We start from the raw sequence: 57,671 nt of genomic DNA, 5'->3' as shown, positions 1-57,671 counted from the left end.
GATAAGGTAGTATCTGCGGCAATATTGCCTGACGGATACTGGGTTATTGTTCAGGCTAACAGTTGAGGAACCACGATTAATGAGCGATATGGCAGAGCGCCTTGCGCTGCATGAATTCACGGAAAACGCCTATCTGAACTACTCCATGTACGTCATCATGGACAGGGCGTTGCCGTTTATTGGTGACGGACTGAAGCCGGTTCAGCGTCGCATCGTGTACGCGATGTCTGAACTGGGGCTGAACGCCAGCGCCAAATTTAAAAAATCCGCCCGTACCGTCGGCGACGTGCTGGGTAAATACCATCCGCACGGCGACAGCGCCTGTTATGAAGCGATGGTGCTGATGGCGCAGCCGTTCTCTTACCGTTACCCGCTGGTTGACGGGCAGGGGAACTGGGGCGCGCCGGACGATCCGAAATCCTTCGCGGCGATGCGTTATACCGAATCCCGTCTGTCGAAATACGCGGAAGTCCTGCTGAGTGAACTCGGTCAGGGGACGGCGGACTGGGTGCCGAACTTTGACGGCACCTTGCAAGAGCCGAAGATGCTGCCTGCGCGTCTGCCCAATATTCTGCTCAACGGCACCACCGGCATCGCCGTTGGGATGGCGACAGACATTCCGCCGCATAACCTGCGCGAAGTGGCGAAAGCCGCGATCACCCTGATTGAGCAGCCGAAAACAACGCTTGAGCAGGTGCTGGATATCGTGCAGGGGCCGGACTACCCGACCGAAGCGGAAATCATCACCTCCCGTGCGGAAATCCGTAAGATTTACGAAAATGGTCGCGGCTCCGTGCGTATGCGCGCGGTATGGAAAAAAGAAGATGGCGCGGTGGTGATTACCGCGCTGCCGCACCAGGTGTCCGGCGCTCGCGTACTGGAGCAGATCGCTGCCCAGATGCGGAACAAAAAGCTGCCGATGGTTGACGATCTGCGCGACGAGTCCGATCACGAAAACCCGACTCGTCTGGTGATCGTGCCGCGTTCCAACCGCGTGGATATGGAGCAGGTGATGAACCACCTGTTTGCGACCACGGACCTGGAAAAGAGCTACCGCATCAACCTGAACATGATCGGTCTGGACGGTCGCCCGGCGGTGAAAAACCTGCTGGAGATCCTGACCGAATGGCTGGCGTTCCGTCGCGATACCGTACGCCGCCGCCTGAACTATCGTCTGGAGAAAGTCCTCAAGCGCCTGCATATTCTGGAAGGTTTGCTGGTGGCGTTTCTCAATATCGACGAAGTGATTGAGATAATCCGCCATGAGGATGAACCGAAACCGGCGCTGATGTCGCGTTTTGGCATCACGGAAACTCAGGCCGAAGCCATCCTCGAACTGAAACTGCGCCATCTCGCCAAACTGGAAGAGATGAAGATTCGCGGCGAACAGGATGAGCTGGCGAAAGAACGCGATCAATTGCAGGGCATTCTGGCCTCCGAGCGCAAAATGAACACCCTGCTGAAGAAAGAGTTGCAGGCGGATTCAGACGCGTATGGCGACGATCGCCGCTCCCCACTGCGCGAGCGTGAAGAAGCTAAAGCGATGAGCGAGCATGACATGCTGCCGTCTGAACCGGTGACGATCGTGCTGTCGCAGATGGGCTGGGTGCGTAGCGCCAAAGGCCATGATATTGACGCGCAGGGTCTGAACTATAAATCGGGCGACAGCTGGAAAGCCTCGGCGAAAGGCAAGAGCAACCAGCCGGTGGTGTTTATCGACACGACCGGGCGCAGCTACGCCATCGACCCGATTACGCTGCCGTCGGCGCGTGGTCAGGGCGAGCCGTTGACCGGTAAACTGACGCTGCCGCCGGGCGCGACCGTAGAGCATATGCTGATGGAAGGGGATGAGCAGAAACTGCTGATGGCCTCGGACGCAGGCTATGGTTTCGTCTGTACCTTTAACGATCTGGTCGCCCGCAACCGCGCGGGTAAAGCGCTGATCACGTTGCCGGAAAACGCGCACGTTATGCCGCCGGTGGTGATTGAAGATGAAACCGATATGCTGCTGGCGATCACCGCCGCCGGGCGTATGTTGATGTTCCCGGTCAGCGATCTGCCGCAGTTGTCGAAGGGGAAAGGGAACAAGATCATCAACATTCCGTCTGCGGAAGCGGCCAGAGGCGACGATACGCTGGCCCAGCTCTACGTTCTGCCGCCGCAAAGCACGCTCACGATTCATGTCGGCAAGCGCAAAATCAAACTGCGCCCTGAAGAGCTGCAAAAAGTGACCGGCGAGCGCGGTCGTCGCGGTACGCTGATGCGCGGTTTGCAGCGCATCGATCGTATTGAGATTGACTCGCCACGACGCGCCCGCGACGGCGACAGCGAAGAATAAGGCGATTTTAAGCGCCATCAGGCCATCTCATTGTGCCGGATGGCGGCGTAAACGCCTTGTCCGGCCTGCGGTTTTAACGATGCTGTCAGGCCGGATTAACAATAAAATTTCCCGTAAAACCGTTGTTTATTCGCGCATTGCGATTAACAATACGCTTTTCCAGAGAGCCGCTCTTAACAAAGCCCTAACCTGATATCAGGTGACGTAGAATGCGACGCTCTTAGGCCTTCAGAGGTTGTTATGCTATATATCTTTCGTCTAATCATTACCGTTATTTACTGCATTCTTGTCTGCATTTTCGGTTCGATCTACTGCCTTTTCAGCCCGCGTAACCCGAAGCACGTCGCGACGTTTGGCCATATGTTTGGCCGTCTGGCGCCGCTTTATGGCCTGAAGGTGGAGTGCCGTAAGCCTGCTGATGCCGAAAGCTATGGCAACGCTATCTATATCGCTAACCATCAGAACAACTACGATATGGTGACGGCAGCCAACATTGTGCAACCGCCTACGGTGACGGTCGGCAAAAAGAGCCTGGTCTGGATCCCGTTTTTTGGCCAGCTGTACTGGTTAACCGGTAACTTGTTGATTGACCGAAATAATCGTGCCAAAGCGCACGGCACAATCGCGGAAGTGGTGAGCCATTTTAAAAAGCGCCGTATCTCTATCTGGATGTTCCCGGAAGGAACGCGCAGCCGTGGCCGTGGCCTGCTGCCGTTTAAAACCGGCGCCTTTCATGCCGCTATCGCCGCCGGTGTTCCGGTGATTCCGGTGTGTGTTTCCAATACATCGAATAAAATTAAGCTTAACCGACTGAATAACGGTCTGGTGATTGTAGAGATGCTGCCGCCGGTGGACATCAGCCAGTTTGGTAAGGATCAGGTTCGTGAACTGGCGGCGCATTGCCGCTCGTTGATGGAACAAAAAATTGCAGAACTCGATCAGGAAATTGCAGATCGCGAAGCGACCGGCAAAGTCTGAATCAGTGTGATCGCGTTTTTGTGGGAAACGACTTCCTGCGCACTCTTTGTCTGTTTTAAATGGAGCTTATATGTCACTCAGTCGGCGTCAGTTCATTCAGGCTTCGGGGATCGCACTGTGTGCCGGTGCCGTTCCGCTGAAGGCTAATGCAGCCGGTCAGCAGCAGCCTCTGCCCGTTCCGCCGCTGCTGGAGTCCCGTCGCGGGCAGCCGTTGTTTATGACGTTGCAGCGCGCGCACTGGTCCTTTACGCAGGGTACGCGCGCGCCCGTCTGGGGGATTAACGGGCGTTACCTGGGGCCGACGATTCGCGTCTGGAAAGGGGATGACGTTAAGCTCATCTACAGCAACCGTCTGACTGAAAATGTCTCCATGACCGTCAGCGGATTGCAGGTGCCGGGGCCGCTGATGGGCGGCCCTGCGCGGATGATGTCGCCCAATGCTGACTGGGCGCCGGTATTGCCGATTCGTCAGAACGCCGCCGTGCTGTGGTATCACGCCAATACGCCAAACCGTACCGCGCAGCAGGTCTATAACGGCCTTGCCGGGATGTGGCTGATCGAGGATGAGGTCAGCAAATCGCTGCCGATCCCCAATCATTACGGCGTGGATGATTTCCCGATCATTATCCAGGATAAGCGACTGGATAATTTCGGTACGCCGGAGTACAGCGAACCGGGCAGCGGCGGGTTTGTTGGCGATACGCTGCTGGTCAACGGCGCACAGAGTCCTTACGTGGAGGTTTCCCGCGGCTGGGTACGACTGCGCTTGCTGAATGCGTCGAACTCTCGCCGTTACCAGTTGCAAATGAGCGACGGTCGCGCGCTGCATGTTATTTCTGGCGATCAGGGACTTTTACCCGCGCCGGTGTCCGTTAAACAACTGTCGCTGGCGCCCGGTGAACGCCGGGAAATTCTGGTCGATATGACCAATGGCGATGAGGTGTCGATCACCTGCGGGGAAGCGGCCAGTATTGTCGATCGCATCCGTGGCTTCTTTGAACCTTCCAGCATTCTGGTCTCTACGCTGGTGCTGACCTTACGGCCAACCGGGCTACTGCCGCTGGTGACTGACAGCCTGCCGATGCGTTTATTGCCCACGGAGATTGTCAGCGGCGCGCCGATTCGCAGTCGGGATATCAGCCTCGGGGACGATCCCGGCATCAACGGGCAATTGTGGGATGTCAACCGCATTGATATCACCGCCCAGCAAGGTTCCTGGGAGCGCTGGACCGTTCGCGCCGATATGCCGCAGCCTTTCCATATTGAGGGTGTCTCTTTCCTGATCCGCAACGTCAATGGCGCCATGCCGTTCCCGGAAGATCGGGGCTGGAAAGATACGGTATGGGTGGACGGACAGGTGGAATTACTGGTTTATTACGGACAGCCTTCCTGGGCGCACTTCCCGTTCTACTTCAACAGCCAGACGCTGGAAATGGCCGACCGGGGGTCTATCGGACAAATGCTGGTGAACCCGGCGCCGTAAATCTTCCCTCGCCCGCAAGGGCGAGAAGTGAATACCTTTCTCTTTCGTTCCGGCATATAATCCCCGGCCTTTGATTATTTTTTTACCATTTTTTTGGAAGCATTATGAGCGCAATATCCCTGATCCAGCCAGACAGAGATCTTTTCTCCTGGCCTCAATACTGGGCGGCCTGTTTTGGCCCCGCGCCTTTTTTGCCGATGTCACGCGACGAAATGGATCAACTTGGCTGGGATAGCTGCGACATTATTCTGGTTACCGGTGATGCGTATGTCGATCATCCGAGCTTTGGGATGGCGATTTGCGGTCGTATGCTGGAAGCGCAGGGTTTCCGTGTCGGCATCATTGCCCAGCCGGACTGGAACAGCAAAGATGACTTTATGCGTCTGGGGAAACCGAATCTGTTTTTCGGCGTCACAGCGGGCAACATGGACTCGATGATCAACCGTTATACCGCCGATCGCCGACTGCGCCATGACGACGCCTATACGCCGGATAACGTGGCGGGCAAGCGCCCGGATCGTGCGACGCTGGTCTATACCCAGCGCTGTAAAGAGGCCTGGAAAGACGTGCCGGTGATCCTCGGCGGTATTGAAGCCAGCCTGCGTCGTACCGCGCACTATGATTACTGGTCTGATACCGTACGCCGCTCGGTGCTGGTGGATGCGAAAGCCGATATGCTGATGTTCGGCAACGGCGAGCGCCCGCTGGTTGAAGTTGCGCACCGCCTGGCAATGGGGGAGCCGATCGGCCAGATCCGCGATGTGCGTAACACCGCGATTATTGTTAAAGAAGCCCTGCCGGGCTGGAGTGGGGTTGATTCCACGCGTCTGGATACGCCGGGGAAAATTGATCCGATCCCCCATCCGTATGGCGAAGATCTGCCGTGCGCGGATAACAAACCGGTTGCGCCGAAAAAGCAGGAAGCCAAAGCCGTGACCGTTCAGCCGCCGCGTCCGAAGCCGTGGGAGAAAACCTACGTGCTGCTGCCGTCCTTTGAGAAGGTGAAGGGCGATAAGGTGCTGTATGCGCACGCGTCGCGTATTCTGCATCACGAAACCAACCCTGGCTGCGCGCGTGCGCTGATGCAAAAGCATGGCGATCGCTATATCTGGATCAACCCGCCCGCCATTCCGCTCTCTACCGAAGAGATGGACAGCGTTTTTGCGCTGCCGTATAAGCGCGTGCCGCATCCGGCATACGGTGACAGCCGCATTCCGGCTTATGAAATGATCCGCTTCTCGATTAACATCATGCGCGGGTGTTTCGGCGGCTGCTCGTTCTGCTCGATTACCGAACACGAAGGCCGCATTATTCAGAGCCGTTCAGAAGATTCGATCATCAATGAGATCGAAGCGATCCGCGATACCGTACCGGGCTTTACCGGCGTGATTTCCGATCTCGGCGGGCCGACGGCCAACATGTATATGCTGCGCTGTAAGTCGCCGCGCGCGGAACAAACCTGCCGCCGCCTGTCGTGCGTGTACCCGGATATCTGCTCGCATATGGATACCAACCATGAGCCGACGATCAACCTCTATCGCCGCGCCCGCGATCTGAAAGGCATCAAGAAGATCCTGATCGCCTCCGGCGTGCGTTACGACATTGCCGTTGAAGATCCGCGTTATATCAAAGAACTGGCGAGCCATCATGTGGGCGGCTATCTGAAGATTGCGCCGGAGCATACCGAAGAAGGGCCGCTGTCGAAGATGATGAAGCCGGGCATGGGCAGCTATGATCGCTTCAAAGAACTGTTCGACCTTTACTCAAAACAGGCCGGGAAAGAGCAGTACCTGATCCCGTATTTTATCTCTGCGCACCCCGGTACGCGGGACGAAGATATGGTGAATCTGGCGCTGTGGTTGAAACGCCATCGCTTCCGTCTGGATCAGGTGCAGAACTTCTATCCGTCGCCGCTGGCGAACTCAACGACCATGTATTACACCGGGAAAAACCCGCTGGGTAAAATTGGCTATAAGAGTGAAGACGTGGTGGTGCCGAGAGGCGACAAACAGCGTCGTCTGCATAAAGCGCTGCTGCGTTACCACGATCCGGCGAACTGGCCGCTGATTCGCCAGGCGCTGGAAGAGATGGGGAAAAAGCATCTGATTGGCAGTCGTCGCGAGTGTCTGGTTCCGGCGCCTACGCTGGACGAGATGCGTGAAGCCCGTCGTCAGAACCGCAATACGCGCCCGGCGTTGACTAAGCATACGCCAGTGGCGCATCAGCGTCAGACGCCTGCGAGTAATAAAAAACGCAGCAAGGTAGCCGGACGTTAAACCCGTTAGCTGTTTGCCGGATAAGGTGCTTGCACCGCTATCCGGCAAACGGACGGATTATGCGTTCGCTTCACGAATTCTGGCGGCCAGCGCCGCCAGTTTTTCGTCATCCGCCCGCTCGTGGTCATGCGATGACAAATAGCCTTCGTACTGTTCAAAGAATTTCGCCTGCCGCGATTCAATAGGCTTCCATTCGCTCAGGTTAGCGGTGCCGTGCATCGGGCTGAGCTTGCTGTGCACATGATCCACGCCAAATCCTTCAAAAAACATTCCCGTACGTCCCACGTCCGGGAAGGCGTTATCCAGCTTTTTCGCCACTTTTTGGGTGGCAAGCATCAGATCGGCCAGCGCCTGCGGCGGCAAGTCGAACGCATAGCTGGGATAATGCTTCTTCGGGATCACCACCGTAAAACCGTCGGTGTTCGGGAAGATGGAGAGGAAGGCCAGATGATGCTCGTCTTCCCAGATCTTATGGCAGGGGGCTTTACCCTCAACGATTTGGCAAAAAATACAGCTCATTCCTTTTCTCCGTTGCTGAGTTCACAATTCGCGTCGTACCGACTCAACACTTTCTACCAAACCCGCCAGGTAGTCAAAAAGCCCGACAGAAATGTCGGGCCGGAAAGGAAGGTTAGCCGCCGAACTGATCCGGGTCCGGCCCCAGGCGCTTACCCTGGTCAAGTTTGGCCACTTCGCTTAATTCGTCTTTGTCGAGACGGAAATCCCAGACGTCGAAGTTTTCCGCAATACGTGAAGGGGTGACGGATTTAGGGATCACCACCAGCCCGTTATCCAGATGCCAGCGGATCACAATTTGCGCCGGAGATTTACCGTACTTATCCGCCAGATCGCGAATGATTTTCTGATCGAAAACGCCTGCGCCGCCTTGCGCCAGCGGGCTCCAGGACTCGGTCTGGATCTTGTGCGTCGCATTCCAGGCATGCAGCTGACGCTGTTGCATCAGCGGATGCAATTCGATCTGGTTGATCACCGGTGTAACGCCGGTTTCATCGATCAGACGCTGGAGGTGGTTCACCTGAAAGTTACACACGCCGATGCTTTTCACCAGCCCCTCTCTTTGCAGTTCAATCATCCCTTCCCAGGCGTCAACATAATGGTCGATAGCTGGAACGGGCCAGTGCATCAGATAGAGATCGAGGTGATCCAACTGGAGCTTATCCAGGCTTTCCTGCAAGGCTTCTCGAGGGCGTTTCTGATCGTCATTCCACAGTTTGGTGGTAATAAACAGTTCTTCCCGGTCGATACCGGCATCTTTTAACGCTTTTCCGACGCCTTCTTCATTCTTGTACGCCGCAGCGGTATCAATGGAGCGATATCCCACTTCCAGCGCCTTATGAATGGCGGAAATTGCTTCCTCGTTGCTTGCCTTCCAGACTCCCAGGCCCAGTTGTGGCATTACGTTGCCATCCTGTAGCTTGATAACGGTTGGATTAGCCATGCGTTCCTCCTTTATGCGATCTCACCGGAGCAAACTCCGGTGAGGTTGTGTGACTTAAGTCTGGACGAAATGTCCAAAAACGAAAGCCAGAGGCGAAAAAACCTTAGCGAGCCGCTTCGTAAATCCGACGGCTGACATCCAGCGTAATGTCCTGATGTTCACCCAGATTTGTACCGCCGTGCGCTTCCAGTTTTGCCAGCAATGCCGGAATGGAACTGCCGTCCAGACCGTAATCAGACAGGCGAGTCGGTACGCCCATTTGCTCAAAGAAGCGGCGGGTGGCGGCGATGGCGGCATCAATACGCGCATCGTCGGAACCGTCGGTGATATTCCAGACTCGCTCTGCGTACTGCAACAGTTTGGCGCGTTTGGTATCGCGTTTTTCATTCCACAGCGCAGGCAGGACGATAGCCAGCGTCTGCGCGTGATCAAGGCCGTGCATCGCCGTCAGCTCATGACCCAGCATATGCGTTGCCCAGTCCTGCGGGACGCCCGCGCCGATCAGACCGTTCAGCGCCTGAGTGGCCGCCCACATTACGTTGGCGCGGACATCGTAGTTTTCCGGCTCTTTCAGCGCTTTCGGGCCTTCTTCGACAAGCGTCAGCAGGATACCTTCGGCAAAGCGATCCTGAATTTTTCCGTCAACCGGATAAGTGACATACTGCTCAACGGTGTGAACGAATGCATCCACAACGCCGTTAGCAACCTGGCGCGGCGGCAGGGTGTAGGTATAAACCGGATCGAGCACCGCAAACACGGGTTGGACGAACGGCGTCATAAAGGCCAGCTTATCGCCGGTGGTTTTACGGGAAATTACCGCCCCGGAGTTAGATTCTGAACCCGTTGCCGGCAACGTCAGCACCGATCCCATCGGTACGGCGCTTTTCACGTCGTTGCCGCGGGTTTCCAGAATGCGCCACGGGTCCACGCCTTCGTCATATTGCGCCGCCGCCGCGATAAATTTAGTGCCATCCAGCACGGAACCGCCGCCGACCGCCAGCAGGAACGTCACTTTCTCATCACGTACAATGTTGACGGCGTTCATCAGCGTTTCATAAGACGGGTTTGGCTCGATGCCGCCAAATTCCAGCACGTCCAGACCTTTCAGCGCGTCATGTACCTGATCCAGTACGCCGGTCTTTTTCACGCTGCCGCCGCCGTAGGTGATCAATACGCGGGCGCCCTGAGGGATTTGATCGCGCAGATCGGCAATCGCGCCTTTACCAAACAGAATGCGGGTTGGGGTATGCAGATTAAAGTTGTTCATTGCTCGTTCCCTTATGTGGGTAAAAAAGTGGGCAGGCGAATGTCTGCCTGATGGTGAACATTGTGGTCGCCAGCCGCCTTCCTCTCAATGCTCATTTCTGCCAATGTCTTGCCCATTTCTCCAGAGCGCTGGAGAAAAAAGATAAATTTGCGCACAATCAAAGCGTCGTAAACCGATGAGAAAAAAGCGCGCCATGAACCGTGAAGCCATCTGCCTGTTGCTGACAGATAAAATTAAGCAGCTGATAAACAATCAAAACAACCTGAATGACTGCCTGCCCGACGTGCGTTTGCTCTACGGCACGGAGCCGGGGTCGCGCACGCCTGTGATGTATCAGCCTGGCATCATATTTCTCTTTTCGGGGCATAAGATCGGTTATATCAATGAACGCGTATTTCAGTACGATGCCAATGAATATCTGCTGCTGACAGTACCTTTACCCTTTGAATGTGAAACTTATGCGACGCCGGAAGTACCGCTCGCGGGGATTCGTCTGAATGTTGATATCCTGCAATTGCAGGAGTTGCTGATGGACATTGGTGAGGACGATCTGTTTCAACCGTCGATGGCGGCAAGCGGGATTAACTCCGCCACGCTGTCGGATGACATTCTTTGTGCGGCGGAACGCCTGTTAGATGTGATGGAAAGGCCGCTGGATGCGCGCATTCTGGGGAAACAGATTATTCGCGAAATTCTGTATCACGTTCTGATGGGGCCGCGTGGCGGCGCGCTGCTGGCGCTGGTCAGCCGCCAGACCCATTTCAGCCTGATTAGCCGGGTGCTGAAGCGGATTGAAACCAAATACACCGAGAACCTGAACGTTGAGCAACTGGCTGCGGAAGCCAACATGAGCGTCTCGGCGTTCCATCATAATTTTAAATCCGTTACCAGTACCTCGCCGTTGCAGTACCTGAAAACCTATCGCCTGCATAAAGCGCGGATGATGATCATTCACGACGGGATGAAAGCCAGCGCCGCTGCGATGCGCGTTGGCTACGAGAGCGCGTCGCAGTTCAGTCGGGAGTTCAAACGCTATTTTGGCGTAACGCCGGGGGAGGATGCGGCACGAATGAGAATGATGCAGGGAAGCTAATCATGTGTAAGCCGGATAAGCGTAAGCGCCATCCGGCAATCAGCAAATCAGGCGCTGCAATACTTCTTCTTGATCACGACGAATAATGTGCCGATCAAACCGGCGGCCAGCAGGGCAATCGGCAGGATCATCAAAAACGTCATCACCTGATCTTCATGACGTTTCACGAATGGGATCATACTGAGCGCGTAGCCGAAACTGGTCACCACGCCGACCCACAGCAGCCCGCTCAACCAGTTAAAAAACTGAAACCGGCGGCTGGACAACCCTGAAATCCCCGCCATTGTGGGCAGCAGGGTGCGCACAAACGCCAGAAAGCGCCCGGCAAGCAGCGCCAGCAGGCCGTGCCGGTCGAACATACAGGTCGCGCGCTGATGGTATTTAACGGGAAGCTGCGCCAGCCAGCCTTTCACCGTTTGCGTATTTCCCAGCCAGCGCCCCTGAATATAGCTCAGCCAGCAGCCGAGACTGGCGGCTGTCGTCAGAATAAGGATCGTGGGGACAAAGTCCATGACACCTTGTGCAACCAGCGCGCCTGCCAGTAAGAGCAGGCTGTCTCCGGGTAAAAAAGAGGCCGGGAGCAGGCCGTTTTCTAAAAATAGCGTGGCAAACATCACAAAGTAGACAACGCTAACAACGTGTGGATCCGCCAGCGCGGCAAAATCGTGTTGCCAGAGCGCAGCGATAATATCTTGAATGACAGCCATGGACTTTCCTGTGGAACCGCGTTTATGGGGCTATTGTACTCCTGAATTGCCCGGGATGCCTTGATCCCGGACGCAACAAATGCAGACTTTTCTGCCCGGAGTGTCTGCAATTCTGTCCATGACCGGAAACTTTACACAATACGCGTGAATCCTGCGGCTAAATCTGCAATCAGATCGTCAACATTCTCTAAACCGATGTGCAAACGGATCAGCGTGCCGGTGAAATCAACGTCGCCTTCGGGACGAATGGCGGCGATATGTTCCGGCTGGTTAGGCAGAATTAAGGATTCAAAGCCGCCCCAGGAGTAGGCCATGCTGAACAAGCTGAAATTATCCAGATAAGCGGAAAGCGCCTCATTGCTCAGCCTTTTATTCAGCACAAACGAGAACAACCCGCTGCTGCCCGTGAAATCGCGCTTCCAGAATTCGTGGCCTTTGCTGCCAGGAAGGGCGGGATGATTAACGCGGGCGACCTGAGGGTGATTCGCCAGCCACTCGGCGACTTTCAGGCTGCTTTCATGATGCTGGCGTAAGCGCACGCCCAGCGTACGTAGCCCACGGCTGGTCATATAAGCGGTATCTGCGTCCAGCATTTGCCCCATCAGATAGGCGTTTTCGCGTAATTGCTCCCAACAACGCGCATTAGACACGGCTGTGCCGACCATCGCATCCGAGTGACCAATCAGGTATTTCGTTCCTGCCTGGATGGAAATATCGATCCCGAAATCCAGCGCCTTAAACAGCACGCCCGCCGCCCAGGTGTTATCAATCATAATGACGGCGTCTGGCGCAACGCGTCTTACCGCGCCGACAATCGCCGGGATGTCATGCACTTCCATCGTGATGGAGCCAGGGGATTCGAGAAACACTACTTTCGTATTGGGCTGAATATGCTTCACGATATCCGCGCCGACCAGCGGATCAAACCAGCCGGTCGTCACGCCGAGTCTGGCGAGAACTTTGGTGCAAAAATCCTGACTGGGTTCGTAAGCGGTGTTGGTCATCAGGACGTGATCGCCCTGTTCCACAAAGGCCAGAATCGTGTTGGCGACAGCCGCCGCGCCGCAGGGGAAGAGCGCGCATCCGGCGCCGCCTTCCAGTTCGCACATGGCTTCCTGTAGCGAAAAATGGGTTAGCGTTCCGCGACGGCCATAGAAAAGCTCGCCATTGGCGCGGTTGCGGGTGGCGTGCTTTTTGGCTTCTACGGTGTCAAATACCAGCGAGGAGGCGCGCTGAATGACGCTGTTCACCGATCCCAGCGTGTATTTTTTGCTGCGTCCTGCGCTCACCAGTTTGGTTTCAAGATGTTTTTCTGCCATGTTGGAGTACCCATTTTTATACGTCTGGATGTCTAAACTATCATGAATGATGAGTGACGCATCCTGAAGAATCGGCATAAAGCAGAAAATTTTCTCAAAATGACATCTGGTGACTTTTTTACTGCGTAAGCGCAAGGAAAAGAAACCAAAGGTGCGGCACTATGTAAATAGTAATGAGAACGACTATCAATTCGACGTCGTTTTGATATTATTACGCTCAGAATTTGTGATTTGCGTCCTGGAGATACAGAGTGGGTAATAATTTGATGCAGACGGATCTCTCCGTCTGGGGTATGTATCAGCACGCCGACATCGTGGTTAAGTGCGTGATGATTGGTCTGATTCTGGCGTCAGTAGTCACCTGGGCTATCTTCTTCAGTAAGAGTCTTGAGTTCTTTACGCAGAAGCGTCGGCTCAAGCGTGAACAACAGCAGCTGGCTGAAGCGCGTTCTTTAGACCAGGCCAGCAATATTGCCTCCGCATTCGCGGCGAAAAGTTTAAGCTCACAGTTGCTCTATGAAGCGCAGAACGAGCTGGAACTGTCGGAAGGCAGTGAAGACAACGAAGGTATTAAAGAGCGTACCGGGTTCCGCCTGGAGCGTCGCGTAGCGGCGGTTGGCCGTCATATGGGACGCGGCAATGGCTACCTGGCGACCATCGGCGCCATCTCTCCGTTTGTCGGTCTGTTTGGTACGGTATGGGGCATCATGAACAGCTTCATCGGCATCGCGCAAACCCAGACCACCAACCTCGCGGTTGTCGCGCCGGGTATCGCGGAAGCGTTGCTGGCTACGGCGATCGGCCTGGTCGCGGCAATTCCTGCGGTTGTGATTTACAACATTTTCGCACGTCAGATCGGCAGCTACAAAGCGACGCTGGGCGACGTGGCGGCACAGATTCTGTTGCTACAAAGCCGCGATCTGGATCTGAACGCGAGCGCTTCCGCTCAGCCGGTACGTACCGCGCAGAAATTACGTGTAGGATAATGTTCCATGGCAATGCGTCTTAATGAAAATCTGGACGATAACGGTGAAATGCATGAAATCAACGTGACGCCGTTTATCGACGTCATGCTGGTTCTGCTGATTATCTTTATGGTGGCCGCGCCGCTGGCAACGGTGGACGTGAAGGTGAATCTTCCTGCGTCCACCAGCACCCCGCAGCCGCGCCCGGAAAAACCGGTTTATCTGTCCGTGAAGGCCGACAACAGCATGTTTATCGGCAACGATCAGGTAACGGATGAAACCATGATCGGCGAGCTGAACGCGTTAACCGAAGGGAAGAAAGACACGACGATCTTCTTCCGTGCGGATAAAACCGTTGATTATGAAACAATGATGAAAGTGATGGATACGCTGCACCAGGCGGGTTACCTGAAAATTGGTCTCGTGGGTGAAGAGGTCGCGAAAGCGAAGTAATCGTTGTTGCTGATGGGCAGACAGACAGGCCGGGTAGGGCGCAAGCCGTACCCGGCTTTTTTATTGCCTGATGGCGCTGCGCTTACCAGGCCTGCATGATGTGGTATCGCTGGATTGCTGACTCGCCAGATTACTTCGTCGTGGAGAACCGTTTTTCATTCAGCGCGACGGTGGTGATATTGGTCGTTCGGTAATCGCCATCGGATAGCTTACGCGTCAGGCGCAGGGTCGCCGTTTCTCGCGCCAGTAAGTGCTGATATGTGCTCTCCAGGCGCGCCATGATTTTGTCCCGCATCTCGGGATGTTGCTCAATAATCGTATTGATAACCGAACCGTAGATCTCTTCTTTGACCTGGAGCGCATAGATTTCACGGCGATTTTGCCATTTCAGCCGCACTAACGCGGCGGGAATCGACACGATCTCCTGCGCCACCTGTTCGAGGGTCGCGTTTTTATTGGCGATAAGCGCTTTAAGATTTTGCTTTAAGATAAATTCATCGCTTTTATTATTATCTAAAGCTAAATAAACATTATTATCTTCAACGTCTTTCATATTATTTCTCTTCCAGAGAATAAAAAACGGGAGAGTTTTTCTCTCTGGTTATGAGATTAAGCCAAATTTCATTGCCGTGATCGTTTATTTTTGTTGTGGCATCTGCCAGAATTTTACTTAATGCCTGAGCATCAACATCGCCTTCCGCCTGTAGGCTATTAATAAGACGAGCAAACGTCTCAATTTTAGCTACGCGATAAAGCCGGTCTTTTAAATGACGGTCACGTTCTTCAAGTAACATGTTTTTAGATTGACCAGTCGGTGTGGCGCTAATTAAAATATCTGGCTCGTAATCGCTCAGCGTTTTCTTTCCCTGAGTCAAATTTTCACTATTTTCTACGGTCTCAGCATCGCCTGGCGAGGCAGATAAATGAAAACGAGTCGGCACAAGATGCTCGGGAAGCATGTTGGAATGTCCTTTACTATCAATAGTATATTGTTTTTTATAAGGCAGGTCTCGTTGACAATAGCATGGTGTAATTTTAAAATCAAAAAAAATGGAGTCGGCATATGAACAGCATTTTTTATTCTATTATCACTCTGCTATTACTCACTGGCGGCGTGCTTTTCTTGATGCACGAATTTAATAAACAGCGCTCTGCTGAGGCGTCTAATCCAGTAAATCAAGCGGAACCCTTGTCCAAAGAGGAGGGCGAAGATCATTTTTCGTCGCTCATGAATACTATTACACCGGTATGGTACTGGCGAGTCAATCACGAATATATTGATTTTCTTCACGCAACGATAAAGCGGATGACGATGGCGGAGCTAAATGGAACGCCGGGGTTATTTGATGCGCAGCGCCGTTGCAGCGATCTCAACTCTGCGGTCTATAAATATTATGACAACATTAAAAAGCGTTGTCTGAACGGGGAAAAGGTTCCGCATTCCGATCTGGATGTGCTTAACTTGCGGCAATGTTTCCGGGAATTTAGCCTGGAGGCGTATCCCTCCCTGGTTGCTCTGGTGTGGCCTGAATATCAGCGGCCGCTAATCAAACCGGAAGAGGTTTAATAAATGTGCCTGACGTTGGCCGGGTAAGGCGAAACCGCCACCCGGCGCGCGTGCCCGAAAGCGTTATTTATCCGATGAGGCTTGCCAGAGGTTCAGCTCGCCGTCCGCGACATGTTTATCGATTTGCGCTAACTCGTCAGCGCTGAATGTCAGGTTCGACAACGCCTGCACATTTTCTTCCAGTTGCTCTGGTCGACTGGCGCCGATCAGCACCGACGTCACGCGATTATCTTTCAACAGCCAGCTAAGCGCCATCTGCGCCATTGACTGGCCGCGACGTTGCGCCATCTCATTGAGTAAACGCAGGCTGTTCAGATTCGCTTCCGTCAGCATATTCTCCGTCAGACCGCGAACTTTTTTCCCTTCACGCTGCATACGTGAACCTTCCGGGATACCGTTTAAGTATTTTCCGGTTAACAATCCCTGAGCCAGCGGTGTGAACGCAATGCAACCCATGCCGTTGGCCGCCAGCGTATCCAACAGGCCGCTTTTATCCACCCAGCGGTTGAGCAGATTGTAGGACGGCTGATGAATCAGCAGCGGGATTTTCCATTCGCGCAGCAGTTCTGCCATTCGTTGAGTTCGCTCAGGCGAATAGGAGGAGATGCCGACGTAAAGCGCCTTACCGCTTTGTACCGCCTGCGCCAGCGCGGATGCGGTCTCTTCCATCGGCGTGTTTTCATCGACACGGTGGGAATAGAAGATATCGACATAGTCCAGCCCCATCCGCTTCAGGCTCTGATCGAGGCTGGCGAGCAGGTACTTACGCGACCCGCCGGAGCCGTATGGCCCAGGCCACATGTCATAACCCGCTTTGGTGGAAATGATCAGCTCATCGCGATACGGCGCAAAATCTTCCCGCAGCAAACGGCCAAAGTTCTCTTCTGCGCTTCCCGGCGGCGGGCCGTAGTTATTGGCTAAATCAAAATGGGTGATGCCTGAATCAAAGGCTTTACGCAGCAGCGCACGCTGTGAATCCAGCGCCTGAACGTGGCCGAAACTGTGCCACAAACCCAGCGATAGCGCGGGTAAACGCAAACCGCTTTTACCGCAGTAGCGATAAAGCATCTGCTCATAACGTTCGGGGTTGGCTAACCAGGCCATGTCATCTCCTTAGAGAAAGTGAATTTCAAAACAACGTTTCTATTCTAGCGGCTCAACGGGGTTTATCCCGTTCGTCAGGTCACATTGATGCGAAAAATTGGGCAAAAACACGTCGTTATGCTTTGCTTAAAAAAACATCAATTCAGGAGTGAAACTATGCCGCGTCTGACTGCCAAAGACTTTCCGCAGGAGTTGCTCGATTACTATGACTACTATGCACATGGAAAAATCTCTAAACGCGAGTTTCTTAACCTCGCGGCAAAGTATGCCGTCGGCGGCGTGACCGCGCTTGCGCTGTTTAATCTCATGAAGCCGAATTACGCGCTGGCGGTGCAGGTGGAATTTACCGACCCGGACATTTTGCCGGAATACATTACGTATCCGTCACCGAACGGGCATGGTGAGGTGCGCGGCTATCTGGTGAAACCGGCGAAGGCGACGGGGAAAACGCCTGCGGTCGTGGTCGTACACGAGAACAGGGGGCTGAATCCCTATATTGAGGATGTCGCACGACGCGTGGCGAAAGCGGGTTATATTGCGCTGGCGCCTGATGGATTAAGCTCGGTAGGCGGATACCCCGGTAATGACGATAAGGGCCGGGAATTACAGCAGCAGGTTGATCCCACAAAATTAATGAATGATTTCTTTGCCGCGATTGAGTTTATGCAGCGTCATCCGGCGGCCAGCGGAAAAGTGGCTATTACGGGATTCTGCTATGGCGGCGGCGTATCAAATGCGGCGGCGGTGGCCTATCCAGAACTGGCGTGCGCCGTTCCTTTTTATGGTCGTCAGGCTCCGGCGTCAGATGTACCTAAAATTAATGCGCCTTTATTATTACATTACGCCGAGTTAGATACCTCAATTAATGAAGGCTGGCCTGCCTACGAAACGGCGCTGAAGGCGAATAATAAAGTCTATGAAGCGTATATCTATCCTGGGGTGAATCATGGTTTTCATAATGATTCGACTCCCCGCTATGATAAGGCCGCAGCGGATCTGGCCTGGGCGCGCACTCTGGCCTGGTTTGAGAAATATTTACAATGAAAAACAAACGATTATTTCAGGTGCGGCATATTGCTTTGCGGCATAATAATGCCGTTATGCTTTATAAGCATTCACAGGAATAGCGTGCTGACGATGATTCGTATACTTAGTTAAGTAAAAAAACAATAAAGAAAGTATATATTCTGCATTCTCTGCCGATAACGAGGATAAGTGTCGCCTGATGGCGAATCCCTCAAGTACGGCAAGGAAATTCTTATGCGTTTGCTGCAAAACTTCACTATTCGTATTGTCATGCTGACAATATTGGGGCTCTTCTGTCTTCTTTGGTCGGGCGTTGGTTTATTCAGCGTCCATGCATTATCTAAAGTGGCGGAAGGGAATGATATCGATCGTCATATTGTGCGTCAGATGACGGTGCTAAGTCAGGGGAACGATCAGTATTTTCGTTTTGTCACGCGTTTAAGCCGTGCGATGGACGTTAAAATCGGCGGCGGTACGCCCGATTTTGTACCAGTACAGCAGGCGCTGGACAATATGAGCAAAAAGCTGGAAGAGATGAAAACGCTCTCTCCAGGGCCGATGGACCCGGAGATCGCCGCTGCGGTATTGGCAAACTGGCAGGCGTTGCTTGATAAGGGCGTCGCGCCGCAGATGCAACTGGCGCAGCAGGGTACGCTCACCGAATTTGCAGAACAGGCGAATAATGTCACCCCCGCCCTGAGCCGCGCCTTCGGCGCCAGCGCAGAACGTTTTAACAGCGCGGCCGGCACGATGCTGGACAGCACCCGCGTGATGGTGGACGGCAAAACGTCAATTATCCGCACCCTGATTATCACCGCCGTTATTCTGGGAATTGTGATTCTCTTCTTTACCGACCGTTACCTGGTCACGATGTTAGTGAAACCGCTGGCGCGCATTCGCCAACAGTTCCGCCAGATTGCGCAAGGCGATCTGAGCCAGCCGATTGAAGAGTTTGGCCGTAACTGTGTCGGTCGTCTGGTGCCGTTACTGAGCGCGATGCAGGATAGTCTGCGGGAAGCGGTCAGCTCGATTCGTTCAGGCAGTGACAATATCTGGCGCGGTGCGACAGAGATCTCCAGCGGCAATAACGATCTCTCTTCCCGTACGGAAGAGCAGGCGGCGGCGCTGGAAGAGACCGCTGCAAGCATGGAACAGCTCACCGCGACGGTGAAATTGAATGCGGATAATGCGCGCCAGGCCAGTCAGCTTGCTGATGCCGCTTCCGCGACGGCCGGAAAAGGCGGCACGCTGGTTTCTGAAGTGGTCGAGACGATGGACGGTATTTCAGCCAGCTCCAGACAGATCGCCGAAATTACGAATGTCATCAACAGTATTGCCTTCCAGACCAATATTCTGGCGCTGAACGCCGCCGTTGAAGCCGCCAGAGCCGGTGAACAGGGGCGTGGGTTTGCGGTCGTCGCCGGTGAAGTGCGTAATCTGGCCAGTCGTAGCGCCGGGGCCGCCAAAGAGATTGAAACGCTGATCGCTGAATCCGTGCGTCGTGTCGAGCAGGGTGCGCAGCTGGTGCAGGAGACGGGCGCGACAATGGAGGCCATTCTGCGCGGAGTAACTGAAGTCACCACCATCATGAAGCAGATCGCCGCCGCTTCCGAGGAACAAAGCAAAGGGATCTCTCAGGTTGGTGTGGCGATAACCCAGATGGACAGCGTGACCCAACAAAACGCCGCGCTGGTGGAGCAAGTTTCTGCGGCAGCGGCGGCGCTGGAACGGCAAACGGAAGAGCTGCAACGCTCTGTGCAACAGTTCCGCCTTTCTCATAATGACGCGCAAATCAGCCCGGCGAAAACGGTCTCTCCAGCCAGTCCGCGCGGGGCGTCTGCCGCGAAGTCAGGCGATGAATGGGTCGCCTTCTGATCCGGTAAAAAAAAGTATGTGATACCTCTGGCGTTCGCTTAAAAAATCGCTATATAATTTGTTATATAGCGATTGGAGGTATCATGGACAATCATTTTGGTAAGGGCCTGATGGCCGGATTAAACGCAACGTGTGCCGATAGCGCGCGTAACGTGGCGGGTTTTTGTTCTGATTATAAGCGCGGATTCGTATTAGGATTTTCGCATCGCATGTTTGAAAAAACAGGCGATCGACAATTAAGCGCCTGGGAAGCGGGGATTCTGACGCGCCGTTATGGCCTGGACAAAGATATGGTGATGGACTTCTTTCGGGAGAATCAATCGAATACGACTATCCGGTTCTTTATGGCGGGTTATCGTCTCGAAAATTGATCCGAAGGGGGTATTACCCCGGTTTAATTAATTACACTATTGTCTTACTCCTTCGTTTTGTTGTTCCGTCAAAGTATCATGGTTCAATAACCATAAAGAAAGTGTGGTAAATGGCGCGCCGATCGCAATAAGTTATTTGTGAACGGTGCAAAATAGAGCCAGGTCTTTGCAACGGAATAACAATAAAATGACTGGAGATAATACTCTCATCACTTCTCACGGCGTTAATCGTCGTGATTTCATGAAGCTTTGTGCAGCACTGGCCGCAACCATGGGGCTCAGTAGCAAAGCCGCCGCAGAAATGGCCGAATCGGTTTCCCGTCCGCAGCGTCCGCCCGTCGTCTGGATCGGCGCTCAGGAATGTACGGGATGTACCGAATCGCTCCTTCGCGCGACCCACCCAACGGTAGAAAACCTCGTTCTGGAAACGATCTCTCTGGAGTACCACGAGGTCCTCTCCGCCGCCTTCGGCCATCAGGTTGAAGAGAACAAGCATAACGCTCTGGAGAAGTATAAAGGGCAGTATGTGTTGGTTGTCGATGGTTCCATCCCATTAAAAGATAACGGTATTTACTGCATGGTTGCCGGTGAGCCGATTGTGGATCACATCCGCAAGGCGGCGGAAGGCGCGGCGGCGATTATCGCGATCGGCTCCTGTTCCGCGTGGGGCGGCGTCGCTGCCGCTGGCGTGAACCCGACCGGCGCCGTCGGGTTGCAGGAAGTCCTGCCGGGCAAAACCGTTATCAATATCCCGGGCTGCCCGCCGAACCCGCATAACTTCCTGGCAACGGTTGCCCACATCATCACTTACGGTAAACCGCCGAAGCTGGATGCCAAAAACCGTCCAACCTTCGCCTATGGTCGTCTGATTCACGAACACTGCGAACGCCGCCCGCATTTTGACGCCGGTCGCTTCGCCAAAGAGTTCGGCGATGAAGGCCACCGTGAAGGCTGGTGCCTCTACCATCTGGGCTGTAAAGGGCCTGAAACCTACGGCAACTGTTCGACGTTGCAGTTCTGCGATGTCGGCGGCGTATGGCCGGTGGCGATTGGACACCCCTGCTACGGCTGTAACGAGGAAGGCGTTGGCTTTCATAAAGGCATCCACCAACTCGCCCATGTGGAAAATCAAACCCCGCGTTCCGAGAAGCCGGATGTCAACCTGAAAGAGGGTGGCCACATTTCCGCAGGCGCCGTTGGGCTGCTTGGCGGCGTGGTTGGGCTGGTTGCCGGTGTCAGCGTGATGGCGGTACGTGAACTGGGGCGTCAGCAGAAGAAAGATAACGCTGACTCACGGGGAGAATAACCGTGAACAGACGTAACTTTATTAAAGCAGCCTCTGGCGGGGCATTGCTGCTGGGCGCGTCGCCGTCCATCAGCCATGCGGCTGCGGAAAACCGTCCGCCTATCCCGGGTTCCCTGGGGATGCTGTATGACTCGACGCTGTGCGTGGGCTGTCAGGCGTGTGTGACCAAATGCCAGGATATCAACTTCCCGGCGCGTAACCCGGAAGGGGCGCAAACCTGGTCGAATAACGACAAGCTGTCTCCTTACACCAATAACATCATTCAGGTGTGGCATAGCGGAAGTGGCGTCAATAAAGATCAGACAGAGAACGGCTACGCGTACATTAAGAAACAGTGTATGCACTGCGTTGACCCTAACTGCGTCTCCGTTTGCCCGGTATCCGCGCTGAAGAAAGACCCGAAAACCGGCATCGTTCATTACAACAAAGACGTCTGTACCGGCTGTCGCTACTGCATGGTCGCCTGCCCGTACAACGTGCCGAAATACGACTACAACAACCCGTTTGGCGCGCTGCACAAGTGTGAACTGTGCAACCAGAAGGGCGTTGAACGCCTGGACAAAGGCGGTCTGCCGGGGTGCGTTGAGGTATGTCCGGCGGGCGCGGTGATTTTTGGTACGCGAGAAGAGCTAATGGCGGAGGCGCAAAAACGCCTGGCGCTGAAGCCTGGCAGCGAATACCACTATCCGCGCCAGACGTTGCAGACTGGCGATACGTATCTGCATACCGTACCGAAGTATTACCCGCATCTGTACGGTGAAAAAGAGGGCGGCGGCACGCAGGTGCTGGTGCTGACCGGCGTTCCTTACCAGAATCTGGATCTCCCTCAACTGGCCGATCTGTCAACTGGCGCGCGTTCTGAACACATTCAACACACCCTGTATAAAGGCATGATGCTGCCACTGGCTGTGCTGGCGGGCTTAACCGTGATGGTTCGTCGTAATACGAAAAACGAGCATCACGACGGAGGAGACGATCATGAGTCATGATCCTAAACCGCTGGGCGGGAAAATAATCAGTAAACCGATCATCATCTTCGGGCCGCTTGTCGTCCTGTGCATGCTTCTCATTGTGAAACGTCTGGTCTTCGGGCTGGGATCGGTCTCCGATCTGAACGGCGGCTTCCCCTGGGGCGTGTGGATCGCTTTTGACCTGCTGATCGGCACCGGCTTCGCGTGCGGCGGTTGGGCGCTGGCGTGGGCGGTGTATGTCTTCAACCGGGGGCAATACCATCCGCTGGTGCGCCCGGCGCTGCTGGCAAGCCTGTTCGGTTACTCTTTGGGCGGGCTGTCGATCACCATTGACGTTGGTCGTTACTGGAACCTGCCGTATTTCTACATCCCAGGGCACTTCAATGTGAACTCGGTGCTGTTTGAAACGGCGGTCTGTATGACCATCTACATCGGCGTGATGGCGCTGGAGTTTGCCCCCGCGCTGTTTGAACGCCTGGGCTGGAAAGTCTCGCTTAAGCGTCTGAACAAAGTGATGTTCTTTGTTATCGCCCTCGGGGCGTTGCTGCCGACCATGCACCAGTCGTCAATGGGATCGTTGATGATTGCCGCCGGTATTAAAGTACATCCGCTGTGGCAGAGCTATGAAATGCTGCCGTTGTTCTCATTGTTCACCGCTTTCATCATGGGCTTTTCCATCGTTATTTTTGAAGGCTCTCTGGTGCAGAGCGGCTTAAAAGGCAACGGCCCGGATGAGAAAAGTTTGTTTATCAAGCTGACCGGTACTATCAGCGTTTTCATCGCGCTGTTCCTCGTGTGCCGTTTTGGTGAACTGATTTACCGCGACAAGCTCTCTTATGCGTTTGCCGGTGACTACTACTCCTTGCTGTTCTGGGTTGAAGTCCTGCTGATGGTCTTCCCGCTGGTGGTGCTCCGTCTGCCGAAACTGCGCGGCGACTCGCGGATGTTGTATCTGTCCGCCCTCAGTATGCTGCTGGGCTGCGCAACGTGGCGTATGTCCTACTCGCTGGTGGCGTTCAATCCCGGCGGCGGCTACCACTACTTTCCCACCTGGGAAGAACTGCTGATTTCTATTGGTTTTGTGGCTATTGAGATTTGTGCATACATCTTACTCATTCGTCTACTGCCGATACTTCCTCCATTAAAACAAAACGATCACAATCGTCATGAGGCGAGCAAAGCATGAGCCAGAGAATTACTATTGATCCGGTAACCCGTATTGAGGGTCATTTACGCATCGACTGCGAAATCGAGAACGGTGTGGTGTCAAAAGCATGGGCATCCGGCACCATGTGGCGCGGCATGGAAGAGATCGTGAAGAATCGCGATCCGCGCGATGCCTGGATGATTGTGCAGCGTATCTGTGGCGTATGTACCACGACCCACGCGATCTCTTCCGTTCGTGCGGCGGAGAGCGCGCTGAAGATTGACGTTCCGGTCAATGCGCAGTACATCCGTAACATCATTCTGGCGGCGCATACTACCCATGACCATATTGTGCACTTCTACCAGCTTTCTGCGCTGGACTGGGTGGATATCACCTCTGCGCTGAAAGCCGATCCGGCGAAAGCGTCGGCGCTGTTGAACGGCGTGTCGAGCTGGCACCTGAATAGCGCGGAAGAGTTCACGAAGGTGCAGAACAAGATCAAAGACCTCGTTGCCAGCGGCCAGTTAGGGATTTTCGCTAACGGCTACTGGGGACACCCGGCGATGAAACTGCCGCCGGAAGTGAACCTGATTGCGGTCGCGCACTATCTGCAAGCGCTGGAATGCCAGCGTGACGCCAACCGCGTGGTGGCGCTGCTGGGCGGTAAAACGCCGCACATCCAGAACCTGGCGGTGGGCGGGGTGGCGAACCCGATCAACCTCGACGGTCTCGGCGTGCTGAACCTTGAACGCCTGATGTACATCAAGTCCTTCATCGACAAGCTGAGCGACTTTGTTGAGCAGGTTTACAAGGTGGATACGGCGGTAATCGCGGCGTTCTATCCAGAATGGCTGGAGCGCGGAAAAGGCGCGGTTAACTACCTGAGCGCGCCGGAATTTCCGACTGACGGTAAAAACGGCAGCTTCCTGTTCCCTGGCGGCTATATCCAGAATGCGGATCTGTCGACGTATCGCCCGATCGCCTCGCATTCCGATGAATACCTGATTAAAGGGATTCAGGAGAGCGCGAAGCACGCCTGGTACAAAGACGAAGCGCCACAGGAACCGTGGGAAGGGACTACCGTCCCGGAATACACCGGTTGGTCTGATGACGGTAAATACTCGTGGGTTAAGTCCCCGACCTTCTACGGCAAAACCGTTGAAGTGGGGCCGCTGGCCAATATGCTGGTTAAACTGGCGGCGGGACGCGAGTCCACGAAGGCTAAACTGAATGAAATCATCGCGATCTACCAGAAACTGACCGGCAAAACGCTGGAAGTAGCGCAACTGCACTCCACGCTGGGGCGTATTATTGGCCGCACCGTTCACTGCTGCGAATTGCAGGGTATTCTGCAAAACCAGTACAGCGCGCTGATCGCCAATATCGGGAAAGGCGACCACACCACGTTCGTCAAACCGGATATCCCGGCGACGGGTGAGTTTAAAGGGGTGGGCTTCCTTGAGGCGCCGCGCGGTATGCTCTCTCACTGGATGGTCATTAAAGACGGCATTATCAGCAACTACCAGGCGGTGGTTCCGTCCACCTGGAACTCCGGTCCGCGTAACTTTAACGATGAAGTGGGGCCGTACGAGCAGTCGCTGGTGGGGACGCCGATCGCCGATCCAGAAAAACCGCTGGAAGTGGTGCGTACCATTCACTCCTTCGACCCTTGCATGGCGTGCGCGGTGCACGTAGTGGACGCTGACGGGAACGAAGTCGTCTCAGTTAAGGTTCTGTAATGCGGATTTTAGTGTTAGGGGTCGGCAATATTTTGCTGACCGATGAAGCCATCGGGGTGCGTATCGTTGAAGCGTTAGAACAGCGGTACATCCTGCCGGATTTCGTGGAGATCCTTGATGGCGGCACGGCGGGAATGGAGCTTCTTGGCGATATGGCGGACAGAGATCACCTGATCATCGCGGACGCCATTGTGTCGAGAAAGAATACGCCGGGAACCCTTATGATCCTGCGTGATGATGAGGTGCCTGCGCTGTTCACCAACAAAATCTCACCGCATCAGCTTGGCCTGGCCGACGTTCTGTCGGCCCTGCGCTTCACTGGCGAGTTTCCGAAAAAGCTGACGCTGATCGGCGTGATCCCGGAATCGCTGGAGCCGCATATCGGCCTGACGCCAACGGTTGAAGCGATGATTGAACCTGCTATGGCGCAGGTTCTTGCCGCGCTGCGCGAGTCAGGCGTTGAGGCTATTCCACGGGAGGCTGCGCATGTCTGAGGAAATTTCAGGGTTCCCGTCCTCCCCGAGAATGCAGGTTCAGGCGGCGTTTGAAGAGATTGCCCGACGTTCAATGCACGATCTCTCGTTTTTGCACCCGAATATGCCGGTGTATGTCTCTGACTTCACCCTGTTTGAAGGGCAGTGGACGGGCAGCGTGATCGCGCCGTGGATGCTGAGCGCGCTGATTTTCCCCGGCCCCGACCAGCTCTGGCCGGTACGCAAAGTCAGTGAAAAACTCGGATTGCGTCTGCCGTATGGCGCAATGACCTTTACCGTTGGCGAACTGGACGGGGTTTCGCAATACCTCTCCTGCTCGCTGATGTCGCCGCTCAACCACGGTATGTCGGCGCAGGAGGGGATGCGTCTGGCGGACGACTGCGCGCGGATGCTGCTGTCGCTGCCGGTCAGCGATCCCGATGCGCCGCAGCTGGCAGGGCGACGTGCGCTGCTGTTTGGACGCCGGAGCGGCGAGCATGCATGAGCTGTCCCTGTGCCAGAGCGCGGTTGAGATTATTCAGCAGCAGGCGGAACAGCATGGCGTGACGCGAGTTACCGGCGTATGGCTGGAAATTGGCGCACTCTCATGCGTTGAAGAGAGCGCCGTGCGCTTCAGCTTTGATATCGTTTGCCAGGGTACGCTCGCGCAGGGGTGTGCGTTGCACATCGACTATAAACCCGCTCAGGCGTGGTGCTGGGATTGCAGCCAGGCGGTTGAAATCACGCAGCATGACGCGCAGTGCCCACACTGTCAGGGCGATCGCCTGCGGGTGGATACCGGCGACTCGCTGAAAGTGAAAAGTATTGAAGTGGAATAACGTCCAGGTGGTTAACTATGTGTATTGGAGTCCCGGGGCAGGTTCTGTCCGTTGGTGAAGATATTCACCAGCTTGCGCAGGTTGAAGTGTGCGGCATCAAGCGTGATGTGAATATTGCCCTGATTTGCGAAGACAGCCCTGCAACGCTGGTGGGGCAGTGGGTGCTGGTGCATGTGGGATTTGCCATGAGCATCATTGATGAAGAAGAAGCCAAAGCCACATTAGACGCGCTACGCCGAATGGAGTATGACGTTACCAGCGCCTGATAATCCCTGAAGGCAATCTATCAAGCGGCCTTGCAATCGTTGTATACTAATATATATATCGATTGTGAGGACATCTCCCATGTTTAAATCCTTACGCCAGCTCTCCCTGCTGGCGTTGCTTTTTTCCCTGCCGTTTATGGCTCAGGCCGAGCGTACGTTTACCGATCAGATTGGTCGCCAGGTTACCGTCCCGGATACGGTGGATCGCGTGGTGGTACTCCAGCATCAGACGCTGAATTTGCTGGTGCAGATGAATGCTACCGACAAAATTGTTGGCGTGATGGCGAACTGGAAACAACAGCTTGGCGACGGTTATGCCCGCCTGGCGCCGGAGCTGACAACGAAAGCCGCGTTGGGTGATTTAACCCACGTTGATGCGGAAAAACTGGTCGCGCTGCATCCGCAGGTGGTGTTTGTCACTAACTATGCGCCGCAGGAAATGATCGACAAAATCAGCAGCCTGGGCATTTCGGTGGTGGCGATTTCTCTGCGCCATGATGCGTCGGGCGAACAGGCTAAAATGAACCCGACAATGACGGATGAAGAGCAGGCTTACGATCAAGGGCTGCGTGAAGGGATCACGCTGATTGGCGATATCGTCAATAAACCTGACGAAGCAAAAGCGCTGATTGCCGCAATGGATAAGGGGCGCAAGATGGTGAGCGATCGCCTGAAAGACATCCCGGAAGATCAACTCGTTCGCGCCTATATGGCGAACCCGGAACTGACCACCTACGGCTCCGGTAAATATACTGGCCTGATGATGGCGCACGCGGGGGCGTTGAACGTGGCGGCATCGACCATCAAAGGCTTTAAGCAGGTCGCAATGGAACAGGTTATCGCCTGGAATCCGCAGGTGATTTTTGTTCAGGATCGCTATCCGAAAGTGGTGGATGAGATCCTGCAAAGCCCGCAGTGGCAGGTGATTGATGCGGTGAAAAATCATCGCGTCTATCTGATGCCGGACTACGCGAAGGCCTGGGGCTATCCGATGCCGGAAGCGATGGGCATTGGCGAGCTGTGGATGGCGAAAAAACTCTATCCGCAGAAATTCCAGGATATTGATATGCGCAAGGTCGCCAATGACTGGTATCAGCGTTTTTATCGCACTGACTATCAGGGCGTTGACTGATGAAAATCCTTGCCGCAGGCAGCCTGCGTGCCGTCTGGCAACCGCTAATGGCCTGTTTTCAGGCAGAGACGATCCGCTGTGATTTCGGCCCGGCGGGATTGCTGCGTGAACGGATTGAAGCCGGTGAGCCGTGCGACTTTTTCGCCTCGGCTAATGTGGCGCATCCGCAGGCGCTGCTGGCGAGCGGGCGGGCGCTGTCGGTTTCGTCCTTTGCGCTGAATCGCCTCTGCCTGACCGTGCGTGCTGACGCTATGCGGGAGGGCGACGACTGGCGGTCGCTGCTGATGCGCGAGGATCTGCGAATTGGCACATCAACGCCGGGCTGCGATCCTTCCGGTGATTACACGCAACAGCTTTTTTCGCGAATGGGAGCCGTCGGCGAGGCGATCCGCTCGCGTGCTGTGGCGCTGGTCGGCGGCCGCGATTCTTTGCCGCTTCCCGCCGGAGCGCTGGCGGCGCAATGGTTAATCGACCACGATTACACGGATGTTTTTATTGGTTATGCCAGCTATGCCCCCAGACTGCGGCAAATCAGTACCCTGTGCGTGGTTGATATTCCTGAACCGTATAATCCGATCGCTGAGTATGCGTTTGCCTGTCTGACGGCGCGCGGAAAACCGCTTGCCGAATTTCTGCTTTCCACTCCGGCAGGACTGATTCTCGTGCAACATGGGTTTAATTAAACGCCGACTATCACAAACCCGTGGGCCTGATAAGCGGAGCGCCATCAGGCAATATAACGCCTGATGGCGACGTTAAAATCTCATCCGGCGTCACGGTTTAGCTCTGACGCTTATCTTCGGTTTGTGTGTCGAAGTCGCTGGCGTCGTGACGCTCATGAAGCTGCTCGTTGAGCGGCCCGTTGGTGCGGTTCACAATGCGCCCGCGTTTGACCGCCGGACGTTCCGCAATCTCTTTCGCCCAGCGCTGTACGTGCTTATAGCTTCCCGCATCCAGAAATTCTGCGGCGTCATACACGTTGCCGAGCACGACACTGCCAAACCACGGCCAGACAGCCATATCGGCAATAGTGTACTCATCGCCCGCCACATACGGATGACGCGCCAGCTGCTTATCCAGCACGTCCAGCAGACGCTTGGCTTCCATCGTAAAACGGTTGATCGCGTACTCTATTTTCACCGGCGCGTAGTTGTAGAAGTGACCAAAGCCGCCGCCGAGGAACGGCGCCGCCCCCTGGAGCCAGAATAACCAGTTCAGGGTTTCGGTACGTTTAGCGAGATCCTGCGGCAGGAAATAACCAAATTTTTCCGCCAGGTAGAGCAGGATTGCGCCGGACTCAAAGACACGCAGCGGCGGGTTTTGCGAGTGGTCGCGCAGCGCCGGGATTTTTGAGTTTGGGTTCACATCGACAAAACCGCTGGAGAACTGATCGCCGTCGCCAATGCGAATCAGCCAGGCGTCATACTCTGCGCCCGTCACGCCCTGCGCCAGCAACTCCTCCAGCATGATGGTCACTTTCTGGCCGTTTGGCGTTCCCAGGGAGTAGAGCTGTAGCGGATGCTTGCCGACGGGCAACGTCTTGTCGTGAGTCGGGCCAGAAACGGGACGGTTGATATTGGCGAATGCGCCGCCGCCTGCGGATTTATCCCACGTCCATACTTTCGCGGGTTGATAAGTATTCTCTGACATGTTGACCTGCCTTCTGGGTTGGTGTGTTGAAGCAGTGTAGCAGTCGGAGGCCATGCGGTTTAACAGATTGGGACATTAAGCGCCGGTTTTTTCGCTGGAAGGGGAACACAATATAACTCGTTAATTGTAGCCCGCCTGTACTCCATCAAGAGGAAATCAATATCAGACGGAAATTGTTACCGTACTCGCCATTAAAAATTGGCAGTGAATAAGCAGTAACAATGAAAAATGGTGTTCCAGGAGTAAGCGGTTATCAGGGCCCGGCGGGCGGCTGGGGAGCCGTGAAGGCGGTCTCTGCGTCGGTGTTTTCCCAAAAGGCCGTCACGCGCGATATTATCGCGATGTTCAAAATGAATCAGGTCAAAGGCTTTGACTGCCCTGGCTGCGCATGGCCTGACCCTGGCCATCGGGCGCCGATGGAACTTTGTGAGAATGGCGTCAAAGCGGTCTCCTGGGAAACCACCAGCAAGAAAGCCTCACCGGCGTTTTTCCGTCGTCATCCGGTGTCCACCTTATGGCAGTACAGTGATTACGCGCTGGAAAATATTGGCCGCCTGACGCACCCGATGAAATATGATGCCGTAACCGATACCTGGCAAGCCGTGGAATGGGACATCGCGTTTCAGGAAATCGGCGAACGCCTGTGCAGCTACGACTCCCCGGAACAGGTAGAGTTTTATACCTCCGGCAGAACCTCGAATGAAGCGGCGTTCCTGTATCAGCTGTTTGCCCGCGAATACGGCAGCAACAACTTCCCGGACTGTTCCAATATGTGCCACGGCCCGACCAGCGCAGGGCTGACGCGCGCTATTGGTCTGGGGAAAGGCACCGTTGAACTGGCGGATTTTGACCACTGCGATCTGGTGATTTGCATCGGGCATAATCCGGGAACCAACCATCCTCGTATGCTGACCACGCTGCGCGATGTGGCAAAGCGCGGCGCCAAAATTATCGCTATCAATCCGCTGGCGGAGCGAGGACTTGAGCGCTTTAGCTTCCCGCAAAGCCCTAAAGAGATGCTTACCGGCCAGGCGACCGAACTCAGCAGCAGCTACTACCAAGTGAAAATGGGCGGCGATGCGTCGCTGCTCAAAGGCATGATGAAGGCGCTGATTGAAATGGATGAGGCGCGGGTGCTGCTAAACCAGCAGCCTTGCCTCGATCATGAGTTTATTGCTGCGCATACCGCCGGTTATCAGGCGCTGTATGATGACCTGCGCCAGTGCCACTGGGCGGAACTGGAAGCGGATTCAGGTCTGACGCGCAGCCAGATGGAAGATTTAGCGCACAGCTACAATAAATCGCGCGCCACCATCATTTGCTACGGCCTGGGGATCACCCAGCATAAAAACGGCACCGGGAATGTGCAGCAGCTGGTTAACCTGCTGTTGCTGAAAAGCAATATCGGAAAGCCGGGCGCGGGTATCTGCCCGTTGCGTGGGCATTCCAATGTGCAGGGCGACCGTTCGGTAGGGATTAACGAAGCGGCGTCGGACGCCTTCCTGCAACGCCTTGAAGCGCGTTTTGCCATTACCGTTCCTCGTCAACACGGCCGCGCCAGCGTGGAGAGCATTCGGGCGATAGAGCGGGGCGAGGCTAAGGCGTTAATCTGCATGGGCGGCAATCTGGCCGTGGCGATGCCGCAGCCGCAGCGGACGTTTGCGGCGATGCAAAAGCTGGATATGCAGGTGCATGTGGCAACCAAACTGAACCGCTCTCACCTGCTGCTGGCGAAGCATAACTATCTGCTGCCCGCGTTGGGCAGAACGGAGCGCGACCTTCAGGCGACGGGGATTCAGTCCGTCACCGTCGAGGATTCGATGTCGATGGTGCACGCCTCCTGCGGCTCTCTGAAACCGGCTTCGCCGTGGCTGAAATCGGAACCTGCGATTGTGGCGGGAATGGCACGCGCCACGCTTACGCGTTCGCCGGTGAACTGGGAAGAGATGGTGGGAAACTATGCTCTGATCCGCGACGCCATTGAAGCCGTTATTCCGGCGTTTCATGACTACAATGCCCGCATTGCCGCGCCGGGCGGATTTCGCATGGACACGCCTGCCTCGCGCCGTGAGTGGCATACCGGGAATGGCAAAGCCAACTTTGTCGTTAGCCAGCAGCGCGCCGTTGAGCGTCAGCAGCAACCCGCTGATGCGCTGGTGCTGGCAACGCTGCGCAGCCACGATCAGTACAACACCACCATTTATGGTCTGAATGACCGTTATCGCGGCATTACCGGCCGCCGTGACGTCGTGTTTTTAAATGCGGCAGAAGCCAGAGTGCGCGGTCTGGCGCAGGGCGATGTGGTGACCATTCAGGCGCTGGACGATCATGGCCGCCCTTGTGAGGATCGCGCGATGTGCGGGCTGACGGTCGTGATCTACAACATGGCGGCAGGATCGATTGGCGCCTATCTGCCGGAAGCGAATGTGCTGTTGTCTCTGGATGCGGTCGATAGCGAAAGCCTGACGCCAGCCTATAAGAGCGTGCCGGTGGTTATCAATAAAACATAACATCGTTCCCGCTATGAATTTTTTGTCTCTGTGCGCCGTCTGGCCGGGTAGAGGTGTATGATGAATCGACCTCTGTCCGGTTAGTGTTATTGAGCAGGCAAGCAGAGCGAAAAATTCACGCCATACTGCTCAGGCTGTATTGTTTTGAGGTAAGGTGCATGAGCAAAGGAACGACCCGTCAGGATGCCCCATTCGGGACATTATTGGGCTACGCCCCCGGTGGCGTAGCAATCTACTCTTCAGATTACAGCTCCCTCGACCCACGGGAATACAGCGATGATGCCGCGTTTCGCAGCTACATCGGCAACGAGTATATGGGCCATAAATGGCAGTGCGTTGAGTTCGCCCGCCGCTTTCTCTTTCTCAATTATGGGGTTGTGTTCACGGATGTCGGCATGGCGTGGGAGATCTTCTCGCTGCGTTTCCTGCGCGAAGTGGTGAACGACAACATCCTGCCGTTACAGGCGTTCCCCAATGGTTCGCCCCGCGCGCCGGTCGCTGGCGCGCTGCTTATCTGGCAAAACGGCGGCGAGTTTAAAGATACCGGCCATGTGGCGATCATTACCCAGTTGCTGGACAACAAGATCCGTATCGCCGAACAGAATGTGATCCACACGCCGCTGCCCCCAGGGCAACAGTGGACCCGCGAGCTGGATATGGTGGTGGAAAACGGCTGCTATACCCTGCGCGATACCTTTGACGACACCACGATCCTCGGCTGGATGATTCAGACCGAGGACACGCAGTACAGCCTGCCTCAACCAGACATCGCCAATGATTCACTGAAGATTCGCGGCGCGCGGCTGGAAGAGAAAGGGCAGTTTGACGGCAAATGGCTGGATGAGCGGGACCCGCTGCAAAAAGCCTATGTGCTGGCGAACGGACATGTGATTAATCAGGACCCGCATCAGTATTTTACCATTACGGAAAGCGCCGAGCAGGAGCTGATTAAAGCCACCAACGAGCTGCATCTGATGTACCTGCATGCCACCGACAAGGTGCTGAAAGACGATAACCTGCTGGCGCTGTTCGATATTCCGAAAATCCTCTGGCCGCGTTTGCGCCTCTCCTGGCAGCGTCGTCGCCACCATATGATCACCGGTCGTATGGATTTCTGTATGGATGAACGCGGCCTGAAGGTGTACGAGTACAACGCCGATTCCGCATCATGCCATACCGAAGCGGGGCTGATCCTCGAACGCTGGGCCGAAAAGGGCTACACCGGGAAGGGGCATAATCCGGCGGAAGGGTTGATCAACGAACTGGCGGGCGCATGGAAACACAGCCTAGCGCGTCCTTTCGTCCACATCATGCAGGATAAGGATATTGAGGAGAACTATCACGCCCAGTTTATGCAGCAGGCGCTGCGCCAGGCCGGGTTTGAAAGCAAAATTCTCCGGGGACTGGATGCGCTGCGTTGGGATGATGCCGGTCAGCTGATTGACGGCGATGGCCGCCTGGTGAACTGCGTCTGGAAAACCTGGGCGTGGGAAACTGCAATTGAACAGGTGCGTGAAGTCAGCGAGACGGAATACGCCGCCGTGCCGATTCGTACCGGCCATCCTGAAAATGAAGTGCGGTTGATTGATGTGCTATTGCGACCGGAAGTGCTGGTGTTTGAACCGTTGTGGACGGTGATCCCCGGTAATAAGGCTATTTTGCCTATCCTGTGGTCGCTCTTCCCGCATCACCGCTATTTGCTGGATACCGATTTCACGGTTAATGACGAACTGGCGCGCACCGGCTATGCGGTGAAACCGATCGCCGGGCGCTGCGGCAGCAATATCGATCTGGTGAGCCATCAGGAAGAGTTACTCGATAAAACCAGTGGGAAATTTGCCGCGCAGAAAAACATTTACCAGCAGTTGTGGTGCCTGCCAAACGTGGCCGGGAAGTATATTCAGGTCTGCACTTTCACCGTTGGCGGCAACTATGGCGGTACGTGTCTGCGTGGCGATGATTCGCTGGTTATCAAAAAAGAGAGCGATATCGAGCCGTTAATTGTGGAAAAAGGGGAATAGCCTCTTCTGAAAAAGAGCCTTGGGCGTGATGCGCCAGCGTCCGCCCTGGCCATTCAATGCCTGGGGATGCGTGACAGACGTTCTGTCGGGAGTATCAGGCAATCATCCGGCAGGATTAGGCTCACTCTGCCATTCATCAAACCGCTACAGTTTCAGGTGGAAAACAAACAACTGGAGCTGCTATGAAAACCATCGGTTATGCTGCATTAAACGCGACTACGCCACTGGCCCCTTTTACGTTTGAACGACGCGCATTGCGTGCCAATGATGTGGCGATCGAGATCCTGTGGTCAGGCGTCTGTCACAGCGATCTGCATCAAACCCGTGACGACTGGAAAGAGTGGGGCGCGACGATTTACCCCTGTATTCCCGGACACGAAATCATTGGCCGGGTGATTGATGTCGGCAGTAAAGTGACGCGTTATCAGGTCGGGCAACAGGTGGCGGTCGGAACCCTTGTCGATAGCTGTCAGGAGTGCGATCAGTGCCGCAGGCACGAAGAGCAAATGTGCCGTGAGTTTCCGACGGTGACCTATAACGGGCGTGACCGCATCTCAGGAGACGTCACTTACGGCGGTTACTCAAAACATATCGTGGTTCGCGAGGAGTTTGTCCTGAATCTGCCGGAAGGCCTTGATCCGGCCAGAGCGGCGCCGTTGCTTTGCGCGGGCATCACCGTTTACTCGCCGCTGCGGACCTGGAACGTTGGCCCCGGCTCGCGCGTAGGGGTGATTGGCATCGGTGGCCTGGGGCACCTTGCGGTTCGTCTGGCGGCCGCTTTGGGCGCAGAGGTGACGGTTATCACCCGCAGTGAGTCAAAAGCGAAAGAGGCGCATGAGCTGGGCGCCGAACACGTTCTGCTCTCGACCTCCGCAGAGGCGATGAATAACGCGGCGTCCTCTTTTGATGTGATTATTGACACCATCCCGACGCGCCATGATGTTTCACCCTATGTTCAGCTACTTGATGTGGAAGGGGCGCTGGTTATTGTCGGTAATCTGGGGAATATGGAAGGGTTCAGCACCTTGCCGCTGATTCTGGGGCGTCGTCGCATCACGGGTTCACCGTCTGGCGGGATTGCACAAACGCAGGAGATGCTGGATTTCTGCGCCCGTAAAGGTGTGTACCCGGAGTGTGAGATCATCGATATCCAGCAGATTAACCAGGCTTTTGAGCGTATGGAGCGGGGTGATGTGAAATACCGCTTTGTGATTGATATGGCTTCACTGTCGAACTGACGGTAAGCAACACATATCGGATCGGCTGTTTTGCGGTCCGATATGCGTGTATCAGCGCGGTATCCCGGTCAACGTTCCTGCTTCCCGGACGCGTTCTGCGCCTTTCAGCGACTGCACTTTATCGCCGATTGGCGTGATGCCAAACAGGCGTTTGTACTCCCTGTGAAACTGACTGACGCTTTCATAACCCACTCTGATGGCCGCTGTCGAGGCATCCACATTATCTGACAACAACAGGCGTCTGGCTTCATGGAGCCGTAATTGCTTCTGATACTGCAACGGGCTCATGTTGGTCATGCGACGAAAGTGGTGATGCAGCGTCGAAACGCCCATTCCTGCAATCCCGGCCAGATCCTCCATTTTTAATGGTTGGGAATAGTGCGTGCGTAACCAGTTGATTGCGGAAGATATCCTCTGGCTGCTCGATCCTGTCAGTACGGTTTCCCGCAGCGTCATACCTGCCGGGCTGGTTAAAATGCGATACAGAATTTCCCGCTGAATCAGGTTGCCGATATACCCTTTATCCTGCGGGCGTTCTGCGAGCGTGATGTAGCGCAGTATGGCGTCAAACAAAAAGCGGTCGGCATGGCTGAGCGAGAGTCCTTCACCTGCGAATCCCACGTCATTGCCGTGCTGTTCCATATCAACCAATACTTCACGCGCAACAGATAAATCCAGTTCCAGCAACAGCGATATAAAAGGACGCTCGGCGCTGGCCTGCATCACTTCGGCGACGGTTGGCAGATTGACCGCCGTCAGAAGAAAACGGGATTCGTTGTACACATAGGCCGTATCGCCTAACGTGACGCGCTTTTCTCCCTGGAGGATCAGCGACACGCTGGGCTGGTAAATATAAGAAAGCGGCGGCATTGGGCCGTGGAGTTCAGCAACGCTCAGACCGGGGAACGGGCAAACGACCCGCTCCTGATGTTCGGTATATGTTCTGACTTTTGCGGTAATTTCGTGACGCAACGATGCGGTGTCCTGCCGCAGGCGATCATCCTGTGGGTTCGGGCGGTGATCCAGCATGGTCAGACTCCTCAACATAGGTTCGTATGTTTTAAACTGGAATGCAGCCGCCCGCGACCCCTTTTTTTGCTAATTGACTTGCCAGCCCATCCGTCGTGGTTGGTATATCAACTATTCACAAAGGCCAGCAGGTCGGCGTTGACCCGATCTGCATGCGTGGTGGGGATGCCGTGCGGGGCTCCCTTGTACGTATTCAGCGTACCGTTTTTGAGCAGCCCGGCTGAAAGTACGCCGGAATCATGGTAGGGAACGACCTGATCGTCATCGCCGTGGATAACCAGAACCGGGATAGTGATGCGCTTGAGATCTTCCGTGAAATCCGTCTGCGAGAACGCGACGATACCGTCGTAGTGCGCTTTGGCTCCCCCCATCATTCCCTGACGCCACCAGTTCCAGATGACCGCCTCAGACGGACTGGAACCCGGACGGTTGTAGCCATAGAAAGGACCCGCAGGGATATCGTAATAGAACTGCGCCCGACTGGCGGCCAACTGCGCCTGGAAGTCGTCAAACACCGACCGGGGCGTACCCTGCGGATTGCTGTCGGTTTTTACCATCAATGGCGGAACTGCGCTGATCAGCACGGCCCTGGAGACGTTATCCTCGCCGTGACGCACGATATAGCGCACGACCTCGCCACCGCCGGTTGAATGCCCGACGTGCATTGCGCCCTGGACGCCTAAATGCTTAACGACTGCGGCAACGTCATCGGCATAATGATCCATGTCATGACCGTCCCACACCTGGCTGGAACGTCCATGACCACGCCTGTCGTGCGCGACGACCCTGAACCCCTTGTCCACGAAAAACAGCATCTGAGCATCCCAGTCGTCGCTGGAGAGCGGCCAGCCGTGGTGGAAGAAGATCACTTTTCCCTCTTTCGGTCCCCAGTCCTTATAGAAAATATCAACGCCATCGCTGGTTGTTACGTAACCCATATCGTTTCTCCGGTTCAGTAAGTTGTTAAAGGGAGAGACTTGTCTTGCGCGTAGCGCCAGGACGTCGGCTCCCGGAAAAAGGAGAAACGTCAGGGCCTGCGCGCTCGTCCGGCAACGATCTTCTGTTGACCGTTTAGAGAGTATAAGTTTAAAGTTAACTTTAAGGTCAAGAGAGGTCTGTAAACGGTATGAAGATTGGTGAACTGGCAAAAGTAACGGGGCTTACGCCCTCCCGTATTCGGTTTTACGAAGCAGAAGGGCTGATCAGTCCTCCTCAGCGTCAGAGCAACGGGTATCGTAATTATTCGGCGGAGGTGGCGAATCTGCTGAAGATTATTGATAACGCTCAGCGTGCCGGTTTTTCACTTGGGCAGATCCGCTGCTTTTTACCGCAGGAGCAGAAAAAGTGGGATCACGAGGGGTTGATACAATCCCTGGAGAAGCGTATCGCGGAGATTGAACTCATGCAGAAGCAGCTTGAAGAGAGCAAGAGCGAGTTGCTGAGTCTGATCGCCAGTATTGCAAACCGGCCTGACGGGATTTCCTGTGAGGACAACATGCAGCGGCTGATAGGGCAATTGCGTAATCCGGCGACCGCCACGGAAAACCAGTAAAATAAATGGCGAGGGGACGTGGTCAGCTTCGGTCTTGCCGCCCCCTCACTGCCTTATTGGTATGTCATGGTAAATGACAAAACGCCATTCGCTGCACCGGTCGTGATGGTGTCTCCGGTCTGGTAATAACGCGCTTTCAGCGGCACCGTGAATCCGCCGCCGGAGGATGAGGTGCCAACGGCGACATCAGAACCCAGCGCCATCGGCTGATTGTTATAAAGTAATTGGATCCCCACGCCCGTGGCGGCATTATTTCCGCCAATGGTTTTCAGCACGCCTTTGCTCGCATCAAAAATATCGCCTTCCATCTTAACGCTGACCTTTGTTCCGGCATTACAAACCATCGGCAGATCGAAAGACTGCGTGTGTGCGTCTCCCGGTGTGGTGCCTTTGCCATTAAAGGCTTGTTTATCCACGTCCTGCATATTTACGGGGATAAACGTCGTTTGTAGATTACAGGCTGGCGTGGTAACCGTGAACGCGTTGATATTGACGGAAGATTCGGGTGAATGCCACAGCAGCGCGTTATTTAACATAACCAGCGATCCCACGGTTCTTGCCGTTATTGTTCCAGACCCGGTTTCGGCTGCCGTCTTATAAAACGTCACGATAACCACGCCATCCAAATTGCTGTTCACCATTCCCGCCATATTTTCACAGAGCTTAGCGGTATTTATGTCTCCCCGTATGGTATTGCTTCCCGTAACGGTCACGATGCCTGCGGCACATTTTGTCGTTGCGGCGGACAGGGAATACCCCACGCCGCTAATGTTCGTTTTATATATCTGACGCCCGTTGAGTGACGAATCGAATGTGCCAATGGCTCTGATACCAAAAATCTGCCTGGATATAACGCCCTCAGCGGAGTCCCAACAGTTAAAGGCATTAATTGTCGGTGTAATAACCTGTGTTCCTATTATTGAGCCCACAGGGAGATCCCGCGAGATAGTTATATTCTGCGGCGAGATCGTTGTTGTTGACGTAACCGTAGTGCAGTTCCACGCCAGGGCGGTGTGTGAAAATAATCCCAGCGAGGTAAAAATTAAGCTGATTAAAATTCGATACATTTTTCTTTCTCTCCAGATCAGTGGCATTGCGCGATGACTGTTTGCGGTTTGTCAGCGATCTGCGTTATCTGATACGTTGCCTGACAACTTCCCTCGGCCCAGTTAACGATCACAGTCCCGTTTTCCGGTACGCCGTTGAGCCAGACGCGTTTGCGATCGTCAACCATTCCTTCTGGAATGTTGTCGTGATTTTTAATACGGGTCGTCGCGCCAAACGGAATCTCTTTCCCGGTGAACTGAAGCATGACCTTATAACCGGTGACGGTAGGGTAATCAGCCAGCGCCAGCGCGCCTTTGGTCGGTACAACGGTGTAGGTGTCATTCAGCACATCGGTATGCGGGTTCAGCGATGCGGTATCCAATGACAGACTGTTCTGCCGATACGGCGTGACATACGGCACCACGGCAAAACCTCTGCTGTCGGTGTAAATCCCGCTGTTATTCGCCACTTTTACATCCGCCGCGTTGTCCGCTTTCACCAGTGCCATAGTTTCGCCAAGAGGCTGCGTGGCCGAGACGCCGTAAGGGTGAACCACAATGCCGCCCATCGCCCCAACCGACATCTGGCGGTTATCGCGAGAGTAGTTGTAACCAAGCTGATACTCGCCATGACGTCCCTTGTAATTGACGGAAGCGCTTCCCATCGCATCCGAGCCTTTGCTGTTGTAGCCCTGCTGTACGTTCCAGCTCAGGTTTTTATCTTCCAGCGCTGAACCGGATAACCCCACCTGCGAAGTCGTATCGCCTTTTTTGTTGCTGTTCCCGGATACCGTCATCCAGCTGTCTGGCAGGAAACGTGAGAGCGGAATCTGCATCGTCAGAGAGACGATATGATCGTTTTCATTGTGCCAGGGGCCGCGTGAATAGCTGTAGTTCAGGCCGTAGTTGATATTGTTTATGCTTGTGTTGTAACCCACGTTAACGCTGCGCTCGGTGTCGCCGCCCCAGTAATCCTGTTGCCAGGCGGAGAGGTTTATATTTCCCCAGTCGCCAAGTCGCTGGTTCAGAGTCACCTGCGCCTTGCTGCGTTTGTTCCGTTCATAGCGCCAGCTGTTGCCTTCACGTATTGTGTCGCTCCCCATTCGAAAGGTATTCACATCCCCGTTCGCTTCCTGGAAATCACGAAAACCTGATGAGGAATAGCGATAGCCCATCAAACTGAATGAGGTGCCTGTCGAAGCAAAGTCTTTGGCGTATTGCGCGCGTAACGACACGCCTTCTTCTGTCTTGCCGGGCAGTTGCGTACGGGCGAAAGTGGCGTCAAAAGAGAGCGAGCCGAATTCACCGAACCCTTTTCCGATCCCCAGTGCTCCGGCCCAGTAATCTGCGGATGCCAGCGTGCCGCCATATATCGTGCTATCCCAGGGTAAACCGTAGCTCAGCGTGCCCTGTAGAAATTCCGGCTCTTTATCTTTGCTGTTTGCCGCGCGATATTTCCCTGCTGCCAGCGCATATTTGAACTGACCTTCGCGTTGCATCACCGGCACCGCGGAAAATGGCTGAATAAACTGATGCACCGATCCATCCGCCTCACGTACCGCCACTTCCAGATCGCCGCTGGCGGTGGTCGGGTACAGATCGTCAATCGCGAACGGGCCTGGCGGCACATAAGATTGCCAGATAACGTTGCCACCCTGACGAATGGTGACCTGCGCGTTGGTCTGTGCAATACCGCGTACCACGGGAGCAAAACCACGGACGCTTTCCGGCATCATGCTGTCATCTGAATAAAGCTGCGCGCCGCGAAAATTCACGCTGTCGAACACACCGGCCTGCGTATAACCATCGCCTATGCTGAACTGACTTTTCAGAGCCTTAATGTCACGCTCCAGAGATGTGCCAAGGGTGTTCCAGTGACCAGCGCCATCGTTGTTGTTATAAGTGGCGTAATGACGCAATCGCCAGGGCCCAACGTTAATACCGCTACGCAGGTTCAAATAGCTGTCGTTACTCGACTTGTCGCTGCCATGCGTGTTAGCGCCTGAGAAGTTGTAGTTCAGGAACAGCATATTCAGTCCGTCATCCCACCGCTCAGGCGATACCGACCCCCGGGGATCGCGCTGTAGATACTCCTGCGGTACGGAGAGATCCAGGCGCATCCCGTCAAACTGGAAAATAAGCTGGCTGCCGGGAAGCAGTTTGCTGAGGTGTTCAACGTTCGCGGTATCTGCCATGTGCATCCATTCAGGTTGTGCATTGCGCTTAACGCCCCATTGCACCAGATCTGCACGAGTCAACACCGGTATTAACCCACTCTTACTGTCAATAAATGAAATATCCTGTGATGCCAGATAATTTCCATTTACATAGACATCAACGTGATAGACGCCAGGCACCTGCCCGTCAGCTTCATTAAAACGAGAAATATCAATATCACGCGGGATATTTCCACGGGTTTCAATAAAATCTGGAGAGAAATAATCGCCAGCCAGTACAGCAGGAGTATGCGTACACAGATAAATAAGTGTGGATAACCGAGTTAATTTAGCAAAACCCGAAACTGCATTGACATGAAACATGGCTTTGTAACCTACATTTTAAATTTATGTTCAGCCGTAATGCCTCCGAAGTCATTAATCGCACGCCACGATACTTCACCACCCGTTACCGCCGACTGAGGTAGCGATACCGTTTGAAATGGTAAAACCATTGGAGGTTTTGCTAGTTGTTTCCCATTCACCTTGATGTCGTATAGCGACACGCTATACGGCGAGGGGTTATGCACACTTAACTTTCCACCCACGCTTGAAAACGTTAGCTGCTGATACGCAAGTGAAGGGTCGCCTTTTAATCCTGCCGGACGATAAAACAGCTTCATTTTACTTTTGACCGCAATCAATAATTCATTTTTAGCATCCGGTGATGACGAAGGGATTGCTTTAATATTCAACCAGTAAACACTTTCTCTGTCCGTAGGGAGCGTGTCGCCTGATAACATAACGCGTACTGAATTCTGCGCCTGCGAATTTAATTTGAATAAAGGCGGTGTGGTGATGAATGCATTGTCACTGTCGTCGCCATTTTCACTTTTGCTTACCCATGACTGAATTAAATACGGCTTGTTATCTGGATTGTTAACGCTGATTGCCGCCTGATTGCCACTGCCGTTATAAATAAGCCGGGTGCCGCCTATTTCCACGCCGCTTATTGCCGTTGCGGAGATAAACAAAAGACCAACGGCAATCTTTTTATAGACTTTCTGAAACATGAAGAGATCCTGAGTGAATTACTCAGGGCCGCGAAGGGCCCTGCTTTTACTGGTAAATAACGGTAAACGCGGTTGAAGAGTTTGCCGTACCCGCGCCAACAGCGCCGGTTGCCATATATTTGGCAAAGTAAGTCAGTGTGTTATCAACATCTTCTTCCAGCGCTACGCTGGAGGATGCGGAACCCACAGGGATCAGCGTTGAGTTGTCCTGCTCATAAATCGCGACACCAACATTCGACGCTGTCTGCCCATTGCTCAGTGCTAAAATAGAAGGGTTAATCGTGTCGGTGATGCCATCAAAACGAATACTGGCGTTGGAAATGCTGGCCGGGCAGGATTTCAGCACAATATTAAAACGCTTTGCCGCCGCCGTTGCTCCGCTACCGCCTGAGAATGCGGTTGTCGCGACAGTCCCCAGGTTGACAGGCTGCGCAATCGCAGAGGTATCCACCACACAGGCCGTACCGGTGATGCTGCCAGTAAAACTAATTACGCCGTCAGCAGCATTTGCCGCCTGAAATACAGAGAGCGATAAAATCGCGGAAATCAGTGCAATCTTTTTCATATAAGATCCAGTTAGTTAAGTTAATATTTAAGAAATAATATACTGATGCTTTAAATTTTAATTAATAATGTGCTAATTCCCTCCAGTGAAATACTTATCTGACGAATGACATTGTCTGATTAACGAAATACTGTGTTCGCAGGTGTCCTGCTTATAACTTTCTACTCGTGCGATAGTTCGGTACAAAGATATACGATTGCCGACCTGAAGTTTAAAAACCAAACTGCGCCGGTGGGCATAAAATGTCTTAACCGTCATACCTAATTGTTTACCAATCTCATTCGCATCAAGCCCTTTTTGCATACATGAGAGCACTTCGCTTTCTCGCATTGAAAGCGTGTACTTCACCCGATAAATATATCGGGAATCATTGACAAACAGGCAGGACAGAATTTCATTAAGTCGGCTTCGCTTATCAACAAACGTAATACTCCGTAGATGTTTTAATGCATAGTAGTCAAGATCATTGCTTATAAACGCAATAATCTTCCTGTCTGCAAAAAAATGCTCTTTAACCTGCAGGAGGTTTGTTGTCTCAACATCTACTATGTAGTAATTTTCATCAATCAACTCCGATGTTAACAGCGTACTGATACCGACGATAAAAAAATAATCATCAGAAAAAACGGAGTTTGACAAATCCATAAAACTTCCCTTTTTGGCATGCCCTCTTTGGTTATTTAACGCCAGAAATTCACCTCATGTTTCTTTGTGAAATTTACAGAAAATAAAATCAGATGACACCACAAAAATAATGGATTTCGAATATAATCATAAAAACGATCGTTTCTTCTATTTGTTCCCTTTCAAAAGAACAACGATCCAGTGATTGCCGTCTTTATTGAAATAAAAAACTATTTATGTGCCATAAAGATGAAATTTAACACTATCACTATTGATAGGTGTGGTTTAATGGTTTGATGTCATTTGATAGTTGAAACTTGAAATGACGGTAAAAATGGATTTTTCTTAGGAAATATCCCAGGTTTAATTAACGAAATATATTCCGTCAGAACAAGGCTAATTTTACCTGGTTAACAACGGGACAACATCAGCGGCACCTTATTTTTCTGTCAGGCGCCGCCTACGCGTGTAGGAAGGTTATGGAATGAATGTTGCGATAGCCTGATCTAATTCATCAAGTAAGGCGTCGATGCGATCAAGGTCTGTGGCAAGGTCTGCGGCGGAAATGGCGTCAGGTAGTTTGTCTTCCAGCGACTGCGCTACCTTCATCAATGCCTTAACGCCCAGCAGTTGGGCAGTCCCGTTAATGCGATGAATATGACGCTTCACGGTCAGATAATCTTCAGTATGCGCCGCTTGTCGGGCGGCGACTAAATCACGGCGGTTCTCCTGCTGTGCATCTTTTAACGCTGTAAGCATGAGCGCCCGGTTGCCTTGCGCCAGCATACCCAGCATTTCGATATCAAACATCGTATTGGCTGTCTCACACATCCCTGAAAGGAAGTGCGAGATTTGCGATAACGTAATCGGCTTGAAAATACAGGCATTCATGCCTGCCGCAAGACAGCGTTCGCGTTCATGTTCTTGCGCTGAGGCGGTCAACCCCCAGATGGTGAGGTCGCGATTAAATTTCCGTACCTGACGGGTAAGTTCAATGCCGTCCATTGCGGGCATATTGAGGTCGGTAATAAGCAAATCATAATGCTGTTGCTGAAGGTGTCGTAAGGCCTCTTCGCCGTTTTCGGCTTCATCCGCAACAATACCTGACGTTGCAAGCTGGCGTTTCAGGAGCAGTCGACTGGAGGGATGATCGTCAACGATTAATACCCGCAGCGTCCCCTGAATAACGGGAGGGGGTGGGGGCGCGTCAATAGATACCGGCGTGATATCACGCGAGGTTTGCACGGGCAGGTTCAGCGTCAGGGTGGTTCCACGGTTTATTTCGCTTTGCAGCGCGATGGTTCCCCCCATTTGCGTCATCAATGCCCGGCTGATCGCTAATCCCAGGCCCGAACCGCGATGATGCTTACCCGCTTTCCCCTGACTAAAGGCGGTGAATAAACGGTTCTGTTCTTCAGTGCTAATACCCGGACCGGAGTCGCTCACCGAGAGCGCCAGCATCGCGTTGGACTTTGTCGCCGAAATCCTGACATGCCCTTGCTGCGTAAATTTAACCGCGTTGCCAATGAGGTTGGTGAGTACCTGCCCCAGCAACTGGGGGTCCAGATGCATCGCCTCTTGCGGGTCCAGCCGCGAGTCATAACGCAGGTCGATCCCTTTTTGGGCCGCCAGTGCGCTAAACAGCGTCATTTTTTCTTTTATCAGAGCATCAACATTTACCCACTGCGGAACGGTGTCTAAGAGTCCTGATTCAATTTTTTCCAGATCGAGGATCTCGCCAATCAGTTTTAACAATGATCGCGAGGCCTGGGCGGCCTGATCCACCGATGCTTTGTCCTCAGGGCTGAAGCGAGCGGGGGAGAGCTGCAAGAGTTCCAGAAATCCCATAATTGCACTGACCGGCGTTCGGATCTCGTGGCTCATATGGGAAAGAAATTCCCGCTTCTCTTCATTGGCCTGCTGTGCCTTGTTTCGTTCCGCCTCCAGTAAGCGTTGAGAACGTTTCCTTTGGCGGACTTTCCGCGACAGGTAAACGGCCCACAGCAAGCTGCTCACCACCAGCAACGTCGCCAGTATCGCCACCAGATAGAACGGTCTGTTATACAACTCCCAGGTATCAATTTTGACGTCCGGCAGGCGTATCCATTTACTGACGATCTGGAAAATCTCTTTTTGCGGAATATCATCCAGGGCTTTGTCCAGGATCTGCCGAAGTTCCGGTTCAGAACGGGGAACGGCAAAACTGATTGCCGCCGGCGCTTCACCAGCAATCGGGAGCCAGGCGAGCTGATCGGGATAATAATGCTCGCTCATATAGCGGGCCGTCAGCTGATTTGAAATGGCCGCGTCCACCTTTCCCGTCGCCACGAGATTCAAGGCTACGCTGGAGTTTTCCACCTCTTTCCATTGGATGCCGGGGTGTTGGGCTTTAAGCTTTGCCAGTAACGCGTGGTCGGCGCCGATAGCCACACTCATCCCCGCCCGTAGCGTGGTCTCCTGCGTATTCTCTTTTCTGACAACGGTGACGAATTGGGTGGTAATAAAGGGATGGGTAAAGGAGAGCGCGTTTTCACGGCTCAAGTCGTAGGTTGCGGCCTGCACAATATGCCAGTTGTTTTTCTTCATTTCAGAAACCATTTCTTCATTCGATTTGACGACAATGGTTTCAAACTGCATACCGGTTTGCAGACCGATCAGATTCAGGATATCCCCCACCACGCCCCGCGTTTCCTGGTTACTGTCGACCATAGTGTAAGGCGCAAACCACGGGTTAATGATGACACGCAATGTGTTATGACTTTTCAGCCACTGTTTCTCTCGGTTGGTCAGGTTAAGCGGCTCTAACAGAAAGGACAGATTGCCTTTATCGATCATTGACTGGGCTATTTGCCCATGCACATTTTCATCGATGGCGCTGAGCGTGTTATTCACAATTGTCAGCAGACGTTCCTGCGTTGGCAAAAATAAAAAGGCGCTTTTTTTCTGTGGTTCAGGCCAGTATTTCACCGTCGTCAACGCGAGGCTAAATTCCTGCGATAGCCAGGTGCTGGTTGTCAGTGAGTCGCCAACAAACCAGGCGTTTTGCCCATGCGCGACGGAGCTGAGCGCTTCCTGATAGGTGGGATAATTGATGATCTCTGCGTTAGGAAATGACTGCTGAATAAACCCCTCATCAGGATAGTGATTCACAGTAGCGACCCGGGTGCTTTGCGCACTCTGCAAGGGAACCATGACATTGGCTAACGACGTCACTAAATTTGGCCAGGAATGTACCAGCGGCTGCGAGGACAGAATGCCTTCTTCGGCGAAAGGGCGACTCTCCAGACCGGTCAATACCATATCGACTTCGCCCGCTTTCAGCGCATGAATTGCCGATTCCTGATTTTTCCAGGCCGTCACGCTGATGTGGGTGTTGAGTGAATGCTGAATCAGCGCAAGATAATCGGCATTCATCCCACGGTAACGTCCTGTAAGCGTGGTCTGCACGAGGGGCGATTGCTCTGGTTGATAAACCGCAACCTTAAGCGTTTTTTTCTGCTTCAGCCAGCGCTTGTCATCCTCACTCAGATAAACAGGGACCGGCGTAATGTAATTGTAGCCCGACAACTCCAGCTCAACGGGTAGCTCATCCTGGGCATGAACGCCACGCCCGGTAATCGATAAAACAATGAGCACGAATATGGGCCATTTATTCATCATCAGGTCAGCTTATTTTGGTGGGCAAATGAGAGCAGCTCAATTAATGATTTGCAGCCTAACTTTTCCATTAACCGTGTTTTATAGGTGCTGACCGTTTTGCTGCTGATATGCATTGCATCGCCAATTTGTGAATTATCAAGACCATTAAGCATATAGCCCATCACCTTCATCTCCTGTGCCGAGAGGGATTCCAGGCGTTGTGCATCGGTTAACGCAACTGAGGGGGCTTCAAGGAAAAAAGGAAAATAGCTATAACCATTTTGCGCTGCATTAATGGCGGCCAGAATGTTTTCCATATCCTGTTTTTTACTGATGAAAGCGTTAGCGCCCACCTGAGCGCAACGTTTGCTGTAGTAACGATCGTTTTTCGCGGACACGACAATCAGCACGCCGGTGAACTGCCGTGCTCTGAGCTTTTCTACCAGTTCGACGCCATTCACTCCGGGGATCTCGACATCCACGACAACAATATCCGCAGCCGTTTTTGTTAACGCTTCCAGCGCAGTCGTCCCGTCTTCATATTCGTTGATTACAGTAATGCGCTGTTTCTCCAGCACTCCACGGATAGCCAGACGCGCGAGGGGATGATCATCCACGATAATTGCAGTGCGTAACTTACTCATATTCATCCTGAAAGTTGTCATTCTGAATACAATATATACTAACGATAATAGCCTAAACGAGACGGGAGATGGATTTATATCGCGATGACTCAGGTGGTCATTGGCTACCAGACATACTGCTGTGATCGACGGGTCGGTAGCGGACCTGGGGCTCTGCCGGGCGTTGGTGCAGCCACATCTGCAATGGATGCGCTGTCAAAAGATGAGTAGATGAACTCGATCATACTGTTCGAGCCTTCCTGAGCTAGCTACAGCTAACCGGTTTTATCACTTTCTACAGTTTTTATAAAAAATATAACACTATATATGATGTGACTTTTGGGTGTGCCTACTGATGCTTTCGCTGATTTTAACTATAAAAAGTGATTTTTACCTGTAATGTCAGATGAAAGTACTATTTAGCTATGGTGGGTTATTCTGGTCGAACCAGCACCCTAAAATAGCAGTTAAGGGCTTTTCGTGAGAAATAAAATCCTGGGCATGACAGGAAAATGGGGTAAATGATCGATGTATTACTGCAATGTAAATATTTCAAACTGTTGAATCTTGTTTAAGCAGGCAAATCTAGTGAGAAGTGATTCTCATTTAAGTATACAGACCAAAATACCGTTTTATTTAATGTCGATGGAAAGAAAGTAAAAACAAAGGGAATGGATCTGATTTGAACGATGTTCTCCGCCCCAAACCGATTGCCACTATTGAGGTAACCACTAAGGGTAATTGTGGCTAATTTTTATTAGTGGGCATTCAGAGCGATGGCTGTATCTCATTATTAATATTGCAATAAAAACCTTTTATGTTGAGAACTTTTAGCAATGTTAATTTTTTATTTTTACCGATGTATCGATACTCGGTTGGTGAATGATTGCCTGCATAACATTACATTTACTATTCACTAAGGACAAAGGAAATACCGTTTGAAAATAAATACATTTGCGATTTTTATCCCGGCGATATTTATGGTTTCTTCTGCACATGCCGTTGAAGGGGAAACTAGCTCGGTTGTGTTCACCGGCAATATCGTTGAAGCAACCTGTGAACTGTCTTCCGGCTCCCGTAGTAAGGCTGTTGAACTTGGAGACGTGGCCACGACGGCATTTATTGCTGGGGCAGGCAGTACCACTGCACCTAAAGATTTCACCATCGACCTGGAAAATTGTGGGGAAAGCGCGGGGTCGGCTAGCGTAACATTCTCCGGCGATGTTCTGGCTGATGGCGAAGATGAGACTCTGAACACATCTGGTTTTGCCACTACAGGTGTGGGGATTCAGATCCTCGAGAACGGCACTCCACTGAAACTGAATGGTTCCCAGGCATCCAGCGCAAAACCTCTTGATGAGGGTAACAATGTCCTGCCATTCTCCGCCCGTTATATTTCAACGTTGGCAATAACCCAGGCCGGTGAAGCAAATGCGGTTGCAAACTTTACTCTGAATTACGAATAAAAAAATTTCACTTCCCCCTCTCCTGGGAGAGGAGGAGAGAGGGAGGTGAAGGAGTATGATTATGTTCCTGTTGGTACCGAATGTATTTATAACGGCTATCCTGTTGTTCGCAGGTATGATTATGCCAGCATTATCATACGCTGGTGGGATAGTGTTGAATCAGACCCGAATTATTTACCCTCTGAATCAGAAACAGTCCAATATTACGGTTCGCAACACCTCAGAGCTGGAACGATATATGATTCAGTCATGGGTGGAAGATGCTTCCGGTGGGAAAAACCGTGACTTCATCCTGACGCCTCCACTTTTTGTCAGCAACCCAGGGGATGAAAATGCCCTGAGACTGATGTTTCTGGGAGGAACGTTGCCCACTGACAGAGAGTCGCTTTATCGCCTGACAGTAAAAGCCATACCAGCCGTTAATAAAGATGAAGTGAAAGAACGGAATGTACTGATGCTGGCCACAGCAATACGAATAAAATTGTTTGTGCGCCCGGATGGACTACTGCCGCCCGTTGAAAAAGCGCCTTCTGAGCTGAATTTTAGTCGCAATGGTTCAGAGATTACAGTCAGTAATCCGACACCGTATTACATAACAATGGTGAAGATAACAGTAAACGGAAAAGTAGTCTCAAAGAACGTCATGGTTCCTCCTATGGGGCATGAAACATTTCCCTCACCCACACATACCTCGGTACTGACCTATAAGGTCATAAATGATCACGGTGGAATGTCCAATGAATTGACTGGCGAAATAAAATAATTTGCGTACTGGCTGTTGACTTACAGGGCATCGTGTAATGTATTTATTCAGAACGATAGCAATATTTATTCCGGTATCGTTTTTTCTTTTCCTGAAACAAACTGCTGCCGAAATGATTTTCCCAAAGGAGTTGCTGAATATCAGTAATGGTTCCATTGCGGATATATCGAACTTCAGCGCGGACGGGACACAATTGCCTGGAACATATGAGGTTGATATTTATTTGAATGGCTCATTTATCAACCGAAAAACAGTTGAGTTTAATTCTTTACCTGCTAATTCCATGTCTGAGGCAGGCGTGAAAGATAAAACAGGACTTTTCCCCTGCCTGACATCAGGGGACTTAGGCATTATCGGAGTCAGAACTGAACTTTTTCCAGATATGAATGGACAGCAAAATAGTAATTGTATATTGCTGGCTAAACAGATCTCTGGTGCATTTTATAAATTTAACTTCGCAGGGATGCGACTCGATATCAGTATCCCGCAATTGTATGTGCGAAACACTTCCAGAGGTTACATAGATCCGGTTTTCTGGGATGACGGTATTAACGCTGCTCTGCTGAACTACAATTTCAGCGGCAGCAACCGTTTTACCCGTTCGGAAAATGACAAAAACTACTTTCTGAGTCTCAACAGTGGACTGAATGTTGGTGCGTGGCGACTGAGAGATTTTCATACGTGGACCTATTACGAAAGTCGGTATGGTCGCCGTCAGCAATGGCAGCGTATAAATTCCTATGTGGAAAGACCACTGGTTTCGATTAAAAGTGCGTTGTTAATCGGGGAAGGTACAACATCAGGCGATATTTTTGATTCTCTTCGCTTCAGAGGGGGGCAACTGACAATAGACGACAATATGTATCCTGACTCGATGAGAGGGTTTGCCCCTGTTGTTCGGGGGATGGCTGACGATAACGCTGACGTTACCATCAGCCAGAATGGTTATGTCATTTATAAAGCCACGGTTCCACCCGGGCCGTTTGAGATTAATGATCTGAATCCGATGGCGGCCAGTGGGGATCTCAGTATCACTGTCAGTGAGGCAAATGGAAAAGTGAATGTATTCACCGTTCCGTACACCTCTATGCCCATTTTGCTTCGCAAAGGTCGGATGAAGTATGGTCTGACGCTGGCACGTTTTCGTGGCATGAGTAGCCGGTATGGTGATCCATTGTTTATGCAAGGAACACTGGTGTGGGGCGGCCCGGGAGGTACAACGTTTTATGGTGGTGCACAGTATTCACCGGATTACCTGGCCGTTCAGTCCGGTGCAGGTATTGATATGGGACGGCCGGGGGCGCTTTCCGTCGATATAACACATGCCAACAGCACTCTCGCAAATGGAAAGGATTATCGCGGTCAGTCAGTGCGTTTTTTATATTCACGTATATTTAATGATACAGGCACCCGACTTCGTCTGACGGGATATCGGTACTCGACAAAAGGTTTCCATACTCTGGAAGAAACAGCACTCAGGAAGATGAGAGGACGTCTGTATGACCATGACGAACTGGATCGGTATGGTCGGCCGGTAACGGATACCCACTCTGATTATTACGACCTGACCAACAGCAAACGTGCCCGTTTTGAAGCCAGTATATCCCAGCCAGTATGGCGCTATGGCTCAGTGTGGTTGTCTGGTGTCAGGCAGACTTACTGGAAGAGTAACCAGAGCCGTGATTCTGTTCAGATTGGATATCCGCAGTTTCTTATTCAGTACCACGTCACCGGAAGGGGTGCGCATCAACACGCCTGCGGTCATTTCCGGCATGGCAGTGTCGCCTGGTGTGTGAGCTGTTCCGTTGATGATAATATCGCAGGCGGGTTTCAGGGGGGCGAGGTCGCTTTCGCGCTGTACCGGGGAGCGGTTCATTTCCCCTGAGAATTCGTCCTCCATACACAACGGCAGCGGCGGGTTCTCCATCAGTTGCGCCAGCCACTGACCATCGGCGTCCTGTAGCAGACGAAAACCGGTTTTCATGGCAACCACCCGATGCCGTTCATCCTGTTTATCGTCCATCGCGTACTCCATCACTGAGAATGGCGTGAGATTACGAAATTCCATTTGCGTTTCCTCAGTTGATGTCCACATCTTCGCCCTTGATTTCCACCGGACCATTGGCGGTAAAGTTAAACTTCAGACCGGAAATGGTGATGGTCCCGCTTTGCTCCATTTTGATGGAGCAGGGGCCGCAGATGAGTTCAATGGATTTACCCGAAATGATTTTTGTATCGTCAGTGACATTGAGTGTGTAGCTTTTCTTGACGGTTACATTCTGATCTTCTGTCACCGTTTCCGTATCTTTACCCGTGATGGTGACCGTCTGGTTGCCTCCGACGTTTTTCTCTCGATCCTTTGTGACTTCCAGCTTCTGATTATTTTGTACGGTGATGGTCTGATCATTGGCGACTGTGACTTTTTGGTCATGTCCATCTTCTTTCTTGCTACCAACGTTAATGGTCTGCCCGACACCCACAGTGATCGTCTGGTTGTTCTTCACCGTTTCGTTATGGTCGTGGTTTACTGTGGTAGTTTTGTCATTCAGCACCTCTGTTTGCATGTCCTTCTGGGCATGCATATAGATTTGCTCTTTTGCAGTGGCATCTTCAAAACGCAGTTCATTGAACCCCTCGCCTTTGTAAGTTTTAGAGCGAATGGTCATTTGCGTTTTTGTGCCTGGAAGGTCGCCAGGAGAACGATTGTCCTGGTGATAGGTGCGTCCCATGATGATTGGCTGATCCGGATCGCCGTTGAGGAAATCCACTATCACTTCCTGGCCCACACGAGGAATAGCAAGATTGCCAAATCCTGAACCCGCCCATGCCTGCGATACTCGTATCCAGCAGGAGCTGTCTTCACTGCTTTTGGGGCTGTTTCTGTCCCAGTGAAATTTCACACGAACCCGACCATGCTCGTCGCAGAAAATTTCTTCTCCGTCGGGGCCGGTTACGATAGCGCTTTGTGGTCCATCAACTTTGGGCTTAGGTGATGGTTGTGAACGCCAGGTTCGATCCGCTGGTATTACAGTAAAATCGTTGGTGAATGAGGTTCCCTGTCCTTGACTACCGTGCTGTGCCTGAGGTTGTATCCCCGTCAGCGTACTACTCACCACCTGCCACTCTCGGTTAAGGTCGGCTGTTGGGTGTCCTGACAGGGTAAAACGTGTACCAGGCCATAGTTTGGGGGAATTACTGGCACAAGTGGCCGTTTCGGCACTGCTGCGCCAGCCATCTATTTTGTAGCGGGTGAAATTCTGACCGTGTTGTTCATCTTTAAAACGGCCCGGATAATCAAAAATTTCGTACTGTGACCGCTGGCCGTTAAGATTGCCAGCTTTATGAGTATAGAGTCCCGGCCAGCCAGGAACTTTAAAGGTGTAGTCCTGACTCTGCACTGAAGAGTGTGTGACAGTAGCTTCATAGCGGAACAAACTAATGGATTTAGGGGTGACTTCCGTTGTTGCGTTTGGGTTAAATAGGATTGGAGTGGGTATGGTGTGCAATCCAGCAACATTGTCGCATAGAGTCAGCGTCTGCTGCGGCCCATTAGCGTCTGGGGACAGTTTTTCAAAAAAGAAGATTCCCTCTTCAGACCACAATCGTGTCAGAAAAGCGAGATCTGACTCATCGTACTGTACGCAGAATTCACGTGGCGGGTGGTTTTCATAAAAGTGGGACTTCCATTCTGTTACACCATTTTCTCTCAGTAGAATATCAGAGATGCTTTGGATGTCCTGTTGCTGGAAAATACGAAAGTTCTTGCGCAAACCACAGCGCCAAAGTGGAGGGGAAATGGTCAGATGATAATTTGTCTGCCATCCGTTGTTATTTCCCTGGACCATTGCAGTGACAATGCCGTTGATATAGCGTTGTGGAGTATTACCTTGCCAGATAGTCAGAACGACATTTTTTTCCAGAAAATCCGAAGCCACTAGAGTGAATTGAGTACTGGAAACATTTACCTCCATCACAAATGGACCAGAGTATTGCTGGTAAAGAGTAAAATCTACCACGGCCAGCGCTGTCTCTGCCTGACCATCAACATTTAACGTAAAGCGCAGTCCTTTTAATGACATATAATCTCCCTGAGGACGAAAAAATACTCATGTTGTTGATAAGTTACTTGATGTAGACGTTGTAATACCTGAATTAAGGAATGCTTAATATGGGCGCGATGAATGATCATAAGAATAGAGCACTATGCGAGGAGAATTATTTACTATTTTTTTTGCAGCATTTCTCTTTCTTTTTTAGCTTCCAGAATCAGACGTAAAGTGCGAAGAAATGAAATTATTCTATAAAATGATTTGCTATTTATAGTGTATCGAGACAAATAAAGGATCAGTAATTGTAATGAGAAGAAACTCAATTTCCTCATAAATTCATAAAACTCTACTGGTTGTACGAGTGTTAGGATAAAGGTGATTGATGTTAATAATATATTAAAAAAATAAAAATAGCGTATGAGGGTTAATCCACTGGTATAACCTCGTCCTAATCCATAGGGTATAAAAGCGGAGTATACACCAGCAATAGGCATAATAGATAGACATAATATCGTGCTTGTATCAACAGGAAGGTTGAAGAAATATATTATAGGCGTCCATTCCCATGCGATGGAGGCTACTAATAACATAACTATAACCCCAATTGAAATAGGGTTGGGGCTTGAAAGTCTGAACCATTGAAGATTGAGTGCATTTTCCTGCTCCGGGGTAGATTGTTTGAGTAAAGCCGCCCCTCCATTTTTGATCAAGCAGTCAGTTTGTTTTCCTTCATGAATTAATCGCAGGAACTGTGCACCCAATAATACTCTCGTTATATTCATTTAATTAATAGTGTCCACAGACTGTAATAACCCAAAAACATATTCACCGGAGGTGCTGATACTTTCCGGTGAATGTATAACACCACTGACCGCACTTCCAGAAACCGCCATTGTGCTGGTCATCGCGCTGATGAGTTGTTTTATTAACTCTCTGTGAAGTCCTTCTGTAGGATATCGTCTGGGATATTTTCCTGCGCGGATCATCGCTTTCATCGTTTTGTTAGATATCCCTGGGTTAAGTTGTTTTATGATAGCTTCAGTCAGACGAACTCGCTCCATTCTGGGGTAACGTTTTAACCAGTCGATCACTTTCATTGAAGAGGTCGATTTCATCACCTTGTATGTCATGATCACTTCTTTTAGTGGACCGGCAAGCGAGACCAGTGAAATTAAATCAAGTGCAGTGGAGGTGGCCGTGTACCATCCCTGCTGATCAATCCAGTCAACATTTTGGGCATCGTTAAGTCCTATATCATACAAACGCCATAGGCCATTAGCACACTGTACTGCTGTAGCAATCGTTCCGGCAGTCGCGAATACTGCCAGAGGTGTACTCATACCGCCAGTAAGCGGTACGGCGGTCATAGACGCAGCACATGCAACAGCCGTGAGTATACAGGCTCCGCAGGATAGTGCCGTTGACGCAATTTCTATTCCAATTGATGGATCTTTTACGGCTTCTTTGACACTTTTCTCCATCCCTTCACGAGATAATTGCGTGGTTTGAGTCACAATGACATGGGTTATTTGATTCAGGCCCGGAGTGGGGGAACGTTTTGAGGGGCGAACTAAAAATGAGCGATAACCGTCATTGTATATAATACCTGCACCATAAAAATCACGCTGACAATCAAGAGCATCAGCCAGTGCGGCGAAATTAAAATCCGTTCCCTGAGTTTGACCCAGTAGGCGTGACCACTCATAGCCAGGTAAATCATTACCTTCAGGATAAAATAAATGAGACACCTTGCCCTCACATTATCAATTCACTAACTGAATTAGTTGCAATGACCGTACAACGTTACGCTTGTTTTTTTGCACGCTACCGCCGAAGTCTCCGGCATCCGCCATCTCTCGTTTGCAAAAGGTAATTTTGTACCGACACTGTTTTTTATATTTGGACGAAATCGAAACAGCACTCTGCCTTTAGCAAGAGTGCTGTAGGTTAAGACTTAAGCTTCCAGCGGCGCACGCCAGTCATCAGCGCCTGAAGTACCGGCAGAAACGTGTTCCCACTCAATTTTGCGGTAAGCCAGAGAAACTTTAACCAGTTGCGTGAACTCACGTTTGGTGTCGTCCTGGCAGTGCGGCATAGTGCAGTCGATATCGACAATGGTGGAGTCGGTCAGACGGGTGGTGAAGAAGTGCTCCTGTTTACCTTCCACAGAAGTGCGATACCAGTGTAGTTCTGTCGTCGGCAGCATTTCACCGGAAGCCAGTGCGTTGTACAGCAGTGGAACCGCTTTGTTCAGCGCAACGGTGAAGATAAACGGCTTATGAGAACGCTGGCCGCTTGGTTGACCTGATTGTGGATCGGTCGGGACGGTAACGTTATGGCTGAATTCCTGTATCCGGGGATGCAGCAGCGTCATCAGTTGACGTCCACGGTGGTGAACAGTTTTTCCTCCGATCCTTTGCAGGTACTACAAAGTGAAAGTCTGACAGTCTCATCCCTGGCTAACGGGCAACAAACCGTACCGCTTTCCGATCTGCGGGCGAACGGCGGGATCGACACGGCGTTTATGGATCTGCCGCCGGTTTATGCCGATCCGCATGATGAAGACGAATTCACTCCGGCGCAAACGGCGCAGAAACATCTGGCGGTGACGCCGCTGCTGCGCGGACTGGGCAGTTCGCTCAGCGTGCACAATTCGCAGGATGCCGACGCTTTCCTGGAAGAGAGCGGACGCGCCCTGCAGGCCGCGATTCAGGGGCTGCTGGATTTGCAGCACAGCCAGAACAGTCTGTCGGACAAACACCTGCGCCCGCTGGAGGATAACCCGCTGCGCCTGAATCTGGACTATGCCGCCGTGCTGGAGGTGATGTTCGCTGAAGGTAAAAGTCCGGTGCATCTGGCGGCACCTGCCGCCATTCGCGAAAGCCTGCGAAACGTCCGCCACCACGAAGAAGCCAACCGGGCTGCGATTGCCGAAGCGCTGCGGGTGATGCTTGAGGCCTTCTCGCCGCAGAGTCTGCTACGCCGTTTTGTTCAGTACCGCCGCAGCCATGAGCTGCGCCGCGAGCTGGATGATGCCGGAGCATGGGGCATGTACCGCCATTATTACGCTGAACTGGCGTCGGACAGGCAGCAGGGTTTCGCCATGCTGTTTAACGAAGTCTATGCCCAGGTGTACGACCGGGTATTACGTGAGAAGCAGCGGGAACCAGTGCATACAGTCTGTGGAGCGAGCGGGTATTTTAACCATTTCATATCAGGAGTGAAAAATGGGCTATCTGATGAGAACGAACAATTCGTTGTATGTAAAAGCATACCTTCAACAGGAACTACGTAACCAATCTATGGCCCTGTCACTGGAGAAAGTCGTGGGTGCTTTCAGTGAACGATTCAGTGACAATGTTATGGATACACTAACGTCACTGAGTAATGGCGCAGGGCGACTGGCAGGAAGAGGAGTTTGCTTGTTTCTGGGAGATAATGAAACCTGTAATGGGCTACGTTATTATGATCAAAGAATGGCAATATGTATCATCGAGTTAATAAAACGTACTG

General features: G+C 52.6%; 50 protein-coding genes and 3 pseudogenes (1 of these 53 cut by a window edge). 30 read left to right on the top strand and 23 right to left on the bottom strand.

Annotated elements, in window-relative coordinates:
• Positions 1-79: 79 nt before the first annotated feature.
• The 4 genes from parC to CKO_RS18815 all read left to right on the top strand — a co-directional run bounded on the left by parC (position 80) and on the right by CKO_RS18815 (position 7,075).
• The gene (gene parC / locus CKO_RS18830) at positions 80-2,338 is read left to right on the top strand and encodes a DNA topoisomerase IV subunit A (RefSeq protein ID WP_012135151.1); all 2,259 of its coding nucleotides are present in this window, start codon (positions 80-82) and stop codon (positions 2,336-2,338) included.
• Positions 2,339-2,578: 240 nt separating this feature from the next.
• Positions 2,579-3,316, top strand: coding sequence for a 1-acylglycerol-3-phosphate O-acyltransferase (gene plsC, locus CKO_RS18825; protein ID WP_012135150.1), 738 nt, complete (start codon positions 2,579-2,581; stop codon positions 3,314-3,316).
• 70 nt (positions 3,317-3,386) lie between these two features.
• Positions 3,387-4,799 (top strand): cell division protein FtsP, encoded by a 1,413-nt coding sequence (gene ftsP, locus CKO_RS18820; RefSeq protein ID WP_012135149.1) that lies wholly within the window; start codon positions 3,387-3,389, stop codon positions 4,797-4,799.
• A 104-nt stretch (positions 4,800-4,903) separates the two neighbouring features.
• The gene (locus CKO_RS18815; protein ID WP_012135148.1) at positions 4,904-7,075 is read left to right on the top strand and encodes a YgiQ family radical SAM protein; all 2,172 of its coding nucleotides are present in this window, start codon (positions 4,904-4,906) and stop codon (positions 7,073-7,075) included.
• A 57-nt stretch (positions 7,076-7,132) separates the two neighbouring features.
• Here the strand turns inward: CKO_RS18815 and CKO_RS18810 are convergent, their stop codons facing one another.
• The 3 genes from CKO_RS18810 to yqhD all read right to left on the bottom strand — a co-directional run bounded on the left by CKO_RS18810 (position 7,133) and on the right by yqhD (position 9,801).
• Positions 7,133-7,594 carry an HIT family protein gene (locus CKO_RS18810; RefSeq protein ID WP_012135147.1) on the bottom strand — a complete coding sequence of 154 codons (462 nt, stop codon included), beginning with the start codon at positions 7,592-7,594 and terminating at the stop codon, positions 7,133-7,135.
• Positions 7,595-7,706: 112 nt separating this feature from the next.
• A complete protein-coding gene (gene dkgA / locus CKO_RS18805; protein WP_012135146.1) occupies positions 7,707-8,534 on the bottom strand; it encodes a 2,5-didehydrogluconate reductase DkgA in 828 nt (275 codons plus the stop codon).
• A gap of 103 nt (positions 8,535-8,637) precedes the next feature.
• Positions 8,638-9,801: an alcohol dehydrogenase gene (gene yqhD / locus CKO_RS18800; RefSeq protein ID WP_012135145.1), complete on the bottom strand. Its 1,164-nt coding sequence runs from the start codon at positions 9,799-9,801 to the stop codon at positions 8,638-8,640.
• A 193-nt stretch (positions 9,802-9,994) separates the two neighbouring features.
• Here yqhD and CKO_RS18795 point away from each other — a divergent pair, with 193 nt between their 5' ends.
• Complete coding sequence (locus CKO_RS18795; protein ID WP_024130956.1) at positions 9,995-10,894, top strand: AraC family transcriptional regulator; 900 nt, start codon at positions 9,995-9,997, stop codon at positions 10,892-10,894.
• Between the two features lie 47 nt (positions 10,895-10,941).
• Here the strand turns inward: CKO_RS18795 and yghB are convergent, their stop codons facing one another.
• Positions 10,942-11,601, bottom strand: coding sequence for a DedA family general envelope maintenance protein YghB (gene yghB / locus CKO_RS18790; protein WP_012135142.1), 660 nt, complete (start codon positions 11,599-11,601; stop codon positions 10,942-10,944).
• A gap of 131 nt (positions 11,602-11,732) precedes the next feature.
• Positions 11,733-12,920 (bottom strand): cystathionine beta-lyase, encoded by a 1,188-nt coding sequence (gene metC, locus CKO_RS18785; RefSeq protein ID WP_024130955.1) that lies wholly within the window; start codon positions 12,918-12,920, stop codon positions 11,733-11,735.
• A gap of 251 nt (positions 12,921-13,171) precedes the next feature.
• Here metC and exbB point away from each other — a divergent pair, with 251 nt between their 5' ends.
• Together exbB and exbD are read left to right on the top strand one after the other, a co-directional pair.
• Positions 13,172-13,906 (top strand): tol-pal system-associated acyl-CoA thioesterase, encoded by a 735-nt coding sequence (exbB, locus tag CKO_RS18775; RefSeq protein WP_024130953.1) that lies wholly within the window; start codon positions 13,172-13,174, stop codon positions 13,904-13,906.
• A 6-nt stretch (positions 13,907-13,912) separates the two neighbouring features.
• Entirely contained in the window at positions 13,913-14,338 is a 426-nt protein-coding gene (gene exbD / locus CKO_RS18770; RefSeq protein ID WP_012135139.1) for a TonB system transport protein ExbD, read from the top strand.
• Positions 14,339-14,468: 130 nt separating this feature from the next.
• On the opposite strand, the gene CKO_RS18765 is transcribed toward exbD, so the two are convergent.
• Together CKO_RS18765 and CKO_RS18760 are read right to left on the bottom strand one after the other, a co-directional pair.
• On the bottom strand, positions 14,469-14,891 hold the full coding sequence (locus CKO_RS18765) for a hypothetical protein (protein WP_012135138.1): 423 nt from the start codon (positions 14,889-14,891) through the stop codon (positions 14,469-14,471).
• A 1-nt stretch (position 14,892) separates the two neighbouring features.
• Entirely contained in the window at positions 14,893-15,297 is a 405-nt protein-coding gene (locus tag CKO_RS18760) for a hypothetical protein (RefSeq protein ID WP_012135137.1), read from the bottom strand.
• 104 nt (positions 15,298-15,401) lie between these two features.
• Here CKO_RS18760 and CKO_RS18755 point away from each other — a divergent pair, with 104 nt between their 5' ends.
• On the top strand, positions 15,402-15,905 hold the full coding sequence (locus CKO_RS18755; RefSeq protein WP_012135136.1) for an ESA_00282 family adhesion-associated protein: 504 nt from the start codon (positions 15,402-15,404) through the stop codon (positions 15,903-15,905).
• A 63-nt stretch (positions 15,906-15,968) separates the two neighbouring features.
• Here the strand turns inward: CKO_RS18755 and CKO_RS18750 are convergent, their stop codons facing one another.
• Positions 15,969-17,009, bottom strand: a complete 1,041-nt coding sequence (locus tag CKO_RS18750; protein ID WP_012135135.1) for an aldo/keto reductase — start codon at positions 17,007-17,009, stop codon at positions 15,969-15,971.
• A gap of 156 nt (positions 17,010-17,165) precedes the next feature.
• On the opposite strand from CKO_RS18750, the gene yghX reads away from it, so the two are divergent.
• From yghX to CKO_RS18685, 13 genes are all read left to right on the top strand, one after another.
• On the top strand, positions 17,166-18,053 hold the full coding sequence (gene yghX, locus CKO_RS18745; RefSeq protein WP_048902413.1) for a YghX family hydrolase: 888 nt from the start codon (positions 17,166-17,168) through the stop codon (positions 18,051-18,053).
• Positions 18,054-18,269: 216 nt separating this feature from the next.
• Positions 18,270-19,910, top strand: coding sequence for a methyl-accepting chemotaxis protein (locus CKO_RS18740; RefSeq protein WP_024130951.1), 1,641 nt, complete (start codon positions 18,270-18,272; stop codon positions 19,908-19,910).
• 83 nt (positions 19,911-19,993) lie between these two features.
• A complete protein-coding gene (locus CKO_RS18735) occupies positions 19,994-20,281 on the top strand; it encodes a DUF2623 family protein (protein WP_012135131.1) in 288 nt (95 codons plus the stop codon).
• 187 nt (positions 20,282-20,468) lie between these two features.
• Positions 20,469-21,587, top strand: coding sequence for a hydrogenase 2 small subunit (gene hybO / locus CKO_RS18730; protein ID WP_012135130.1), 1,119 nt, complete (start codon positions 20,469-20,471; stop codon positions 21,585-21,587).
• A 2-nt stretch (positions 21,588-21,589) separates the two neighbouring features.
• On the top strand, positions 21,590-22,576 hold the full coding sequence (hybA, locus tag CKO_RS18725) for a hydrogenase 2 operon protein HybA (protein ID WP_024130950.1): 987 nt from the start codon (positions 21,590-21,592) through the stop codon (positions 22,574-22,576).
• The gene (hybB, locus tag CKO_RS18720; RefSeq protein ID WP_012135128.1) at positions 22,566-23,744 is read left to right on the top strand and encodes a Ni/Fe-hydrogenase cytochrome b subunit; all 1,179 of its coding nucleotides are present in this window, start codon (positions 22,566-22,568) and stop codon (positions 23,742-23,744) included. The genes hybA and hybB overlap by 11 nt, the downstream gene beginning before the upstream one ends.
• A complete protein-coding gene (gene hybC / locus CKO_RS18715) occupies positions 23,741-25,444 on the top strand; it encodes a hydrogenase 2 large subunit (RefSeq protein WP_012135127.1) in 1,704 nt (567 codons plus the stop codon). The genes hybB and hybC overlap by 4 nt, the downstream gene beginning before the upstream one ends.
• Positions 25,444-25,938, top strand: a complete 495-nt coding sequence (locus tag CKO_RS18710) for a HyaD/HybD family hydrogenase maturation endopeptidase (protein ID WP_012135126.1) — start codon at positions 25,444-25,446, stop codon at positions 25,936-25,938. The genes hybC and CKO_RS18710 overlap by 1 nt, the downstream gene beginning before the upstream one ends.
• Positions 25,931-26,422 carry a hydrogenase-2 assembly chaperone gene (gene hybE, locus CKO_RS18705; protein ID WP_012135125.1) on the top strand — a complete coding sequence of 164 codons (492 nt, stop codon included), beginning with the start codon at positions 25,931-25,933 and terminating at the stop codon, positions 26,420-26,422. Before CKO_RS18710 ends, hybE begins: the two co-directional genes overlap by 8 nt.
• Entirely contained in the window at positions 26,415-26,756 is a 342-nt protein-coding gene (gene hypA / locus CKO_RS18700) for a hydrogenase maturation nickel metallochaperone HypA (protein WP_012135124.1), read from the top strand. Before hybE ends, hypA begins: the two co-directional genes overlap by 8 nt.
• A 17-nt stretch (positions 26,757-26,773) precedes the next feature.
• Positions 26,774-27,022, top strand: coding sequence for a hydrogenase maturation factor HybG (hybG, locus tag CKO_RS18695; RefSeq protein ID WP_012135123.1), 249 nt, complete (start codon positions 26,774-26,776; stop codon positions 27,020-27,022).
• A 79-nt stretch (positions 27,023-27,101) separates the two neighbouring features.
• On the top strand, positions 27,102-28,154 hold the full coding sequence (locus CKO_RS18690; RefSeq protein WP_012135122.1) for an ABC transporter substrate-binding protein: 1,053 nt from the start codon (positions 27,102-27,104) through the stop codon (positions 28,152-28,154).
• Positions 28,154-28,837, top strand: coding sequence for a molybdate ABC transporter substrate-binding protein (locus CKO_RS18685; protein ID WP_012135121.1), 684 nt, complete (start codon positions 28,154-28,156; stop codon positions 28,835-28,837). Before CKO_RS18690 ends, CKO_RS18685 begins: the two co-directional genes overlap by 1 nt.
• A gap of 97 nt (positions 28,838-28,934) precedes the next feature.
• Here the strand turns inward: CKO_RS18685 and yghU are convergent, their stop codons facing one another.
• On the bottom strand, positions 28,935-29,804 hold the full coding sequence (yghU, locus tag CKO_RS18680; protein WP_012135120.1) for a glutathione-dependent disulfide-bond oxidoreductase: 870 nt from the start codon (positions 29,802-29,804) through the stop codon (positions 28,935-28,937).
• Between the two features lie 221 nt (positions 29,805-30,025).
• Here yghU and CKO_RS18675 point away from each other — a divergent pair, with 221 nt between their 5' ends.
• The 3 genes from CKO_RS18675 (at position 30,026) to CKO_RS18665 (ending at position 35,573) form a co-directional block, all read left to right on the top strand.
• Complete coding sequence (locus tag CKO_RS18675; protein ID WP_012135119.1) at positions 30,026-32,314, top strand: FdhF/YdeP family oxidoreductase; 2,289 nt, start codon at positions 30,026-30,028, stop codon at positions 32,312-32,314.
• A 158-nt stretch (positions 32,315-32,472) separates the two neighbouring features.
• Positions 32,473-34,335 (top strand): bifunctional glutathionylspermidine amidase/synthase, encoded by a 1,863-nt coding sequence (gene gss / locus CKO_RS18670; RefSeq protein WP_012135118.1) that lies wholly within the window; start codon positions 32,473-32,475, stop codon positions 34,333-34,335.
• 182 nt (positions 34,336-34,517) lie between these two features.
• Entirely contained in the window at positions 34,518-35,573 is a 1,056-nt protein-coding gene (locus tag CKO_RS18665) for an NAD(P)-dependent alcohol dehydrogenase (protein ID WP_012135116.1), read from the top strand.
• 51 nt (positions 35,574-35,624) lie between these two features.
• Here the strand turns inward: CKO_RS18665 and CKO_RS18660 are convergent, their stop codons facing one another.
• Positions 35,625-36,602 carry an AraC family transcriptional regulator gene (locus tag CKO_RS18660; protein ID WP_024130949.1) on the bottom strand — a complete coding sequence of 326 codons (978 nt, stop codon included), beginning with the start codon at positions 36,600-36,602 and terminating at the stop codon, positions 35,625-35,627.
• A gap of 107 nt (positions 36,603-36,709) precedes the next feature.
• The gene (locus tag CKO_RS18655) at positions 36,710-37,540 is read right to left on the bottom strand and encodes an alpha/beta fold hydrolase (protein ID WP_012135114.1); all 831 of its coding nucleotides are present in this window, start codon (positions 37,538-37,540) and stop codon (positions 36,710-36,712) included.
• 188 nt (positions 37,541-37,728) lie between these two features.
• Here CKO_RS18655 and CKO_RS18650 point away from each other — a divergent pair, with 188 nt between their 5' ends.
• The gene (locus tag CKO_RS18650) at positions 37,729-38,154 is read left to right on the top strand and encodes a MerR family transcriptional regulator (RefSeq protein ID WP_012135113.1); all 426 of its coding nucleotides are present in this window, start codon (positions 37,729-37,731) and stop codon (positions 38,152-38,154) included.
• Positions 38,155-38,207: 53 nt separating this feature from the next.
• Here the strand turns inward: CKO_RS18650 and CKO_RS23830 are convergent, their stop codons facing one another.
• From CKO_RS23830 to evgA, 7 genes are all read right to left on the bottom strand, one after another.
• Positions 38,208-39,221: a fimbrial protein gene (locus tag CKO_RS23830; protein WP_024130948.1), complete on the bottom strand. Its 1,014-nt coding sequence runs from the start codon at positions 39,219-39,221 to the stop codon at positions 38,208-38,210.
• Between the two features lie 17 nt (positions 39,222-39,238).
• Entirely contained in the window at positions 39,239-41,740 is a 2,502-nt protein-coding gene (locus CKO_RS18640) for a fimbria/pilus outer membrane usher protein (RefSeq protein ID WP_012135111.1), read from the bottom strand.
• An 11-nt stretch (positions 41,741-41,751) separates the two neighbouring features.
• On the bottom strand, positions 41,752-42,429 hold the full coding sequence (locus CKO_RS18635; protein ID WP_012135110.1) for a fimbrial biogenesis chaperone: 678 nt from the start codon (positions 42,427-42,429) through the stop codon (positions 41,752-41,754).
• Between the two features lie 46 nt (positions 42,430-42,475).
• Positions 42,476-42,994, bottom strand: a complete 519-nt coding sequence (locus CKO_RS18630; RefSeq protein WP_012135109.1) for a fimbrial protein — start codon at positions 42,992-42,994, stop codon at positions 42,476-42,478.
• Between the two features lie 72 nt (positions 42,995-43,066).
• Positions 43,067-43,639: a helix-turn-helix transcriptional regulator gene (locus tag CKO_RS18625; RefSeq protein ID WP_012135108.1), complete on the bottom strand. Its 573-nt coding sequence runs from the start codon at positions 43,637-43,639 to the stop codon at positions 43,067-43,069.
• Positions 43,640-44,095: 456 nt separating this feature from the next.
• On the bottom strand, positions 44,096-47,278 hold the full coding sequence (locus tag CKO_RS18620; RefSeq protein WP_012135107.1) for a response regulator: 3,183 nt from the start codon (positions 47,276-47,278) through the stop codon (positions 44,096-44,098).
• On the bottom strand, positions 47,278-47,901 hold the full coding sequence (gene evgA / locus CKO_RS18615) for an acid-sensing system DNA-binding response regulator EvgA (RefSeq protein ID WP_369701093.1): 624 nt from the start codon (positions 47,899-47,901) through the stop codon (positions 47,278-47,280). Before evgA ends, CKO_RS18620 begins: the two co-directional genes overlap by 1 nt.
• 917 nt (positions 47,902-48,818) lie before the next feature.
• Between evgA and CKO_RS18610 the strand changes: the two genes are divergently transcribed.
• From CKO_RS18610 to CKO_RS18600, 3 genes and pseudogenes are all read left to right on the top strand, one after another.
• The gene (locus CKO_RS18610) at positions 48,819-49,346 is read left to right on the top strand and encodes a fimbrial protein (protein WP_012135104.1); all 528 of its coding nucleotides are present in this window, start codon (positions 48,819-48,821) and stop codon (positions 49,344-49,346) included.
• A gap of 61 nt (positions 49,347-49,407) precedes the next feature.
• Positions 49,408-50,109: a fimbria/pilus periplasmic chaperone gene (locus CKO_RS18605; RefSeq protein WP_161800003.1), complete on the top strand. Its 702-nt coding sequence runs from the start codon at positions 49,408-49,410 to the stop codon at positions 50,107-50,109.
• Positions 50,110-50,146: 37 nt separating this feature from the next.
• Positions 50,147-51,763: pseudogene (locus CKO_RS18600) on the top strand (fimbria/pilus outer membrane usher protein); the annotation flags it as partial.
• Here the strand turns inward: CKO_RS18600 and CKO_RS23665 are convergent.
• The 5 genes and pseudogenes from CKO_RS23665 to CKO_RS18585 form a co-directional block, all read right to left on the bottom strand.
• Positions 51,737-52,093, bottom strand: coding sequence for a DUF2169 domain-containing protein (locus CKO_RS23665; RefSeq protein ID WP_233603525.1), 357 nt, complete (start codon positions 52,091-52,093; stop codon positions 51,737-51,739). The pseudogene CKO_RS18600 and the gene CKO_RS23665 sit on opposite strands and share 27 nt — an antisense overlap.
• A 94-nt stretch (positions 52,094-52,187) precedes the next feature.
• The gene (gene tssI / locus CKO_RS18595; RefSeq protein WP_012135100.1) at positions 52,188-54,188 is read right to left on the bottom strand and encodes a type VI secretion system tip protein TssI/VgrG; all 2,001 of its coding nucleotides are present in this window, start codon (positions 54,186-54,188) and stop codon (positions 52,188-52,190) included.
• 143 nt (positions 54,189-54,331) lie between these two features.
• Positions 54,332-54,919, bottom strand: a complete 588-nt coding sequence (locus CKO_RS23415; RefSeq protein ID WP_134863647.1) for a hypothetical protein — start codon at positions 54,917-54,919, stop codon at positions 54,332-54,334.
• A 21-nt stretch (positions 54,920-54,940) separates the two neighbouring features.
• Entirely contained in the window at positions 54,941-55,906 is a 966-nt protein-coding gene (gene ssp4, locus CKO_RS18590) for an Ssp4 family T6SS effector (RefSeq protein ID WP_024130945.1), read from the bottom strand.
• 206 nt (positions 55,907-56,112) lie between these two features.
• Positions 56,113-56,511, bottom strand: a pseudogene (locus tag CKO_RS18585) (Hcp family type VI secretion system effector); the annotation flags it as partial.
• Between CKO_RS18585 and tagH the strand changes: the two are divergent.
• A pseudogene (gene tagH, locus CKO_RS18580) lies at positions 56,509-57,327 on the top strand (type VI secretion system-associated FHA domain protein TagH); the annotation flags it as partial. The pseudogenes CKO_RS18585 and tagH overlap by 3 nt on opposite strands.
• A 58-nt stretch (positions 57,328-57,385) precedes the next feature.
• Positions 57,386-57,671 carry the start of a hypothetical protein gene (locus CKO_RS18575; protein ID WP_112001559.1) on the top strand. 365 nt of this gene lie beyond the right edge of the window, so only the first 286 of its 651 coding nucleotides appear in the window; it begins with the start codon at positions 57,386-57,388; its stop codon lies off the right edge, out of view.

Source organism: Citrobacter koseri ATCC BAA-895 (assembly GCF_000018045.1).
GTDB classification, from domain to species: domain Bacteria; phylum Pseudomonadota; class Gammaproteobacteria; order Enterobacterales; family Enterobacteriaceae; genus Citrobacter_B; species Citrobacter_B koseri.
The sequence above is the reverse complement of the archived record's forward strand: the minus strand, read 5'-3'. Positions and strand labels throughout refer to the sequence as shown.

Coding starts and splice junctions, on each gene's coding strand:
- yqhD (WP_012135145.1), bottom strand. CDS start 9,801: ATGAACAACTTTAATCTGCATACCCCAACCCGCATTCTGTTTGGTAAA.
- CKO_RS23665 (WP_233603525.1), bottom strand. CDS start 52,093: ATGAAAACCGGTTTTCGTCTGCTACAGGACGCCGATGGTCAGTGGCTG.
- CKO_RS18635 (WP_012135110.1), bottom strand. CDS start 42,429: ATGTTTCAGAAAGTCTATAAAAAGATTGCCGTTGGTCTTTTGTTTATC.
- metC (WP_024130955.1), bottom strand. CDS start 12,920: ATGGCAGAAAAACATCTTGAAACCAAACTGGTGAGCGCAGGACGCAGC.
- CKO_RS18665 (WP_012135116.1), top strand. CDS start 34,518: ATGAAAACCATCGGTTATGCTGCATTAAACGCGACTACGCCACTGGCC.
- CKO_RS18735 (WP_012135131.1), top strand. CDS start 19,994: ATGGACAATCATTTTGGTAAGGGCCTGATGGCCGGATTAAACGCAACG.
- CKO_RS23830 (WP_024130948.1), bottom strand. CDS start 39,221: ATGTATCGAATTTTAATCAGCTTAATTTTTACCTCGCTGGGATTATTT.
- CKO_RS18765 (WP_012135138.1), bottom strand. CDS start 14,891: ATGAAAGACGTTGAAGATAATAATGTTTATTTAGCTTTAGATAATAAT.
- plsC (WP_012135150.1), top strand. CDS start 2,579: ATGCTATATATCTTTCGTCTAATCATTACCGTTATTTACTGCATTCTT.
- tssI (WP_012135100.1), bottom strand. CDS start 54,188: ATGTCATTAAAAGGACTGCGCTTTACGTTAAATGTTGATGGTCAGGCA.
- CKO_RS18795 (WP_024130956.1), top strand. CDS start 9,995: ATGAACCGTGAAGCCATCTGCCTGTTGCTGACAGATAAAATTAAGCAG.
- CKO_RS18690 (WP_012135122.1), top strand. CDS start 27,102: ATGTTTAAATCCTTACGCCAGCTCTCCCTGCTGGCGTTGCTTTTTTCC.
- CKO_RS18760 (WP_012135137.1), bottom strand. CDS start 15,297: ATGCTTCCCGAGCATCTTGTGCCGACTCGTTTTCATTTATCTGCCTCG.
- yghX (WP_048902413.1), top strand. CDS start 17,166: ATGCCGCGTCTGACTGCCAAAGACTTTCCGCAGGAGTTGCTCGATTAC.
- CKO_RS18660 (WP_024130949.1), bottom strand. CDS start 36,602: ATGCTGGATCACCGCCCGAACCCACAGGATGATCGCCTGCGGCAGGAC.
- gss (WP_012135118.1), top strand. CDS start 32,473: ATGAGCAAAGGAACGACCCGTCAGGATGCCCCATTCGGGACATTATTG.
- dkgA (WP_012135146.1), bottom strand. CDS start 8,534: ATGGCTAATCCAACCGTTATCAAGCTACAGGATGGCAACGTAATGCCA.
- CKO_RS18710 (WP_012135126.1), top strand. CDS start 25,444: ATGCGGATTTTAGTGTTAGGGGTCGGCAATATTTTGCTGACCGATGAA.
- CKO_RS18625 (WP_012135108.1), bottom strand. CDS start 43,639: ATGGATTTGTCAAACTCCGTTTTTTCTGATGATTATTTTTTTATCGTC.
- CKO_RS18655 (WP_012135114.1), bottom strand. CDS start 37,540: ATGGGTTACGTAACAACCAGCGATGGCGTTGATATTTTCTATAAGGAC.
- hybB (WP_012135128.1), top strand. CDS start 22,566: ATGAGTCATGATCCTAAACCGCTGGGCGGGAAAATAATCAGTAAACCG.
- exbD (WP_012135139.1), top strand. CDS start 13,913: ATGGCAATGCGTCTTAATGAAAATCTGGACGATAACGGTGAAATGCAT.
- CKO_RS18755 (WP_012135136.1), top strand. CDS start 15,402: ATGAACAGCATTTTTTATTCTATTATCACTCTGCTATTACTCACTGGC.
- CKO_RS18685 (WP_012135121.1), top strand. CDS start 28,154: ATGAAAATCCTTGCCGCAGGCAGCCTGCGTGCCGTCTGGCAACCGCTA.
- CKO_RS18750 (WP_012135135.1), bottom strand. CDS start 17,009: ATGGCCTGGTTAGCCAACCCCGAACGTTATGAGCAGATGCTTTATCGC.
- CKO_RS18630 (WP_012135109.1), bottom strand. CDS start 42,994: ATGAAAAAGATTGCACTGATTTCCGCGATTTTATCGCTCTCTGTATTT.
- CKO_RS18605 (WP_161800003.1), top strand. CDS start 49,408: ATGTTCCTGTTGGTACCGAATGTATTTATAACGGCTATCCTGTTGTTC.
- hybC (WP_012135127.1), top strand. CDS start 23,741: ATGAGCCAGAGAATTACTATTGATCCGGTAACCCGTATTGAGGGTCAT.
- CKO_RS18675 (WP_012135119.1), top strand. CDS start 30,026: ATGAAAAATGGTGTTCCAGGAGTAAGCGGTTATCAGGGCCCGGCGGGC.
- parC (WP_012135151.1), top strand. CDS start 80: ATGAGCGATATGGCAGAGCGCCTTGCGCTGCATGAATTCACGGAAAAC.
- CKO_RS18815 (WP_012135148.1), top strand. CDS start 4,904: ATGAGCGCAATATCCCTGATCCAGCCAGACAGAGATCTTTTCTCCTGG.
- CKO_RS18650 (WP_012135113.1), top strand. CDS start 37,729: ATGAAGATTGGTGAACTGGCAAAAGTAACGGGGCTTACGCCCTCCCGT.
- hybG (WP_012135123.1), top strand. CDS start 26,774: ATGTGTATTGGAGTCCCGGGGCAGGTTCTGTCCGTTGGTGAAGATATT.
- yghU (WP_012135120.1), bottom strand. CDS start 29,804: ATGTCAGAGAATACTTATCAACCCGCGAAAGTATGGACGTGGGATAAA.
- evgA (WP_369701093.1), bottom strand. CDS start 47,901: ATGAGTAAGTTACGCACTGCAATTATCGTGGATGATCATCCCCTCGCG.
- hypA (WP_012135124.1), top strand. CDS start 26,415: ATGCATGAGCTGTCCCTGTGCCAGAGCGCGGTTGAGATTATTCAGCAG.
- yghB (WP_012135142.1), bottom strand. CDS start 11,601: ATGGCTGTCATTCAAGATATTATCGCTGCGCTCTGGCAACACGATTTT.
- CKO_RS18640 (WP_012135111.1), bottom strand. CDS start 41,740: ATGTTTCATGTCAATGCAGTTTCGGGTTTTGCTAAATTAACTCGGTTA.
- hybO (WP_012135130.1), top strand. CDS start 20,469: ATGACTGGAGATAATACTCTCATCACTTCTCACGGCGTTAATCGTCGT.
- hybE (WP_012135125.1), top strand. CDS start 25,931: ATGTCTGAGGAAATTTCAGGGTTCCCGTCCTCCCCGAGAATGCAGGTT.
- CKO_RS18810 (WP_012135147.1), bottom strand. CDS start 7,594: ATGAGCTGTATTTTTTGCCAAATCGTTGAGGGTAAAGCCCCCTGCCAT.
- ftsP (WP_012135149.1), top strand. CDS start 3,387: ATGTCACTCAGTCGGCGTCAGTTCATTCAGGCTTCGGGGATCGCACTG.
- CKO_RS18620 (WP_012135107.1), bottom strand. CDS start 47,278: ATGATGAATAAATGGCCCATATTCGTGCTCATTGTTTTATCGATTACC.
- CKO_RS18740 (WP_024130951.1), top strand. CDS start 18,270: ATGCGTTTGCTGCAAAACTTCACTATTCGTATTGTCATGCTGACAATA.